Origin of the sequence: Methylobacterium sp. WL12, assembly GCF_008039475.1 — a bacterium.
GTDB classification, from domain to species: domain Bacteria; phylum Pseudomonadota; class Alphaproteobacteria; order Rhizobiales; family Beijerinckiaceae; genus Methylobacterium; species Methylobacterium cerastii.
Genome location: NZ_VRUW01000028.1, coordinates 1 through 55998 on the forward strand (window position 1 = coordinate 1; position 55998 = coordinate 55998).

Here is a 55998-nt window from a genome sequence, read left to right on the forward strand (position 1 = left end):
GGGCGGGACGGAACGGGGGCGGATCGCGAGGTCCCGCCCCAAATCCGCCCCGGAGCGAAAAAGCCCCGGCGTCCAGGCCAGGGCTTCGCGTCTAAGTCGTTAAAATCTATGGTAGCGGGAGAGGGACTCGAACCCCCGACACGAGGATTATGATTCCTCTGCTCTAACCAGCTGAGCTACCCCGCCCCAGCCCGCGGCCGTCTGCGTGGGCAGGCGGCCGGTTCGGAGATCGGCGGTATAGGGAACGGCGGCTTGCGGTGTCAACGCCCTCTTTCCGGCCGAGGCGCGGGTTTTTTTCTGTGGCGCGTCCCGGCGTTCCGGCTCATCCCGCAACGGATCGCGCCGGGCGTGCTTATCGCTATGAGTGCTGTCCGAATGCCGGAACCGAGCGAGGGTTCATTCTTGTCAGACCGTCCAACGCAAGAGGCGCAGCCCTCGCGCCGCCATGCCGACCTCGGCGCCGACTTCTTCGACGTGGTCGCGGCCGCCCGCTTCCCGCAGACGATCCTGCGCTTCCGCAACCGCGCTTGGGCCGCCCGCGTCGGGCTCGACGGGCTGACGGACGCCGAGTGGATCGCCCGGTTCGGCCGGTTCGAGCCCCTGCCCGGCTCGTTCCCCGCGCCGCTGGCCCTGCGCTATCACGGCCACCAGTTCCGCTCGTACAACCCCGAGCTCGGGGACGGGCGCGGCTTCCTCTACGCGCAGCTGCACGATTTGCGCGACGGGCGCCTGCTCGACCTCGCCACCAAGGGCAGCGGCACCACGCCGTGGTCGCGGGCGGGCGACGGCCGGCTGACCCTGAAGGGCGGCATGCGCGAGGTGCTGGCCACCGCGCTCCTCGAAGCGCAGGGCGTGAACACCTCCAAGAGCTTCAGCCTGATCGAGACCGGCGAGGCGCTGGAGCGCGGCGACGAGCCCTCCCCCACCCGCTCCGCGGTGCTCGTGCGCCTGAGCCACGGCCACATCCGCATCGGCAGCTTCCAGCGGTTCCTGGCGCTCGACGAGCCGAGGAACATCGAGCGGCTGCTCGATCACACCATCACGACGCACATGCCCGACCTCTGGCGCGAGGCGCCGGCCGACCGGGCGGTGGCCTTCCTCGCCGAGGTCGTGCGACGGGTCGCGCGGATGGGTGCGCAATGGGCGGCCGCGGGCTTCGTCCACGGGGTGCTCAACACCGACAACATCAACGTCACCGGCGAGAGCTTCGATTACGGGCCGTGGCGCTGGTTGCCGGCCTACGATCCGAATTTCACGGCCGCCTATTTCGACAGCCAAGGGCTCTACAGCTTCGGCCGCCAGCCGGAGGCGTTGTACTGGAACCTCGCACGGCTGGCGGATTGCCTGCTGACGCTGGCGCCGCAGGCCGACCTCGAAGCGGCGCTGAAGGGTTTTGGGCCCGCCCTGCAGGAGGGCTTCGCCGAGGCCTTGTTCGCCAGGCTCGGGCTCGCGAAGGCCGGCCAGGACGAAACCGATCGGCTGGTCGGCGCCTTCTGGCGCTTCCTGGCCGAGAGCCACGCCCCGTTCGAGCAGACCTTCTTCGATTGGTACGGCGGCATCGCCAGCGCCGAGCGCGCCGCGGCGAGCCCCTCGGCCGCACTCTATGCCGGCGACGCCTTCGCCCCGGTGCGCGCAGCGTTGGAGGGCTTGGCGTCGGCGCCGGGCGCCGGCCTCGCCCATCCCTATTTCGCCGACCTCACACCCTGCACGCTGCTGATCGACGAGGTCGAGGCGCTGTGGGCGCCGATCGCTGCGTCCGACGACTGGTCGGCGCTCGACGACAAGCTCGCGGCGATCGCGCGCATGGCCGAGGCCTACGGCACGGCGCCTGCGCTGGTTTGGTAAGGCCTCAACGCTCCTCCTCCTCGCGGCGGCGCGCCTCGGCGTGGCCGGCGCGGATGCCGAGGTCGACCATCGTGCGGGTGATGCGCAGGCCGAGCCAGAACAGCAGAACGCAGACGGCGATCGCGGCGGCGATCTTCACGGGGTTCACGGGCGGCGCCCTCGCGGCGGTGGACGATCGGATTGAGTTAGGGCAGAGGCACTGGTGTGCGCGAGACCTTTCACATCGAAGTCCTCGGCCCCGAGCCGGGTGACGTCCAGACCCGGATCTCGGTGCGCAGCACCGGGCTCGAGGGGGCGCAGGAGCGTGCGCTGCGCCTGTTCGCCCGGGCCCGCGTGCCGCAGCGCTCGGTCGGACCGGCGGAAGCGGTGCGGGTGATCGACGGCGCCGGACGCGAGGTGTTCTTCCGCAGCCGCTTCGACGAGCCGAGCTAGGCGAATGCGCAGGGCTCTCCTCGTCCTCGCGCTGGTCGTGCTGCTGCCGGCACTGTTCGTGCGCAGCTACAGCCTGCCGCCGGCCCCCGACCGGCGCGGTGGGACGACGATCCTGCTGAGCGTTCCGAACCGGCCGCTGTTCGGCAGCCCGCGGGCCGATTGCGTCGACACGCCGGAGGACGGCTCGGTGATCGCCTGCCTGATCGCCTCGGTGAACCGGTCGCGGGAGGAGGGCATCCCGCTCCTGTCGCTGCCGTTCTCGCCGACCGCCTACGGCCTGTCGGAACGGGTGGCGCTGCTCGGGCGGGACGAAGCCGCGGGGAAGGCGCAGCTCGCCCGGATCGCCCGCTTCGGCTGGTGAGGCGCCCTCACCCGCGCAACATTTATTTGGGCTTGGCCGGCGCGGCGGGCTCGACGGCGGGCTTCGGCTTGCGGGCCTCCTGTTGGCTCTCGGCCTTCTCCTCGTCGGTGTCGCCCTTCTCGATCGTCTTCTCCGGGTCGGCGGCCAGCGTCTTCACGATCTCCAGCACGCGCTCGCATTCGGTGACGTAGGAATAGCTCTCCAGCACGATCGCCGCGTCACGCAGCGTGCGCAGGTCGCGCACCGTCTGCTTGTTGGCGGCCTCCTGGAGCTCGCTCTTCCGGGCGATCGTCTCCTCGATCTTGGCGGCCTTCACGTCGCAGGCGGCTTCGACCGGCGTGGCGAGGCCGGCGGCGAGCATCAGGAGGGCGGCGTGAGCGAGGCGCATGCGTCAGGGTTCCGGGCGTCGTGCGTCGAGGGATGGGTTCTAGGCGTGGTGGGCGTGGCTGCGCAGGATGTCGTTCGTCAGCGCGACGAGCTGGCTCGGACGGTAGGGCTTCGGCACGAACACCGATTCGGGGACCGCCTCGCCCTGCGAGAGGCAGGCGCGGCCGCCGGAGGTGTAGACCACCGGTAGCGAGGGGCAATGCGCCCGCGCGGCCCGGGCCAGCGTGATCCCGTTCGTGTTGCGGGCGAGGTCGATATCGGTGAAGAGCAGGTCGACGGTCTCCCGGGCGAGGATCGCCTCGGCCTCCCAGGCGTCGGCGGCGGTCAGGACGCGGTAGCCCTCGTCGAGCAGCGCTTCCGCTGCCAGTTCGCAGACGAACGGCTCGTCCTCGACCACCAGGATGGTGGTCGGCGCGCGGTCGAAGTAGCTCGGCAGGCCGAAGGCGGCGCAGGCGAAGGACATCATGACGCAACTCCAACTCACCCGGCGTGGGACGAAGGTCCCGCAGCCGGATCGAAGGACAAACGGCGCCCTACGCTCCGGCGTTCGCCGTGATTGCATCGAATTGCCGAGGTTTGGTGAGCGAAGCCTTAACCCTGCTCGCCCGCCCCTGAACGAGGCGCCGGGAATGGTTAACCAAGGGTTGACGCGTCGCGCACCGGATCGGGTTTCGTGAACCGGTCCTGGCAGGTCGGGACCGGGCTCGTGCTCACCGCGCTCGCCGGATTCGTCGACGCGCTGGGCTTCGTCCGGCTCGGCGGCCTCTACACCTCGTTCATGAGCGGCAACACCACGCAGCTCTCGGTCTTCCTCGGGCATGCGGATTTCGCGCACGTGGTGCTGCCGGCGATCCTGATCGGCGGGTTCCTCGGCGGCGCGATCCTCGGCAGCGGCCTGTCGATCCTGATCCCCTCCCCCTGGGCGACGCCGGCGGTGCTCGGCTACGAAGCCCTGCTGATCCTGGCAGCCCTCGGGGTCGGCCTCGCGATTCCGGAACTCGGCATCGCCGCTTTCTTCATGGCGGTGGCGATGGGCTCGCAGAACGCCGTGCTGGCGCAGGTGAAGGGGTTCCGCGCCGGCACCACCTTCGTCACCGGGGCCCTGTTCAGCCTCGGGCAGAAGGTGGCGCAGGCGCTCACCCGCACCGGGCCGCCCTTCGGCTGGGTCGGCGACGGGGCGGTCTGGGCCGCGCTCCTCGTCGGCGCGTTCGGCGGCGCCGTGGCCTATGCCCGCCTGGAGCTCTATGCCCTGTTCATCCCGGCGGCGGTCTCCGGCCTCCTCGCCCTGGTCGCCGCGATCTTCGCGCTGCGCCACCGGACGATGGTGCCCGAGCCGCCCGCCACCTGAGCCCGTTTCACGCCTGTTCTGCCCGCCTTGTCCTGCCCGCGCCCGTCCTGATCGAGTCTCCCGATGAGCAACGCTTCGCTGACCACCCACGTCGCCCCGGTCGAGGCCGGCGCCCACGTCGTCGCCGCGCACTTCCTTAAGGACGCGCTGGTGATGGCCCTCGGCGACGGCACCGTCCTGCTCAGCCGGGACGGCACGTCGAGCCGCCTCGCCGCCCATCCCGAGGCCGGCATCCTGGCCGCCGTGGGCGACGGCAACCGCCTCGTCACCGGCGGCGACGACGGGCGCGTGGTGGCGCTCCGGCCCGACGGCACGCTGTCCGAGGTCGCCACCGCCAAGGGCGGCGCCTGGATCGACGCGCTCGCCCTGCATCCCGACGGGTCGGTGGCCTACGCGGCCGGGCGCACCGTGGTCGCCCGCGACGCCAAGGGGCGCGAGCGCACGTTCACGGCCCCCTCCACCGCCCGCGGCCTCGCCTTCGCCTCCAAGGGCTACCGGCTGGCGGCCTCGCACTACAACGGCGTCTCGCTCTGGTACCCGAACCACGAGACGCCCGCCGAGATGGTCGAGTGGAAGGGCTCGCACATCGACGTGACGTGGTCGCCCGACGGGCGCTTCGTCGTCTCGACCATGCAGGAGAACGCGCTGCACGGCTGGCGCCTACAGCCGGACCGCGGCCACATGCGGATGTCGGGCTACCCGGCCAAGGTGCGCTCGGTGTCGTGGTCGTCGGACGGTCACTGGCTCGCCACCAGCGGCGCGGAGGCCGCGATCGTGTGGCCGTTCGATTCGAAGGAAGGCCCCACCGGCAAGGCTCCACGCGAGTGCGGCGTGCGCCCGGCCCGCGTCTCCCGCGTCGCCTTCCACCCCAAGGCCCTGGTGCTGGCCATGGGCTACGAGGACGGCTGCATCCTGCTCGTGCGCTTCACCGACGCCTCCGAACTGCTGGTCCGTCCGGCGGTGAAGGGCAGCGGGATTTCGGCGTTGGCCTGGGACGCGAAGGGCGGGCGGCTGGCGTTCGGATGCGTCGACGGGGCGGCGGGGCTGCTGACCCTGCCGGCCTGATTGCGGTCGGGTTCTGGAACTGCCGCCGCCACCGTGCTCTTCTGCCACGACTACCACGACGAGGATGCCCCGTGTTCCGTGTCTTCCGCACCCTAGGCCTCGCCCTCGGCCTGCTCGGCGGCGGGCTGGCGGCGCAGGGGCCCGAATTCGCCCAGCAATACGCCCAGCGCCTCGGTGGCGCCCTGGACGAGCTGAAGCGCGAGGTCGCGACGCTCGAATCGGACGCCAAGGCCACCGGCAACACCCGCGAAGGTGCCGTCGATCGCCTGCGCACCAATCCCGACACCCTGGTCGCGCGCCGGGGCGAGGCCGCGCGCTACGACATCGAGCGGCTGGAACGGCTCTCGGCGCAGCAGCAGGCTTTGGCGAACGCGGCGAGCCCCCTCGGGCGGCTCGCTGCCGTGATCCGCGACCCCGACGTTCCGCTCGCCCGCGCCACCTACCGCGATTACGACCCGGCCCTCCCGACCACCACCGACGGGATCGTCGCCGGTCTCCTCGGCTTCCTGGCCGCCTGGGGCGGCTGGCGCGTGCTCTCCGATGTCGGCCGCCGCGTGGTCCGCCGCCGGCCGCGGACCGCGGTCACGACGGCTTAAACGGGCGTCGGCGCGATCACGGCGGGCGACGTCGGCGCCTCTGTGTGGCCGGGCGTCTACAGCCCCTAGCGCGCGGCTTGCTTAAGCGAGACATCGAGGACGGGCGCGGCCGGGCTTTCCGGCACACGCAACCGTCACGCTGGTTCCCGAGTCGCACCATGGCGCGCCCATCCACCCAGACGATCGACCCCGCGCTCGATGCGGCCGCGCTCCTGCGCCGTGTCGGGTTCTTCGGGCTGTTCGTGATCGTGCCGGTGGTGGCGCAGGTGGCGCGGCGCGCGACCGTGATCCTCGCCCCGATCTCCGTCGCCCTGCTGATCCTCGCCAGCGCCATCGACGGCCGCCAACGGCCGCTGCGCGCCAGCGGCGTCCGGCTTCTGCGCGCCCCGGCCTTCCTCGCCGGCCTCCTCGTGCTGGCCTGGATGGCGCTGTCGCTGGTCTGGACGCCGTTCCCCGGCCCCGCCTCCGAACGGTTCGCCAACCTCGTCGCCACGATCCTGCTGACGCTGGCCGGCTACATGGCGCTGCCGGACCGGATGCGCTCGGCCAACCTCTACCTGCTGCCGCTCGGCGTCACCGCGGCGGCGATCATCGCCATCATGCTCGGTTTGTTCGGCGACAGCCTGATGCGCGGCGTCCCGGACGACGACAACGCCCTCGACCGTGGCCTCACCCTCCTCGCCCTGCTGGTCTGGCCCGCGGTGGCCTGGCTGCGCTCGCGTCGCCGCGACCGGGAGGCGCTCGGCCTAGCCGTGGTGGTCGCCGTGGCGCTGGCGGTCTCGCCGGATGTCGGGCAGATCGCGGCGCTCGCGATCGGGGCGCTGGCCTTTGCGGTGACGAGCTTCCGGCCGCGCCTCGGCGTCGGCCTCACTGCCGGCATCGCCGCCGGCTTGCTCGCGGTGGCGCCGCTGCTGCCGTTTCTCGCCCGACCCGTCGGCGCCGCCCTGTTCGGCCCCCTGAGCCCCGGCGTGCTGACGCTGAAGAGCTGGCAGCGGATCGTGACCACCGAGCCGGTCCGGCTCATCACCGGCCACGGATTCGAGACGGCGTTGCGCGGGCGCGTCTTCGGGCTGATCCCGGTGAACGCGCCGAGCACCGCGCTGTTCGCCATGTGGTACGAGCTCGGCGTCGTCGGGGCGCTGGCCGCCGCCTACGCCCTCTACGCCTCGGTCCGCCGGGCCGGCCGCGACGTGCCGCTGCTGGTGCCCGGGGCGATGGCGGGCTTCGCCGCCGCCTTCACCATCGCCTGCATCGGCGTCGGCCTGACGGTGGTGTGGTGGCTGACGACGCTCGCCATCACCATCCTCGTCTTCGTCGCGATCGAGCGCGGCCAGTTCCGCACCCGCCGCCCGAAGGTGAGCCGCCTGAAGCTGCCGCCCCTGGGCGAGCCGCCGACGCCTTGAACTTGGTCTCATGGGTCAGGACCCATGAGGTCCGGCGGATTGCCGCCGCCCCGCAGTCGCGGGGACCGGACCTCGATGAGTTGGGCTCATCGAGGTCCGGTCTCAAAGGTCGGCGGCGGCCTCGATGCCGGCCATGTCGGCGTCCGACAGCCCGACATGGTGGCCGATCTCGTGGATCAGCACGTGGGCGACGAGGTGGCCGAGCGTCTCGTCGTGCTCGGCCCAGTAGTCGAGCAGGGGCCGGCGGTAGAGCCAGACCGTGTTCGGCATCTGGCCCGTGACGGTCTCGCCGGCTTGCGCCAGACCGATCCCGCGGAACAGGCCGAGCAGGTCGAACTCCGATTCGCACTGCATCTCGGACAGCGTCTCGTCGTCGGGGAAGTCGTCGACGACGATGCGGACGTCGCGCGCCAGCGCCTGGAACTCGGCCGGCAGCGCCGCGAAGGCGGCGTGCGCCAGATCCTCGATCTCGACGAGGCTCGGCGCCTTTGATGCGCTCAAGGTCTGCGCGTCGGTCAGGCTCACGCGGCATCCTTGGCGACGGGCAGGACGCAGCGGCGCAGGAACGCGGCGAGGTCGTTGGTGATGTGGTCGATATGGGCTTCGCGCACCGCCTCCTGCTCGAAGGCCTCGCGGTAGGGGTCGATCGCGGACGGCACCACCAGCACGGTGGCCATGCCCATCTGGTGCGGCACCACGAGGTTGCGGGCGATGTCCTCGAACAGCGCCGCGCGCCGTGGGTCGACCGCGTGCTGGGCGAGGAAGCGCTCGTAGGTCGCGCGTTCGGGCTTCGGCACGAAGTCGGCGGCGGCGATGTCGAACACGTCCTCGAAGTGGTCGAGGATGCCGAGGCTTTTCGCGACGTTCTCGGCGTGCTTGCGCGAGCCGTTCGTCAGGATGAGCTTGCGCCCGGGCAGCTGCTCGATCGCGTCGCCGAGCGCCGGATCGAGCCGGATCGTCGCGTGGTCGATGTCGTGCGCGAAGTCGAGGAAGGCGTGCGGATCGACGCCTTCCTCCACCATCAGCGCCTTCAGGGTCGTGCCGTAGCGGTGGTAGAAGTATTTCTGCAGCGCGCGCGCCGAGATCCCGTCGAGGCCGTAGAGCTGCATGACGAACAGCGTGATGCGCTCGTCCACCTGTGGCCACACCATGGCGTCGCTCGGATAGAGCGTGTTGTCGAGGTCGAACACCCAGGTGTCGACGGCCTCGAAGCCGCGGGCGTCGGCCGCCGTCACGTGGCTCTCGCCGGCTATTGTTCTGTCCGAGATGTCCGGTCTCCGAGATGACCGCAAGGCAGGATGCGCGCACCCGGATTCCAAGCAAGATCCGGGCGCGCACGATGCGGGGTTGGGCCGTCAGCTCCGGCGGATCAGGGTGCCGGCGCCGTAATCGGTGAAGAGTTCCAGCAGCACGGCGTGGTTGACCTTGCCGTCGAGGATCACGACCGCTTCGACGCCCTGGTCGATCGCGTAGATGCAGGTCTCGATCTTCGGGATCATGCCGCCGGTGATGGTGCCGTCGGCGATGAGCCGCCGGCAATCCTCGACGGTCAGCTCCGGGATCAGGTTCTTGTCCTTGTCGAGCACGCCCGGCACGTCGGTGAGGAGCAGCAGGCGCTTGGCGCGGAGCGCCCCGGCGATGGCGCCGGAGAAGGTGTCGGCGTTGACGTTGTAGGTCTTGCCGTCGGCTCCGTAGGCCACGGGGGCAAGGACCGGGATTAGCTCGGCCTTCAGCACCGCGTCGAGCACGCCGCGCTCGACGTGCTCGGGCTCGCCGACGAGGCCGAGGTCAACCGTCTGCATCTCCCGGCTCTCGGGGTCCATCACGGTCTTAGTCGCGCGCTTGGCCCGGACCATGTTGCCGTCCTTGCCGCACAGGCCGATCGCACGGCCGCCCTCGGCCGAGATCCAGCCGACGATCTGTTTGTTGATCGAGCCGGCCAGGACCATCTCGACCACCTCGACGGTGGCCTCATCGGTGACACGGAGGCCGCCGCGGAACTCGGACTGGATGCCGAGCCGCTCGAGCATCCGGCCGATCTGCGGGCCGCCCCCGTGGACGACGATCGGCTTCACGCCCGATTGCTCGAGCAGCACGATGTCCTCGGCGAAGTCCTCGGCCGCGGAGGCGTCGCCCATGGCGTGCCCGCCATACTTGATGACCACGATCTCCTGGTCGTAGCGCTGCATGTGGGGCAGCGCCTGGGACAGGACTTCGGCGCGGACGTGCACGTTCGGCAGTTCGGTCATCGGCATCCTCTCGCGCCGGCTTCGCGACGCGCAGGTCTCTACAGGAAGCTTGGCGAACCGCGAAGCGCCATCACAGGCCCAGCTCCGAGAGGTCCGGATGGTCGGCGGGTCGCGGCCCTTGCGGCCAGTGGAACTTGCGCTCCGAGGCGGCAATGGCGACGTCGTTGATGCTGGCCTCGCGGCGGCGCATCAGGCCGGACTCGGTGAATTCCCACTGCTCGTTGCCGTGGGAGCGGAACCACTGCCCGTCCGCGTCGTGCCACTCGTAGGCGAAGCGCGCCGCGATCCGGTTTTCGTGGAAGGCCCAGACCTCCTTGATCAGGCGGTACTCCCGTTCGCGCTCCCACTTGCCGGTCAGGAAGGCGACGATCGCCGGGCGCCCGACCAGGAACTCGGAGCGGTTCCGCCACCAGCTGTCGGGCGTGTAGGCCAGCGACACCCGCTCGGGGTCGCGGGTGTTCCAGGCGTCCTCGGCGCCGCGCGCCTTCTCGGCCGCGGACCCGGCATCGAACGGCGGCAGCGGTGGGCGCGTCTCGGTCATGCGGGTCGATCTCCTGGTCGCAGCCGCCCGATCGTTCGCGGGCGGCGCGGTCGATGCGTCGGGCGGACGGCGCGGGTCAGGCGCCGAGCCCGAGCATCAGGCCGATGTTCTGCACGGCCGCGCCCGAGGCGCCCTTGCCGAGGTTGTCGAGGCGGGCGACCAAAACCGCCTGCCGGTGCTCGGCCGAGCCGAACACCCGCAGCTCCAGGCGATCGGTGTCGTTGAGCGCCTCCGGCTCGATCTGCTCCTTGTGGGCGCCGGTGGTCGCGCCGGGCACGACCTGCACCAGGGGCTGCCCCGCGTACCAGCGCACGAGGGCGTCCTCGAGGTCGCCCGCCGACGGGCGGCCCGGCAGCGCGTCGAGATGGAGCGGGATCGAGACCAGCATGCCCTGCCGGAACGCGCCGACGGAGGGGATGAAGATCGGCCGGGCGGTGAGCCGGGAATAGGTCTGCGTCTCCGGCAGGTGCTTGTGCGCGAAGCCGAGGCCGTAGAGCAGGAAGGGCGCGGCGGAGCCGGCCTCGTAGGATTCGATCATGCTCTTGCCGCCGCCGCTGTAGCCGCTGACCGCGTTGATGCTGACGAAGGTGTCGGCCGAAATCAGGTCGCCTTCGACCAGCGGCCGCAGCAGCGCGATCGCGCCGGTGGGATAGCAGCCGGGGTTGGCGACCCGCCGCGAGGCGGCGATCGCCTCCGCCTGCCCGGGGGCCATCTCGGCGAAGCCGTAGGTCCAGCCGCCCGCGATCCGGTGGGCGGTGCTGGCATCGAGCACGCGGGGACCGCCGCCGGGCAGCGCGTCGCAGAGCGCCACCGTCTCGCGGGCCGCGTCGTCCGGCAGGCAGAGCACCACGAGGTCGACCTCGGCGAGCAGCGCCCGCTTCACGCTCGAATCCTTGCGGTCGGCATGCGCGATGCTGCGGAGCACCACCTTGCCGTCGCGCTCAAGGCGCTCCCGGATGCCGAGCCCTGTCGTGCCGGCCTCGCCATCGATGAACACCGTCGGCTTTTTGGTCTCGCCCGCCATCGCTCGTCGCACCCTCGAAGCCGGCCGCCGCCGGGACGTCGTGTCGCGGTGCGGGAGGTGGCCGGTGCGTGCCGGCCTGTCAATGCCGGGCGCCATCAACAAGCCATCGCGCTGCTGCCGGAACGCGGTGGGCGTGCCCCCGTTGTCGGCAAAATCGACGACGATGGGTGAAAGACGATGTCCGAGACCGCGAAGAAGACCGATCCCAAGCTTTGGGAGAAGACCAAGGACAAGGTCACGAAGAGCGAGAAGGGTGGAAAGGCCGGCCAGTGGTCGGCCCGCAAGGCCCAGCTCGCGACGCAGGAATACAAGAAGGCCGGCGGCGGCTACGCCGGCAAGAAGACCGACGACAACCACCTGAAGCAGTGGACCGACGAGGATTGGGACACGAAGTCCGGCAAGGAAAGCGGCAAGACCGGGGAACGCTACCTGCCGAAGAAGGCGCGCGAGGCCGTCTCGGACGAGCAGTACGACCGCTCGACACAGAAGAAGCGCAGCGACACGGCGAAGGGCAAGCAGTTCTCGAAGCAGCCGAAGGACGTGGCGAAGAAGGCCGCGACCGCCCGCAAATCCGCCTCCGGCGAGACCAAGGCCGACCTGATGAAGAAGGCCAAGGCGCAGAAGGTGCCCGGGCGCTCGAAGATGTCCAAGGCGGAGCTCGAGAAGGCGGTCCACGCCTGACGCGGCAGTCGCGCCCGCTCGGACCTGTCGGGCGGTCCGCTAAAGGCGAGCTCGACCGATTCGGGTCAGCGATTGGACCGAACCAATAAAAAAGGCGGCCCCGCAAGGAGCCGCCTTCTCTTTTGACCGAATGGGCCGATCAGCGCTTCGAGAACTGGAAGCTGCGGCGGGCCTTCTTGCGGCCGTACTTCTTGCGCTCGACCACGCGGCTGTCGCGGGTGAGGAAGCCCTCGCGCTTCAGCGGCGCGCGGAGTTCCGGCTCGTAGTAGGTCAGCGCCTTCGAGAGGCCGTGGCGCACCGCGCCGGCCTGGCCCGAGAGGCCACCGCCGGCGACCGTGACGGTGATGTCGTACTGGTCGACGCGGTTGGCCACCGTGAGCGGCTGGCGCAGGATCATGCGCAGCACGGGACGGGCGAAGTACACCTCGACGGCGCGCTTGTTGACGACGACCTTACCGGTGCCGGGGCGAATCCAGACGCGGGCGACCGCGTCCTTGCGCTTGCCGGTGGCGTAGGCGCGGCCCTGGGCGTCGAGCTTCTGCACGTGGACGGGGGCGGCGTGCTCGTTCTCGAGGCCGCCGGCGTTCGACCGGTTGAGGTCGGAGAGGGACTGAAGCGTCGCCATCTTAAGCGCTCACGTTCTTGCGGTTGAGGACGCCGACGTCGAACGTCTGCGGCTGCTGGGCCTCGTGCGGGTGGCTGGTGCCCTTGTAGACCCGGAGGTTGCCCATGATCTGGCGGAACAGCGGGCCGCGGGGCAGCATGCGCTCGACGGCCTTCTCCACGACGCGCTCGGGGAAGCGCCCTTCGAGGATGAACTTGGCCGACCGCTCCTTGATGCCGCCGGGGAAACCGGTGTGGTGGTAGTACACCTTCTGGACGTATTTGCGCCCGGTGAACTTCACCTTGTCGGCGTTGATGACGATGACGTTGTCACCGCAATCGACGTGGGGGGTGTAGGCGGGCTTGTGCTTGCCGCGCAGACGCAGGGCGATGATCGACGCCAGACGGCCGACGACGAGGCCCTCCGCGTCGATCACGATCCACTTCTTGTCGACGTCGGCGGGCTTCAGCGAAAAGGTTTTCATAAGCCGAATTCCGTTGGCGCTCGGTGGTGTGTCGAAAAACGAGCCGCCGCCGCGTCGGGGGACGCGGCGGCGTTGGCCGGTGGATAGACGGGGCGACGCCTGAGGTCAAGCCGTTTCGGAGGCGCGCATCACCCGAAAAGCGAAGTTCTGGAAGGAGTTCAGCCTAGCGGTATCCAGATACCGCTAGGCCGGGACCTGTCCCGTCGCACCATCGCGAATGGTGTGCTTCAATCCATTCCGCCACCTCGCGGGGCGATGGTGAACTTCTGTACGCCCTTGCCCGCGAGCACCGGCTTCTTCGCGCTGATGATGCGCGAGTTGACCCCGGTCCAGCCGATCTCGCCCGAGAGCCGGCCGTACTCGATCTTGGGGCAGCGGTTCATGATGACCGTGACGCCGCGCGCCTCGGCGCGGGCGGCGGCCGCGTCGTCGCGCACGCCCAGCTGCATCCAGATCGTCTTCGGCAGCGGGTCGAGCGCCAAGGCCTCGTCGACGAGGCCGCCGGCGGCGGCCGAATTGCGGAAGATCTCGACCATGTCGACCGGTTCGCCGAGTTCGGCCAGCGATGCGGCCACCGGGCGCCCGAGCAGCGTCTGCCCGGCGAGGCCCGGGTTCACCGGCGTCACCACGTAGCCGCGGTCGAGCAGATATTTCAGCACGATCCAGCTCGGCCGCGCCGGGTTGGCCGAGGCACCGACGAGGGCGATCGTGCGCGTGGCCCGCAGGGTCGCGCGGATGTGCGCGTCGGCGTAGCGACCGTGGCGGGTGGCGAGGCCGTCGGGAACCTGGTCGAGGGTCGGGATCATCGAACTTCGCTTCCTTTTGGGATCGCGGACTCTTTGGTATCGCAGACCTCCCTGCTTACGGTGCCGCGCGGATCGGGTCGATTCCGGCGGTCGGCCCGAGGTGCAGCCACCCGGCACCGCGGCAGGGCGACATCGGGCGAAGCGCGGCATTAAGGCCGCTTGATTGCCACGCGCCCCGCGCGATCTCGCTGCGATGATCTTGAACTTACCCACCGCGGCCGCGACTGCGCCGCCGACCCTGTTCTGCCTGCACTTCCTCGGGGGCAGTGCGCGGGAATGGGCGCCGACGGCCGAACGCCTCGGGGCGGATGTCGTTTGCGTGCCGATCGACTTGCCCGGCTTCGGCGACGCCGCGGACGTGACCGGCTACGACGTGGCGGCGATGGCCGACCACGTCGCGGCAAAGGTCCGCGCCGCGCGGCCGGGACGCTGGCTCGTCGCCGGGCACAGCATGGGCGCGAAGGTGGCCCTCGCCCTGGCGCGTCGTGCCGAGGATGGCGAGGCGGGGCTCGAAGGGCTCTCCGGCCTCGTCCTGCTCGCCGGCTCGCCGCCGAGCCCCGAGCCGATGGAGGAAGAGCGTCGCGCGGCGATGATCGCCTGGATCGGGGCCGACGCCGCGACTCGGCATTCGGAGGCCGAGGCCTTCGTCGCGTCGAACGTCGGCGCCCCCCTCCCCGCCGACCGGGCGGAGGCCGCAATCGCCGACGTGCTGCGCGCCGAGCCGGCGGCCTGGCGCGCCTGGCTCGTGGGCGGAAGCCGCGAGGATTGGTGCGAGCGCGTCGGCGTCCTGCGCACCCCCGCCCTCATCCTTGCCGGTGGCGAGGACGGCGACCTCGGGCCGGAGGCGCAAACCGCGCTGATGGCGCCGCATTTCGGTTCGGCCCGCCTGGTCACCCTCGACGGCGCCGGCCACCTGCTGCCGATCGAGCGGCCGGATGCGGTCGCCGACTTGATTCGCGGCCACGTCGTCGCGCCGCACACGGAAGAGCCTGAAGCGCCGAAGATCGACGCGGCGTATCGCGACCTGATCGCCTCCGAGCGGGTCAACGGCCGCCTGCGCGCGGCCTTGCACGAGCGCGCCGCGCCGGACGATCCCGCCTATCGCCCGCAGGCCCTCGACGCGGTGGAACTGGCGATCCTGCGGGCCGTCGTCGCCCGGGTGCTGCCGCAGGCCGCCGGGATCGATCTCGCCGCCCGCATCGACGCGCGGCTCGCGGGCGACGCCGGCGACGGCTGGCGCTTCTCCCCGTTGCCGCCGGACGCCTCCGCCTACCGCGCCGCCCTGCGCAGCCTCGACGCCGCGGCGCAGGCGGGGGGACGCCGCTTCGTTGCGCTGGACGGCGCGGCACAGGACGACCTGCTCGAGGCGATCGAGGCCAAGACCCTGTCGGGCGGTCCGGCCGGCGGCTTCGATCCGGAGCAGTTGGCCTTCTGGTTCGAGGACCTGCGATCGGACGTGGTGCGGACATGGCTCGCCCATCCGGCGGCGCTCGCCTGGATCGGCTTTTCCGGCATCGGCGCGGGCGGCGACGGGCCGCGGCCGGTCGGGTTCACGAAGGTCGGATTGGGCGAGCGCGAGGGCTGGGAGCCCGTCGCGCAGGGTGGGGACGCACGATGAACCTTGATACGATGAGCCGCTATTCCACCGACGAGGTGGTCGACGCGGTGGTGATCGGCACCGGCGCCGGCGGCGCGCCGCTGATGGCGCGCCTGGCGGCCGCCGGATCGCGCGTGGTCGCCCTCGAGGCCGGCCCGAACTTCGATCCGCAGGCCTTCGCCTTCGACGAGACCCTCGCCGACGAGATCTACTGGACGGACGAGCGCCTTAGCGGCGGTTCGACGCCGGAAGCCTTCGGCGGCAACAACAGCGGTACCGGCGTCGGCGGCTCGACCCTCCACTGGGGCGCGTTCTGCCCGCGTGCCGACCAGCGCGACCTGATGATCCGTACCGAGACCGGAGAGGGCACCGACTGGCCGGTGAACTACGACGAGCTGCTGCCGTTCTACGAGCGCGTCGAGGCCTTCATCGGCGTCTCCGGCCCGCAGAGCTATCCGTGGGACGCGAGCCGGCGCTACCCCCTGGCCCCCGTGCCCCGCAACGCTTCCGCGCAGATCATGGCCGAGGCCTGCGCCGGCATGGGCATCCGCGCCACGGACGCGCCCGCGGCCGTCGTCTCGCGCGCTTTCCCGCAAGAAGGCGGCGCGGTGCGATCGGCCTGTATCAATTGCGGCTACTGCCATCAGGGCTGCCGCAACGGCGCCAAGACCAGCATGGACGTGACCTACCTCCCGCTGGCGGTGGCGCATGGCGCCGAGATCCGGCCGGAGGCCCGCGCGCACGGGTTCGAGCGTGACCGCGAGGGCCGGATCACAGCGGTGATCTACCGGCAGGGCGGCGTCGACCACAGGCAGCGTTGCGCGCAGGTGTTCCTCTGCGCCGGCTCCGTCGAGACCGCGCGGCTGCTGCTGCATACGGGACTGGCCAACGGCAGCGGGCAGGTCGGGCGCAACTACATGGGCCATGTCGCGACGCAGGTCTGGGGCACGTTCGATGCCGAGACGCGGCCGAACAAGGGCTACCCGTCCTCGCTGATCACCGAGGACATGATCCGCCCGAAGGGCGCCGACTTCGCAGGCGGCTATCTGGTCCAGAGCCTCGGCGTCGCGCCGCTGACCTTCGCCAACTCGGTGGCGCGCGGGCGCAAGCTGTGGGGCAAGGCGCTCGGCGACTACCTCGCAAACTACAACCACGTGGCCGGCATCGGCATCAACGGCGAGACCCTGCCCTGCGACGCCAACCGGCTGACGCTCTCGGACGAGGCCGACGCCCTCGGCATGGGCAAGGCCGCGATCGATTTCGGCTACGGCCCCAACGAGACGCGCCTGAACGCCCACGCCACGAAGCTGATGGTCGACCTGTGGACCCAGGCCGGAGCCCGCGACATCTGGGTGCTCGACCGCGTCGCCCACACCATCGGCACCTGCCGCATGGGCCATGACGGCGACCACGCGGTGGTCGATGCGTTCGGGAAGTCGTTCGAGGTGCCGAACCTGTGGGTCTGCGACGGCTCGACCTTCCCGAGTTCGCTCGCGGCGAACCCCGCGCTGACGATCATGGCCCTGAGCTTGCGCAGCGCGGAGAAGGTGCTGAGTGGCGCCTGACATGTGACGGCGGGTCATCCCTCATCCGCAGAGGAAGGGAAGACCCGCGTCGCGTGCGATCTCGTACGCTTGGAGGCCCCTTCTGAGCCCCTGCCGCGATCAAGCAGCGATCGCCTCGGGCTTCGGCGCGGGTGCGTCCATCGCCCGCATGTAGACGTCGAGCAGCGTCTCGTGCTCGTCGCGGGCATCCTGGTCGAGCTTGCGCAGGCGGATGATCTCCTTGAGGATCTTCACGTCGAGGCCTTCGCCCTTCGCCTCGGCGAAGATTTCCTTCTTCGCCTCCGTCAGCGCCTTGATCTCCTCGTCCACCTGCTCGATCCGCTCGACGATGGAGCGGATGCGGTCGCCGGCGATTCCAATGGTGTCGGTCATCCGAGAACCCTGTTCGTGAGAAGCCACGGCTGGCTCGTCGCGCATCGGGGTGAGCGAACGGTTAAGGCGGCCGATCCCCCGAGCGCCGCACGACGGATCTGGATTTCCGGCCGCCGATCGTCTATATGAGACCTGCGGTTGATGACCGGTTCGTAATAACGTTTCAGGACCCGGAGGGCAGTACTCCGGCGCCTCCACCACGAACGCAGCGGCGCTGCGTTTCTGATGGGGGCGAAATAGGTTCGACTGGGCGGTAAAGGGATCGCGAGTTCAGCTTCACTTCGGTGAGGTACGATGCGACTGTCGGTAGGGACTCGACCGGTTCGACGCGGGCAACCCCCGTTTCGGGCACCTGACCAAATCCTAAATGCCAACGATAACGTTGTCATGGATGCCCGCCTCGCGGCGTAAGCATCTTGCGGTAGGGTAACCGTCGAAACAGAACCCGGGGCTTCGGCCCCGGGACCCACCTTTCCTCAGCCTCGGATTGAGCGCCCTGCCCTCTCGGCGGAGCGGAAACGCATGTCCGGGCGACGCCCCGCAGGCCCGAGAGCCGGCGAGGCGAGGCAACGGCGGCTGCGGCGCTTAGCGCTGCTTGTCCTTCTTGTTGGCGTTGTGATGCCCGACGGCGCAGCCGGCGGCAGCGCCCATCTTGCCGTGGCCCGCCATGTGGCCGGCGACGCCGCCGACGATGGCGCCCTTGATGCAGCCCTTGGCCTCGGCCGGGGCGGACTGGCTGAGGGCGCCGAGGGCGAGCAGGCCGGCGAGGAGTGCGAACTTCATGAGCGTGGATCTCCGTTGCTGTGAAGATCGAACGAGCGGGCCGGCGACAGCGTTCCGGCGGTCCTTTTCCGGTCTTCGCTGCAGGTCCGCCATGCGTGCGCCGAGCGAGATGAATTGACACCGCGCGAAAACCCACGACATCACGGGTCTTGATCGCACTGACACAGGAAGGCGCACGTGGCTCGTCCCGAACTCGGTACCAAACGGATCTGCCCGACGACCGGCAGGAAGTTCTACGACCTCGGTCGTGATCCGGTGGTTTCCCCCTATTCCGGCGAGGTCGTCCCGACCGCCGCCCTCACCCCCTTCGCGAGCCGGTCTGCGCCGATCGCCGCCCGCAAGGAACCCGTCGCCGACGAAGACGAGGCCGACGCCGCCGGTCCAGAACTGGTTTCCCTCGACGAGGTCGAGGCCGAGGAGACTGAGAAGGACACGGATACGGACACCGAGGGCGACGACGTCATCGAGCCGGATGCCGACGGCGAGACCGCCGACGACGACACCCTCGTGGTGGACGACGAGGACGACGACACCACCGATCTCGTCGACGTCGAGGACGAAGACGACGATTGATCGCGCGACGCAGGTCGCGCCGGATCGCCCGGCGCGACCACGTCCCCGATTCGCCGTCAGCGTGAGGCTGATCTGGGCGCATGCGAATTGCGCGGGCTTGCCGGCAGAATTGGCCCAAGGTCGGATGGAGACATCAGAGGCACGCGTCGGGTGCTCGAACCCCAGGCATGGCGCCGGTTGCACGCTGACCTGTTGCGGCCAAGAAAAAAGGGCCCCCTGCGGAGCCCTTGCTTCGATCATCGATCATTCCGCGAGTGGAATGGTGGGCGCGACAGGGATCGAACCTGTGACCCCTTCCATGTCAAGGAAGTGCTCTCCCGCTGAGCTACGCGCCCCCGCCGAAGCCGTTTGGCTCCGGTGTGGGGGGCCTATAGCCTTCGCCGTCCGGGGGCGCAAGCCGGAACGGACGAAACGAACGCTGGATTTGGTCGTCCGGTCTCGCCGCAGTCCGGTCGACCCGTCGTTGCCCACTGCAACGCTCCTCGAAATGGGTTATGGCGCGGTCTCGGTCGGCGCTAGAGGTCGCCCGGGATCGGGCCCGGGCGACGGGCGCTGCAGCGACGGGACATGCGGTTCTTCATCGATTACGATAACGGCGACGTGATCCATGGCTGGATCGTCCCGGACAACCCCTTGGCTGTCAGCCGGGTCGTGGTGTCCGTCGAGGGGCAGCGGGTCGCGGAAGTCTCCGCCACGATCACCGAGCCCGCGTTCCAGCGCAGCGGCTGGCACTCCACTGGGCAATGCGTGTTCGTGTTGCGGGAATCCGAAGTGCCGGGCCTGGCGGCGATACCGGTCCTCGAGCTCTACGACGCCGACACCAACGTGCTGGTCTATCGCCGCGTCCCGCGCGAGGGCCTGATCGATCGCCGGGTGCTTTTGATCCACACCGGCATCCATCCCGAAGTCGGCCTGCAGAACGCGCTGTTCCCGTATTTCCAGCAATCGCATTTCGGCATCCACAAGCTCTCCGACGAGATCGTGACCAGCGTCCTCGGAAACGAGACTCCGACCTCCCGCCTTATCGCCGGCGCGCTCGTGGTGCCGCGCTACGAGCAGTATTTCCCGCCGGATCGCATGCTGTCGGCGATCCTGGTCCACGATCCGCATGTGGAGATGGCCACGCGGATGCTGTGGCTGAAGGCGCGTTCCAAGGTGGTGGCCGAGGACGATGCCGCTTGGCGATTCGATCGCTATGCCGAGGCAGCCCTATTCGTCGACGACTACGACTACACGGATCAAAAGAGCCTGAAGCGCTTCTTCCGGATGCTGCCGGAGCAGGCCTACCACCTCCTCTACAACCCGCTGTCGCGCCAGCTCGGCACGCGGCTACCCGACGACCGGCTTCACCCCGGAAATTCCATCGTCGCGATCGAAATCCTCGCGCGCCTCGGGATCGTCGGACACCGGACCTACTTCGACGCTTTCGCTTCCACCCTGTTCGACCAGATCGGACTGGAGGGCGGTGTGCCTCTGCCGGCGCCCGTTCCGATCTCCGACGAGGCGTTGGCCCTGGCCGAGCGCCTTCGCGCCGTGAAGGCGGTCGCCGACATGCTGGTCTTCGACATCGCCATGTCGGACGCGGTGCTGATGTCCCTCGCCAAGAGCTGGAATCACTGACGTGGTGGATATCGAGGCTGTCCTCGTCGGCGTCGGAGCGAATCGGACGCTCGTCGTCCACCGCGACGCGGACGGGCTTCGCCTCGACCTCGCCGGCCTTGGGCTTGGCGGGGCCTGGGTCACGATCACGCTGCACGACAACCCCGCCGCGCCGCGCGAGGCCCACCCGCTGATGAGTCTCGTCGTCAGCGACGAGGCCCGGTTCGGCGTTCCGGTCGCGCACGAGGCCGTCGGCGCCGGCGTCTCCGCTTGGACCGGTCAGGTCCCGGCGACGATCCGCGCCCTCCGGGTGGCGAACCTCGCCGGCGGCAGGCCTCCGCATCCGAGCCGGATCACGATCCGCCGCCGCACCCGTCCGGCCTTGGTGGCGAGAGCCTTTTCCCGGGCCCCCGGGCTTGCGGTGCGGGCGGTTTATTGGCGCAGCCTCGGCAAACGGGTGCGCGGGCGCAGCTTCCTCGACCGGGCGCTGCGGCACCGGAGCGAGGGCGGCTACGCCGCCTGGATCCGGCGAGCCGACACCCTGGACTCGGCCGAGCGCCGCCGGATCGCGGCGGAGGTCGCCGCCTGGGAGGCGCCGCCGTTGATCTCGGTGCTGATGCCGGTCCACGACCCGGCACCGAAGGTCCTGCGAACGGCGTTGCGCTCGGTCGAGGCCCAGCTTTATCCGTACTGGGAACTCTGCGTCGTCGACGACGCCTCGACCGATCCGCGGATCCCGCAGCTGCTCGCGCGCTTCGCAGCCGCCGACCCCCGTATCCGCGTCGCGCGCCGGGCCGAGAACGGGCACATCGCCCGCGCGACCAACGACGCGGCGGCGGCGGCGCGGGGCACGTTCTGCGCCTTCCTCGATCATGACGACGCGCTGCCCGCGCACGCCCTCTACGAGGTGGCGCGGGCGATCCGCGCCGATCCCGATCTGGTGCTGATCTACAGCGACGAGGACAAAGTCGACCGCCGCGGCAACCGGTTCGATCCGCACTTCAAGGCCGACTTCGACCACGAGCTGCTCTACGCGCAGAACTACATCAACCACCTTACCGTGGTCCGCACCGAGGCCTTCCGGGCCGTCGGCGGCTTGCGCCCCGGATTCGAGGGCAGCCAGGACCACGACCTTCTGCTGCGTCTGACCGACGGGCTCGACTCCGCCCGCATCCGGCACATCCCGGCGGTGCTCTATCATTGGCGCGCTGCGAGCGGCTCGGGTACGTTCTCAGACCGGGCGAGCGCGCGCACCGAAGCGGCCCGCCTGCGAGCGCTGGACGAGATCGTCGCCCCCTGGGGAGGCAGGGCCGAGCGCGGTCCCGCCGGCTTCAACCGGCTGGTGCGCCCGATCCCCGATCCGGCGCCGCGCGTCTCGGTGATCATCCCGACGCGCGACCGCGCCGAACTGCTCCGCGTGACCCTCGACGGCCTGTTCGGTCGGACCGATTACCCGACGATCGAGGTCGTCGTCGTCGACAACGACAGCCGCGAGCCCGAGACCCGCGCCCTGTTCGCGGAATATCGCGACGACCCGCGCCTGCGTGTGGTGGCGGTGCCCGGCGCGTTCAATTTCTCAGACCTGTCGAACCGTGGGGCGGCGGCGGCGACCGGCTCCGTGCTGCTGTTCCTGAACAACGACGTCGAGGTGATCGAGCCGGGCTGGCTCCGCGAGCTCGTCTCGATCGCCTTGGTGCCTGATGTCGGCGCGGTCGGCGCCAAGCTCCTCTACCCGGACGGGACGGTGCAGCACGGCGGCGTCATCCTCGGGATCGGCGGGGTCGCCGGCCACAGCCATCTCGGGGTCGACGGCGACGCGCCGGGCTATTTCGGGAGGATGACGGTCGCGCACGAGGCCTCGGCCGTCACCGGCGCGTGCCTGGCGATGCGCGCCGACGTGTTCGCCGCCGTCGGCGGCTTCGACGCGCAGGACCTGAAGGTCGCCTTCAACGACGTCGATCTATGCCTGCGCGTGCGCGAGGCGGGCTACCGGATCGTCTGGACGCCCTTCGCCACCCTCGTCCACCACGAGTCGAAGAGTCGCGGACCCGAGGATACGCCCGAGAAGCTGATCCGATTCGAACGCGAGACGGCCGTGATGCAGGCACGCTGGGGGGCGCGTCTGCGGGCGGATCCCTATTATAACATCAATCTGTCACGCATCTCTGGGCACTACCGATTCTAACCCCGTGTTCGTATTTTCACCCTACCGGGCGGTGGGACAGTGATACGGTTTCGCCCGGAGCTTCTGGGACGAGGGGCGCCGTACGGTCTGTTCCCTGCGAAGCCGATCCAGGGTAATGCTGCAGTGCAATCGGCGATCGCATCCGAGCCGACGACGGAGGTTGCATGCGGATTGTCATGGTCGGGTCGGGGTATGTCGGCCTGGTGTCCGGGACTTGTTTTGCCGATTTCGGGCATGAGGTCGTGTGCCTCGACAAGGACCCGGCCAAGATCGAGGCGTTGCGCGCCGGGCGCATGCCGATCTACGAACCCGGTCTCGAAGCGCTCGTCGCCGAGAACGTGCGCCGGGGTCGGCTCGGCTTCGGGATCGACCTCGCGGCGGCGGTCGCGGGCGCCGACGCGGTGTTCATCGCGGTGGGCACGCCCTCGCGCCGCGGCGACGGCTTCGCCGACCTCAGCTACGTCTACGCCGCGGCCCGCGAGATCGCGGCGGCGCTGACCGGCTATACGGTGATCGTCACCAAATCCACGGTTCCGGTCGGCACCGGCGACGAGGTCGAGCGCATCATCTGCGAGGCGCGGCCCGAGGCCGACTTCGCCGTCGTGTCCAACCCGGAATTCCTGCGCGAGGGCGCGGCGATCGACGACTTCAAGCGACCCGACCGCATCGTCATCGGTGCCGAGGACGCGCGCGCCGAAGAGGTGATCCGGGAGGTCTACCGCCCGCTCTACCTCAACGCCGCGCCGATCCTCGTCACCGGACGGCGCACCGCCGAGCTGACCAAGTACGCGGCCAACGCCTTCCTGGCGACCAAGATCACCTTCATCAACGAGATCGCGGACCTGTGCGAGCAGGTCGGCGCCGATGTGCAGGAGGTCGCCCGCGGCATCGGCCTCGACAACCGCATCGGCGCGAAGTTCCTCCATGCAGGCCCGGGCTACGGCGGCTCGTGCTTCCCCAAGGATACGCTGGCGCTGGTGAAGACCGCGCAGGATGCCGGGACGCCGTTGCGGATCGTCGAGACCGTCGTCGCGGTCAACGACAGCCGCAAGCGGGCGATGGCGCGCAAGGTGATCCAGGCCTGCGGCGGCTCGGTGCGCGGCAAGACGATCGTGCTGCTCGGCCTCACCTTCAAGCCCAACACCGACGACATGCGCGATGCCCCTTCGCTCGCGATCGTCGCCGGTCTGCAGGACGCCGGTGCGACCGTGCGGGCCTACGACCCCGAGGGAATGGGCCAAGCACGTGCGCTCCTGCCCGACATCGATTACGCCGACGACCCCTATTCCTGCGCCGAGGGCGCCGACGCCTTGGTGCTCGTCACCGAGTGGAACGCGTTCCGGGCGCTCGACCTCGAACGGCTGCGCACCACAATGGCCGAGCCGGTCCTGGTCGACCTGCGCAACGTCTACCGCGTCCAGGACGTGGAACGCCTCGGCTTCCGCTACGCTGGCGTGGGACGTGCGTCGGGGGGCGGGCGATCCGAAGACCGAGACGGCGGGTGAAGCCGGCAACTCGAGCGTCCAGAGGTCGATCGATCGGCGCGCGCTGCAATGACGCGGCGCTTTCAACACAAATTCACCGGTTTTGAACGGTTCAGATGGCGACAGTGACAAGTCTGCGGCAAAGCTTAGGTTGATGAACATTCACGACAGCCGAGCGCAAACCGGCCTCTTCGATGCCGTCGTCCCTCCCTCAGGTTGGACAGCGATTTAGAGCCATACTAAGCATCGCCTCGAAGCGTGGTGCTGCCGATGCCCGATCCGTTTTCCGTTAACGAGCGTGTGCGAATCAAACGTGACACAACGTACTGACATCGCGATCGTCGGTCGCGCCTGCCGGCTTCCCGGCGCGCCGAGCGTCGATGGACTCTGGCAGTTGCTCACGGAGGCGCGCTGCGCAGTCGGCCGCATCCCCGGCGACCGCTGGTCGCTCGACCGGTTCGGGCACCCGCGGGCGCAGGAGCGCGGCAAGAGCTACACCTGGGCCGCGGGCGTGCTCGACGACATCTGGTCGTTCGACCCGGCGGTGTTCGGCATCTCGCCGCGCGAGGCCGAGCAGATGGACCCGCAGCAGCGGCTCCTGCTCGAGCTGACCTGGGAGGCACTGGAAGACGCGGGCATGCGGCCCTCGAACGTCGCGGGCAACCCGATCGGCGTGTTCGTCGGCGCCTCGTCGCTCGATTACGGCAACCTTCGCATCCTCGACGTTCCGTCGGGCGACGCCTACGCCGCCACCGGCAACACGCTCTCGATCCTGTCGAACCGGATCTCGTACATCTTCGACCTCAAGGGGCCGAGCTTCACCGTCGACACTGCCTGCTCGTCCTCGCTCGTGGCCCTCGACAACGCGGTGGCTGCGATCCGTTCGGGCCGCGTCGACACGGCGATCGTGGCTGGCGTCAACCTGCTCGCGAGCCCATTCAACTTCATCTGCTTCTCCAACGCGCAGATGCTGTCGCGCACCGGGCTATGCCAAGCCTTCTCGGCCTCCGCCGACGGCTACGTCCGCTCGGAGGGCGGAGTGGTGCTTGTGTTGCAGTCGGCGGAAGCCGCGCGACGCGGCGGCTCGACCGTCCGCGGCGTGATCGCCGCCACCGGCGTCAACTCGGACGGGCGCACCACCGGCATCTCGCTGCCCTCGGGCTACGCGCAGGGCGCGCTGCTGGAGCAGGTCTACCGCGAGGCCGAGATCGACCTCGACGACGTGGCGTTCATGGAAGCGCACGGCACCGGTACGCCGGTGGGCGACCCGATCGAGGCCTCCGCCATCGGCGGCAAGATCGGCAAGGGCCGCAAGAGCCCGCTGCCGATCGGCTCGATCAAGACCAATATCGGCCACACCGAGCCGACCTCCGGCCTCGCCGGCCTGCTCAAGGCGAGTCTTGCGCTCGAGCACGACCTCGTGCCGCCCTCGCTGCATTCGGCCGAGCTCAACCCCGACATCCCGTTCGCCGAGATGAACCTGCACGTGGTGCAGACCGGGTTGGCGATCCCGCGCGGCGCGCGCCAGCGCTTCGCCGGCGTGAACTCCTTCGGTTTCGGCGGCACCAACGCCCACATCGTGCTGACCGATCCGGCCCCGGTCGCCGCGGCGGCCTCCGCAGCTCGCGCGCCCGAGATCCTGCTGCTGTCGGCCCAGAGCCGCGCCGCCCTCAACGAACTCGCCCTCGACTACGCCGAGCGCTTCGACGGTGCCGACCCTGCCGAGGCCGCCCGGATCGCGGCCGGCGCCGCGCACCGTCGCGAGCGCCTGGCGTCTCGCCTTGCGATCACGCTGGACGGCAAGGCCGACATCGCCGGCGAGCTCCGCGCCGTCGGCGAGGCCGAGGATTCGGCGGTCGCGCTCACCGGCACCGCGATCGACCGGGCGGCGGACGTCGCCTTCGTCTATTCCGGCAACGGCAGCCAGTGGGCCGGGATGGGCCGCGAGGCCTATGCCGAGAACGCGGCGTTCCGCGCCGCCTTCGACCGGATCGACGCGCTGTTCGCGACCTATTCGAAGTGGTCGCTCAAGGCGGCACTCGACGCCGAAGACCTCGAAGAGCGCCTGGCGCTCACCAGCGTCTCGCAGCCGCTGATCTTCGCGATCCAGAGCGCCTCGACCACGGCGTTGCGCGCCGCCGGCCTCGCGCCGAAATTCGTGCTCGGCCACAGCGTCGGCGAGATCGCTGCGGCCGAGGCCGCCGGCATCCTGAGCCTCGAGCAGGCGGTGAAGGTGATCTTCTACCGCAGCCACCATCAGGAGACGACCCGCGGCCAGGGCACCATGGCGGTGCTGTTGATGCCGGCCGAGGAGGTCGAAGGCTTCCTCAAAGACTACCCGACCCTCGACATCGCCGCCTACAACAGCCCGAAGGCGGTCACCGTCGCCGGGCCGGTCGCCGCGATCGACGCTGCGCTCAAGGCCCTGTCGCGCAAGCGCCGGCGCGGGCGCAAGCTCGACCTCGACTACGCCTTCCACGGCCGGTTCATGGATCCGACCGAGAAGCCGCTGCTGCGCGACCTCGCCGGCCTCAAGCCCTCGACCGGCACCACGAAGATGGTCTCGACCGTGACCGGGTCGGTGCTCGACGGGACCCAGTTCGGCGGAACCTACTGGTGGCGCAACATCCGCGAGCCGGTGCGCTTCTCCGAGGCGGTGCAGGAGGCGACCCGCCAGGGCGCCCGCATCTTCGTCGAGGTCGGCCCGCGCGCGACGCTGATGTCGCATATCGGCGACGCCATCGAGCCGCTCGGCATCGACAACGCCACCGTCGGCGTCATGCACAAGAAGGCCGGCGGCGGCGATCCGATCGCCCGCGCGCTGGCGGCCGCCCTGGTCCAGGGCGCCGCCGTGGACGAGCCGACCGTGTTCGGCGACGCGCCTTCGGGCGCACTGGACCTGCCGACCTACCCTTGGCAGCGCCGCCCGTTCCGCCTTGGCGACACCACCGAAAGCCTCGGCTCCGCGACGGCGCGCGTCTACCATCCGCTGATCGGCTCTCGCGTCCAGGTCGACGGCCTGGAATGGCACGGCTACGCCGACATCGCGACGATCCCGGAACTCGACGACCACCGCATCGAGGGCCAGGCGATCATGCCGGGCGCCGGCTTCGTCGAGATGGCGCTGGCCGCCGTCCGCGAGGCCCTGCGCAGCGACCACATCGTGCTCGCCGAGTTCGAGATCCACTCGCCGATGGTGTTCGGCGAGGAGGCCTTGCGCGAGGTCGCGGTGCGGATGGCCGGCTCCGGCAACGCCGTCCAGGTCCTCAGCCGCCCGCGCCTGACCCCGTCGCCCTGGCAGTTGCACGCCTCGGCCAAGATCGTCGAGGGCACCTTCGCCCCTCCGGTCCGGCCCGACGTCGAGATGCCGTCCGAGAACGTGCTCACCGGCGACGAGCTCTACCTGCGCGCCGAGGCCGCCGGCCTCGGCTTCGGGCCGAGCTTTCGCCAGGTCGCGGCGAGCGCACGCATCGACGACGTCACCATCGTCTCCGACCTCGTCCCCGCCGAGGCCGACACGCGCTACGGCCTGGTGCCGGCGCGGCTCGACGCCTGCTTCCACGGCCTGATCCTGCTGTTCGCCGACCTGCTCGGCGAGAACGCCGGCAAGGCCTACATCCCGGTCCGCTTCGGCGAGGTCCGGCTGCTGCGCCCCGGCGCCTCGATCGCGCGGGCCGTCATCCGGACGCGGCGCTGCAACGAGCGCTCGATCCTGGCCGACTTCACCATCCTCGACACCGAGGGCGAGGTGGTCGCCACCATCCGCGAGGGTCGTTTCCAGGCCCTGCGCGCCAAGGGCGGCGGCGACCTCGCGGCCTACGCGATCACGCAAGGGGTGGAGCTGGCCACCGAGCCGACCGCGATCGCGATGGACCGTCCTTCGAGCATCGCCGCGCTGTTGAAGCCGTCCGCCAAGGTCGCGCGGGCCGCGTCCGGCGCCCCGCTCTCACCGGGCCACCTCCTGCTCGAGGGCTGGGCGACCTCCCTCGCCTACCGCCTCGCCTCCGGCCTCAAGCAGGGCACCGCCGTCTCCGTCGACGCGCGCGTCCCCGCCGAGATGCGGCCCTGGCTGGTCAACGCCCTCTACGCGCTCGAGAGCAGCGGCCTGGCCGAGCAGGATGGCGGGCGCTGGCGCCTCGGCGACGGCGACGCCCTGCCGGCGCCGACCGAGATCATGCGCTGGATCGCGGCCGACCATCCCGAGCTGTCGGCCGAGCTGGTGCTGCTGGCCGACGTCGGCGCCCTGGTCGATCGCCTGCTCGCGGGCACGCTGACCGAGGCCCCGAGCCTGCCGCAGAATGCGCTCGACGCGTTCACCCTGCGCAGCGCCACCGCCCGCGCTTCCGCCGACGTGGTCGCTGGAATCGCCGAGGCCTGCCGCGACAGGCTGCCGAAGGACCGGGCGCTCCGCCTGCTGCAGGTCGGCTTCGGTCCGCTATCTGCCCAGGCCGCCGCCTTCGCCGAGACGGCCGAGGCGCGCCTGACCGTGTTCGACACCGACCGTCGCCTGGCGGAGCGTGCCCGCCTCGCCCTGCCCCGCGGCGTCGCGGTGATCGAGGCGGCCGAGGACCTCCCCGCCGCCGGCTTCGACCTGATCCTGGCCAGCGGCGCGCTGCACCGCGGCGACCGCGACCTGCCGCAGCGGCTGGCCAACGCGCTTGCCACCGGCGGCCTGCTGCTCGCCGTCGAGCCCGGCGCCTCGCTGTTCCGCGACCTCGTCTTCGGCCTGATCCCCGGTTGGTTCGAGGCCGGGGTGGGCGACATGCCCGTCGGCCGCCTCGACGACATCCCGGGCTGGCAGCGCACGCTGAGCGCCACCGGCCTCGTCAGCGTCGCGGTCGACCGCGCGGCCTCCGTCAACGGCGACGACCTGCTGCTCGTCGCCGAGGCACCGCCCCGACCCGGCAAGGCGGCGGGGCAGACCTTCGCCTTCGTCATCGGCTCGGACGACGAGTTCGCCGCCGAGACCGCGTCGTCCCTCGCGACCCTGCTCGTCGCGGCCGGCGTCCACGTCTCGATCATCCTCGACTCCGAGGCGTCCCTGTTGGAGCTGGAGCGGGAGACCCCGGACACGGTGGTGTTCCTGGCCGGCGCCTTCACCCGCGGCGGCGACGCGGCCGCCCGGCTGCGCGACCGGTGCCTCAGCCTGAAGCGCTGCACCGAGCATCTCGGCGCGCGCCCGACCAAGCTCTGGGTGGTCTCCCCCGGCGCGACCCGCGATGCCGGCGGGTCGGCGGCCTCGGTCGAGGCCGGGGTCTGGGCCTTCTCCCGCACGCTCGCCAACGAGATCGCGACGCTCGACGTGCGCCGCATCGACCTTGCGCCCGAGATCGGCTCGAAGCGCTCCGCCGAGCGCCTGCGCGACCTGATCCTCTCGGGCACGCCCGAGACCGAGATCGTCCTCGACGACGACCGCACGCGGGTGATCCGCTTCCGTCCGGGCCACGCCGCCCGGCGGACCGATCCAGAGGCGGTGCCGGCCGAGGCCGCGCGCCTGGAGCGCAGCAACACCGGCGGCCTCAATGAGATGGTTTGGGGTCCGGCGACGCGCCGCGCACCGGAGGCCGGCGAGGTCGAGATCGCCGTCGAGGCGACAGGCCTCAACTTCCGCGACGTGCTCTGGGCGCTGTCGATGCTGCCGGAGGAGATCCTGGAGGACGGCTTCGCGGGACCTCGCCTCGGTCTCGAATGCGCCGGCCGCGTCGTCGCGGTGGGCGCCGGCGTCAAGGCGTTCAAGGTCGGCGATCCGGTCGTGGCCTTCGCCCAGTCGGGCTTTTCCACCCACATCGTCGTGCCCGAGCTCGTAGTCGCGCCGGCGCCCGACGGCCTCGACCCGATGGCCGCCGCCACCGTGCCGGTCGCATTCCTCACTGCCTATTACGGCCTCGTCTCCTGTGCGCGCCTGCGCCGCGGCGAGTGGGTGCTGGTCCATGGCGGAGCCGGCGGCGTCGGCTTGGCCGCGCTGCAGATCGCCAAGCTGAAGGGTGCCCGCGTCATCGCCACAGCGGGCTCGCGCGAAAAGCGCGCCCTGGTGAAGGCGCTCGGCGCCGAGCACGTGCTCGATTCGCGCTCGCTCGCCTTCGTCGACGACATCCGGGCGCTGACCGGCACCGGCGTCGACGTGGTCCTCAACAGCCTGTTCGGCGAGGCGATGGAGCGCTCGCTCAACGCGCTGAAGCCGTTCGGCCGCTTCATCGAGCTAGGCAAGCGCGACTACGTCGCCAACACCCATATCGGCCTGCGCCCGTTCCGCCGGAACCTCAGCTACTTCGGCGTCGACCTGGACCAGGTGCTTCAGCACCAGGGCGAGGACGGCGCGCGGATGTTCCGCGAGGTGATGGCTCTGTTCAACGACGGCGGCCTCAAGCCCCTGCCCTATCAGCCGTTCACCGCGGACGAGACCTCGGATGCGTTCCGGCTGATGCAGCAATCGGGTCACGTCGGTAAGATCGTGATCGCGCCACCCAAGCCCGGCCGGGTGCTCGCCGCGCGCAGCACCCCCTTCGCGGTCTCGGCCGAGGGCGTGCACCTGATCACCGGCGGCCTCGGAGGCTTCGGCGGCGAGGCGGCGCGCTGGCTTGCCGACCGCGGCGCCAGGAACCTGCTCCTCGTCGGCCGCAAGGGCGCGGAGACGGAGGAGGCCAAGGCGGTCGTCGCGGATCTCACCGCCCACGGCATCACCGTCGAGGCGACGCCGTGCGACATCACCGACCGCGTTGCGGTGGACGCGCTGCTCGCCGGCGTCGAGGCGTCCGGCCGCAAGCTCGCCGGCGTGATCCACGCCGCCGCCGTGCTGCAGGACGGTCTCATCGCCAACCTCGACGCCGCCGGCCTCGACGCTGTGATCGGCCCCAAGGTGGTCGGCGCCCAGAACCTCGACGCCGCGACGCGCGAGCGCGCGCTCGACTACTTCGTGGTGTTCTCCTCGGCCACCACCTTCATCGGCAACCCGGGCCAGGGCGCCTACGTCGCCGCCAACGGCTTCATGGAAGGGCTGGCCCGCCAGCGCCGCCGCCGCGGGTTGCCGGCGCTGGCCGTCGCCTGGGGTGCCATCGGCGACGTCGGCATGCTCGCCCGCAACAAGGCGGTGATGGAGGGCCTCGCCGGCCGCGTTGGCGTCACGCCGATGGAGGCCCGCCGCTGCCTCGACCTGATGGCAGACGCGCTCGGCGCCCAGGGCTCGACGCCCGACGACGCGGTGTTGGCCATCGCCTCGATGCACTGGGGCAAGACGCGCGAGCGCCTCGCGACCATGCGCTCGCCGAGCTACGACGACCTCGGCTCCGACCAGCAGATGGAAGCCGGCGCGGTGGCCGCGATCAGCATCGGCACGCTGCTCAAGGGCGGCGACGTCGACGCGGTGCGCAAGACGGTGTCCGACGCGATCGTCGAGGACATCGCCCGGATCCTGCGCCTGCCCAAGGACGACATCAGCCGCGTGCGGCAGCTCTCGGAGATCGGCCTCGACTCCCTGATGGGCGTCGAGCTCGGCACGAGCCTGCAGGAGCGCTTCGGCCTCGATTCGCCGCCCGCGGGCCTCTCGTCGGGGATGACCGTGAACGAGTTGTCGGAGTCCTTAATTCAGGCGGTTTCCGCGCCGATGGACGAGGCTGCCGGCGTTGCCTTGAGCCTCGCCTCCAGGCACGTCGGCAGCGAGGTCGACGCGGCGGTGCTTCAGCCGTTCCAGGACCTCGTCGAGAAAAAGAGCCTCGAGAGTAAAGAGATCCTGTCATGACCCAATCGCCACGGCCGGACGGTGGGCGCGCCGCGCTCGCGGGCTTCGTGACGAACCGGCTCGGGCGCAACGCGCCCCGGCCGACGGCTCTGCGCGCTCCGGAAAAGGGCGGTGACCCGTCGGTGCAGGATTTCGCGAGCCTTCCGGGCTATCGCGAGCTGCGCCTGCAGCGCTCGGCCGCCGAGCTGATCGGCCTCGACAACCCGTTCTTCCACGTCCACGAGACCAAGGCCGGCGCGACCACGCGCATCGCCGGCCGGTCCTTCGTCAACTTTTCCTCCTACGACTATCTCGGGCTGAACGGACACCCGCGCATCTCGGATGCGGCGCGCGAGGCGATCACCCAGTTCGGCACCTCGTCGTCGGCGAGCCGCGTCGTCGCTGGTGAGCGGCCGGGCCATATCAGCCTGGAGAAGGCGCTCGCTGCGCATTACCAGACCGAAGCCTGCGTCGTGATGGTGAGCGGGCACGCGACCAACGTCACGACCATCGGGGCCTTGCTCGAAGCCGGCGACGTGATCTTCCACGACGCCCTGATCCACAACAGCATCGTCACCGGCGCGCAGCTGTCGGGCGCCCAGCGCCGCTCCTTCGCCCACAACGACCTCGACGCGCTGGAAAGCCTGCTGCAGGCGACGCGGCACGAGCACCGCCGCGCCCTGATCGTGATCGAGGGCCTCTACAGCATGGACGGCGACGCGCCGGACCTCGCCGGCTTCATCGCCCTCAAGGAGCGCTACAACGCCTGGCTGATGGTCGACGACGCCCACGGGCTCGGCGTGCTCGGGCGCAGCGGCGCCGGGCTGTTCGAGCATGCCGGCATCGACCCCAAGCGGGTCGACATCTGGATGGGCACCTTCTCGAAGACGCTCTCTGCCTGCGGCGGCTACGTCTGCGGCGCCTCCACCCTCATTGAATACCTGAAGTGCACCGCCGGCGGCTTCGTCTACAGCGTCGGCATGTCTCCGCCGCTCGCCGCCGCCGCGGAGGCAGCCCTCGAAGTGATGCACGAGGAGCCGGACCGGGTGGAGCGTTTGCGCCAGAACGGCGCTCTGTTCCTCGCCTGCGCCAAGAAGCGCGGGCTCGACACCGGCACCAGCATGGGCCTCGCGGTGATTCCGGTGATCGTCGGCGATTCGCTGAAGTCGGTGACCCTGTCCGACCGCCTGTACAAGCGCGGCATCAACGTGCAGCCGATCATCCATCCGGCGGTGCCCGAGCGCGCTTCGCGCCTGCGCTTCTTCATGACCTCGGAGCACACCCCAGAGCAGATCCGCGAGACGGTGGCCGCGGTTGCCGAAGAACTCGCGGCCATCGAGAAGGGCGGCTCGCTGATCGAGCAGCTTCTGGCCAAGCGCAGCTGACGATCCACGAGATAAGATGTTCGGAATGCCCGGGTCTCGAGCCCGGGCGTTCTGCGTGTCAGCAGGGAATTCCAGAGACGCGACCTGCATTTTGCCAATCCAGACCTTTGGTTTGCAAGACACCCGTAGGTTGAGCGCAGAACACTGCTTCCAGCCGATTTAAGACCCGCGGTCGGTCCCTAGCCTGATCTATCTCAGGATTTTGTGCTTAACGGTCCTTTAACCACGTTCTGCGACCTTGGTGGTGTCTTCCAGGGACCGCCGACCATGCTGCACTCCGATCCGCTCCTCACCCGCCCCACCCTCGTCCACACCGGGCTGCTCGCCCAGGCGGTGGATGGCCTGAAGCGCAGCGCCACGTCTCCCGCCGACATGTGGCGCCTGCTGACCGAGAACTACATCGTCGACCTCGACGCGGTCGCCGCCTTGATGCCGGTGTCCGAGCCCGAGCCTGTCTGGCTCTCCGCCCGGGACTGATGCGGCAAGGTCACAGCCACGATCGATGCTGTCGATCTGGCACGGCCCCTGCAAAGACACCGTCGCGACCAAGCCCAACGTCGGCAAGCCGAAGCTCATCAAGAGAAACGTCGTTACGAGGAACGCCCGGACAAGAAACACGCGGTGGCTCGAACGCCCGAGCACCCCGCGGACCTGTCGATCACCCGAACTCGAGGTCCGTCATGTCCGATCTGTTGTCCGTTGCCCTCGTCTGCGCCGGCACGCTCCTGGCGCAGGATTGCTCCCGCGAGACCGCGCTCGACGTCATCGTCTCGCCGGCGCGCACCCCGATGGAATGCGTCATGCACGCGCAGACCATGGCCGCCGCGGCCGGTCTGCCCGGCGGCGACCACCGCTATCTCAAGATCTCCTGCGAGCACCGCCGCACCGAGGGCGAACCCGTGTTCGTCGCGCGGCGGTCGTCCTGATCCCGCCTCAGCCGATCGCTGTCAGGGTGTCGCCGACGGCGAGCATGCCGCCGGCGATCACCTCGGCGTAGACGCCGCAATCGCGGTGGCCGAGATGCGCATCGATCGCCCAGGGGATGTCGAGGTCGCGCGCGCCGCTGACCGGGTCGACGTTGGTCGCTGCGCAACGCACGGTGCGCTTCGTCAACTTCAGGCGTAGGCCGCTCGGCGCCTCCAGCACGCGGCCGACCATCTCCAGCTCGGCCCAGGGCGCGAGCCCTTCGACGTGGAGGTTGCCGCGGAAGCGCAGCGGGTCGACCGGAGCGCCGACGTATTCCTCGACCGCGCGGACGCTCGCGAGGTTGATCAGCGAGACGTATCCGATCTTCGAATCGGTGAAGCGGTATCCGGTGTGCTCCAGCGCCGCGAGCACCCGAGGCTCCCCGCGCAGGGCGTCGGGCAACCGACGCCGCATCAGGTCCTCCAGCGACGCCCGGCCCGCCGCGGTGTCGAGCTTGGCGACGATCGTCTCGCCGTCCGCCTCGACGGTGAGCGTCGCCGTGGCGTCGTCGTAGCGCGTGCGCAGGCGGGCCAGCGCCTCGTCGCGCATCAGCATCAGGTACTTCGTCTTAGGCTGGTGCCGCGGCGCAACCGGGTCGAAGCCGGAATCGCCGTTCTCGATGGCGTAGAGCCTGTCGCCCGGAAAGTAACCCGACGTCTCCAGCACCGTTCGCTCCAGCGGCTCGGGGCTGAACCCCTTCACGGGGTAGCGGTAGAGGGCGGACAGCGTCGTCGTCATGCCCGCACCGTGACCTGGATCTTCGCCGGGATGCAAGGGGGCGTCACCCTCTTGTGGTGCGCAATTACAACACCACATCCCTGTGACCGGCGGCCTTCGGCGCCGGGGCTTTCTGCGGCGGTTTCCGCCGGGGAGGCGACGTCTCGGGCCGACACCGTGCCTTCTAGGGCGGCGGAGGCCGAAGCGGTAGGATGAAGACACGCATGAATTTTGAAAAATACACCGAGCGCGCTCGCGGCTTCGTCCAGGCGGCGCAGAACCTCTCGATGCGCGAGGGCCATCCCCAATTACAGCCGGGCCACCTGCTGAAGGTCCTGCTCGACGACCCCGAGGGCCTGTGCGCGGGCCTGATCGACCGCGCCGGCGGCCAGTCGCGCGTTGCGCTGGCGCAGGTCGAGGCGTGGCTCGCTAAGCAGCCGAAGGTGTCCGGCAACGCCAGTCAGCCGCAGGCGACCCGCGATCTGGTCCGCCTGTTCGACACCGCCGAGAAGGCCGCCGAGAAGGCGGGCGATTCCTACGTCACCGTCGAGCGGCTTCTGCTCGCGATCGCCGTCGAGAAGGACACCGAGGCCGGCAAGGCGCTCGTCTCCGCCGGCGTGACGCCGGCCTCGCTCAACGGCGCGATCAACGCCCTGCGCAAGGGCCGCACCGCGGACAACGCCTCGGCCGAGAACGCCTACGACGCCCTGAAGAAGTACGCCCGCGACCTCACGGAGGCGGCGCGCGAGGGTAAGCTCGACCCGGTGATCGGCCGCGACGAGGAGATCCGCCGTACGATCCAGGTGCTGTCCCGCCGGACCAAGAACAACCCGGTGCTGATCGGCGAGCCCGGCGTCGGCAAGACGGCGATCGTCGAGGGGTTGGCGTTGCGCATCGTCGACGGCGACGTGCCCGAGAGCCTGAAGGACAAGAGCCTGCTCGCCCTCGACCTCGGCGCACTGATCGCGGGCGCGAAATTCCGCGGCGAGTTCGAGGAGCGGCTGAAGGCGGTGCTGTCCGAGGTGACGGCGGCGGCCGGCGGCATCATCCTGTTCATCGACGAGATGCACACCCTCGTCGGCGCCGGAAAGGCCGACGGCGCCATGGACGCCTCGAACCTGCTCAAGCCCGCGCTCGCCCGCGGCGAGCTGCACTGCGTCGGCGCGACCACACTCGACGAGTACCGCAAGCACGTCGAGAAGGACGCGGCGCTGGCCCGCCGCTTCCAGCCGGTCTTCGTCTCGGAGCCCACCGTCGAGGACACGGTGTCGATCCTGCGCGGGATCAAGGAGAAGTACGAGCAGCACCACGGCGTCCGCATCCAGGATTCGGCCCTGGTCGCCGCCGCCACGCTGTCGAACCGCTACATCACCGATCGCTTCCTGCCCGACAAGGCGATCGACCTGATGGACGAGGCCGGCTCGCGCCTGCGCATGCAGGTCGACTCGAAGCCCGAGGAGCTGGACAACCTCGACCGCGAGATCGTGCGCCTGAAGATCGAGGGCGAGGCCCTGAAGAAGGAGACCGATTCGGCTTCGCGCGACCGGCTCGCCCGGCTCGAGCGGGAGTTGGCCGACCTCGAGGAGCAGTCGGCCACCATTACCTCGCGGTGGAAGGCGGAGAAGGACAAGCTCGGCGCCGCCGCCGAACTGAAGAAGAAGCTCGACGAGGCGCGCAACGACCTGGCCTCCGCCCAGCGTCAGGGCCAGTACCAGCGCGCGGGCGAGCTCGCCTACGGCGTGATCCCCGGGCTGGAGAAGCGGCTCGCCGAGATCGAGGCGGCGGCCGAAGGCGCGGTCGCGCGCGACGGGATGGTCGAGGAGGCGGTGACGCCGGCTCACATCGCGGGCGTCGTCTCCCGCTGGACCGGCGTGCCGGTGGACAAGATGCTGGAGGGCGAGCGCGACAAGCTGCTCGCGATGGAGGACGCGATCGGCAAGCGGGTCGTCGGGCAGCGCGAGGCGGTGGAGGCGGTCTCGACCGCGGTCCGCCGCGCGCGCGCCGGCCTGCAGGACCCGAACCGGCCGATCGGCTCTTTCATGTTCCTCGGGCCGACCGGCGTCGGCAAGACCGAGCTGACAAAGGCGCTCGCCAACTTCCTGTTCGACGACGACACCGCCTTGGTGCGCATCGACATGTCCGAATACATGGAGAAGCACTCCGTGGCCCGGCTGATCGGCGCGCCCCCCGGCTATGTCGGCTACGAGGAGGGCGGCGCGCTCACCGAGGCGGTGCGGCGCCGTCCGTATCAGGTCGTCCTGTTCGACGAGATCGAGAAGGCGCATCCGGACGTGTTCAACGTCCTGCTGCAAGTGCTCGACGACGGGCGCCTGACGGACGGACAGGGCCGCACGGTCGACTTCCGGAATACGCTGCTGATCATGACCTCGAACCTCGGCGCCGAGTACTTGGTTGCGCAGCGCGACGGCGAGGACACCGACGCGGTTCGGGACGACGTGATGGGCGTGGTGCGCAACCACTTCCGGCCGGAGTTCCTGAACCGGATCGACGAGATCATTCTGTTCCACCGCCTCAAGCGGGCGGAAATGGGGGCGATCGTCGACATCCAGCTCGTCCGGCTGCAGAAGCTGCTCGACGAGCGCAAGATCGCCCTCGACGTGGACGCCGAGGCGCGCGCCTGGCTCGCCGACCGCGGCTACGACCCGGCCTACGGGGCGCGACCGCTGAAGCGCGTGATCCAGAAGACGGTGCAGGACCCGCTGGCGGAGCTGTTGCTGTCGGGCAAGATCCACGACGGCGAGAGCGTGCCGGTCGGGGTCGGCCCGTCCGGGCTCGTCATCGCCGGCACCTCCCCCGAGCCGCGCCGGCGGCCCGAGAACGTGACCCTGAACTGAGGTTCGGATCGCACCCCGCCCCGGCCGCTCGGATCGAGCGGCCGGGGCTTTTCTTTGCGCCGCCGCGCGGCGACACTGGGCCGACATGAGCGACTTGACCTACGCCATCGGCGACATCCACGGCTGCGCCGACCTGCTCGACGCGCTCCTCGCCCGCATCGAGACCCATGCGGCGGGACGCCCGCATCGCCTCGTCTTCCTCGGCGACTACATCGACCGCGGGCCGGACAGCGCCGGTGTTTTGCGGACGATCAGCCGCCTGCATTGGAGCGATCCCGAGCGGGTCGCCTGCCTGATGGGCAACCACGAGGCGATGCTGCTCTCGGCCCTGACGACGCCCGGCGCCGACGACCTCTGGCTCCGAAACGGCGGCGCCGAGACCCTGGCCTCGTTCGGCGTCGACGAGGCGGCGGCGATCCCTGGCGACGTGCTCGACTGGATCGAGGCGCTGCCGACGATGCATGCGGACGCCGAACGCTGGTACGTCCACGCCGGCTTCCGGCCCGGGACCGACCCGGAGACCTCGGACGCGCAAGACCGCCTCTGGATCCGAGAGCCCTTCCTCTCCGAAGATTGCGATTTCGGCCGGCATGTCGTCCACGGCCACACGCCGCAACACTCCGGCACGCCCGATCGCCGCCGCTTCCGCACCAATCTCGACACCGCCGCCGTCTACGGCGCCGCGCTGACGGCGGGCGTCTTTTCGGACGTACAGGGGCCGGCCGTGGAGTTCCTGCAGGTGCGGGCGGGCTAAAAGCCTACCGCGTCGCCACGACCCGCGCCGGGTTGCCGACCACCGTCGCGCCGGCAGGCAAGTCCCGCGTCACCACGGCGCCGGCGCCGATGACCGCGTCGTCGCCGACGGTGACGCCGGGCAGGATTAGGGCGGCGCCGCCGATCCAGACGTTGGCGCCGATCGCGATCGGGCGCCCGAACTCGAGGCCCGATCGGCGAGTCTCGGCATCGCGCGGGTGGTCGGCAGTCAGGATCTGAACGCCGGGACCGATCTGTGTTCCGTCGCCGATCGTCACCGCGACCACGTCGAGGACGATGCAGCCGAAATTCAGGAACACGTCGGCGCCCAGCGTGATGTTGTAGCCGTAGTCGCAATGGAACGGCGGTCGGACGACGACCCCTGCCCCGACGCCGCCGAAATGCTCCATCAGCAGTACGCGCCGCTCCGCAGGCGATGCGGCCAGCGCTGCGTTGTAGCGCACGAGCCATGCCTTGTTGGCCGCCGCATCTGCCTGAAGCTCGGGGTCGCCCGCGCGGTACAACTCGCCCGCGATCATCTTCTGCTTCTCGGATTTCGGCATCGTGCCTCGCAGTCCGAATGGGTGTTTCGATCGACCCGGCACGGATCCGCCGGCCACGCGACCGTTTTAACGCCTGACGGGCAGGAACGCCGCGACGGCCGCCGACGCCCAGCCCAGCATCAGCAGGATGCCGCCCGACGGCGCGGCCATCGGAAACAGCGGCCGCTGCGCCAGCGCGCGGATCGCTAGGTCGCCGGAGAACAGCGCGAGGCCGAGCACGAGCGCGAAGGCGGCGATCCGCGTGGCCACGGCATGGGTCGCGCCGACGGCGGCGAGGCCGGCAAGGGCCAGGATCGCGGGGGCGTGGAACAACAAGAACTGCGCTGCGGTCTTCAGGCTGTCGGCGCCGGGGATGTGGGCGGCGGCGGCGCTGGCCGCGACGCCGAGGCCGCCGGCGAGGCAGGCCAGGGCGACGAGGGTGCGGTCAGCCATCGTCGTCGGCATTACGCTCCGCGCTCGGCCATTAGCCGGGCGACGGCGGCCCGAAGCTCGGGCACGCCGCGGTCGTCGCGGCTCGAGGTCAGCAGGATCTGCGGGTAGGCCGCCGGGCGCCGGGCGAGTGCGGCCTGGATGCCGGCGATTCGGGCGTCGATTTCGGACTTCTTCAGGGCGTCGCCCTTCGTTAGCACGATCTGGTAGCTCACTGCCGCCTTGTCGAGCCCGTCGAGCACGTCGGTGTCGATGCCCTTCAGCCCGTGGCGGGAATCGATCAGCATGAAGACCCGCGCAAGGTTGGCGCGGCCCTTGAGGTAGGCGTGGATCAGGTCGGTCCAGGCTTCGACCTTCTCCTTGCCAACCGCGGCGTAGCCGTAGCCCGGCATGTCGACCAGCGTCAGCCGCTCGCCGATCCGGAAGAAGTTGAGCTGCTGGGTCCGGCCCGGCGTGTGCGAGGTGCGCGCGAGCGTGTTGCGCCCAGTGAGCGCGTTGACGAGGCTCGACTTGCCGACGTTCGAACGGCCGGCGAAGGCGATCTCGACGCCGTCCATCGCCGGCAACGTGCCGAGTGAGGGCGCCGCGGCGACGAAGTCGGCGGCGCCTGCGAACAGCAGGCGCCCGCTCTCGGCGAGCGCCGCGTCCTCTTGCTCCTGCTGTGTCACGTCAGCTCTTCGCAGGCGCGGTCTTGCTGCCGCGCTTGAACGTGTTCCGCAGGTTGTCCCACAGCTCCACCTTCACACCGTTGCGGCGCATGATGACGTATTGCTGCGTCACCGAGAGTGTGTTGTTCCAAGCCCAGTAGATCACAAGTCCGGCCGGGAAAGAGCCGAGCATGAAGGTGAAGACGATCGGCATGAATGTAAAGATCTGCGCCTGCACCGGGTCCGGCGGGGCGGGATTCATCTTCATCTGCACGAACATCGTCACACCCATGATGATCGGCCAGATGCCGAGGTGGACGAAGTCGGGCGCCGCGAACGGCAGCAGGCCGAACAGGTTGACGATGCTGGTCGGATCGGGCGCGGCCAGGTCCTGGATCCAGCCGAAGAACGGCGCGTGGCGCATCTCGATGGTAATGAACAGCACCTTGTACAGCGCGAAGAAGACCGGGATCTGCACCAGCACCGGCCAGCAGCCGGCGACGGGATTGATCTTCTCTTTCTTATACAACTCCATCATCGCTTGTTGCTGTTTCATCTTATCGTCTTTGTACCGCTCCCGGATGGAGGCCATCTCGGGCTGCACGGCCTTCATCTTGGCCATGGAGACGTAGGAGCGGTTGGCGATCGGCAGGAACAGGAGCTTGAGGCAGAAGGTCACGATCAGGATCGCGACGCCAAAGTTGCCGAGGAGGTGGAAGAAGAAGTCCAGCGCCCGGAACATCGGCTTGGTGATGAAGTGGAACCAGCCCCAGTCGATCATCAGGTCGAACTGCTTGATGCCGAGGTTCTTCTCGTAGCCGTTGATCGTGTTGACCTCCTTGGCGCCGGCGAACAGGCGCTGGGTGGTCGAGGCGGTGGCGCCGGGTTCGACGCTGCGGCCGTCGCCGCGCACGCTGGCCTGGTAGATCTTGGTCGCGCCGTCGGTGCGCTCGGTGAACGCGCCGGTGTAGGCCGCGCCCTGGTCGGGGATCGCGGCGGCGGCCCAGTACTTGTCGGTGATGCCGACGAAGCCGCCGGTGACGTTCGCCCACGCCTTGCCCTTGGTGTTGGCGCCGCCGTAGGCGGGCTCCTTGGCGAGGTGGTCGTAGGTGTATTCCTGCAGGCCGTCGCCGCCGAGCACGCCGATCATGCCCTCGTGGAGCACGTAGTAGCCCTGGGTGTGCGGCTTACCCCAGCGCGAGACGAGGCTGTAGGGAAAGAGCGTGACCGCGTTCGCACCCTTGTTCTCGACCTCGTCGCGGACCGTGAACATGTACTTGTCGTCGACGGCGAGGATGCGCTTGAACACGAGGCCCGCGCCGTTGTCCCACGACAGCGTCACCGGCATGTTCACGCCCAGCGTCTGCCCGTCGGCGGTCCACACCGTGTCGTTGGTCGGCAGCGGACCCGCGTTGGCGCCGACCCAGCCGAACTCGGCGTAGTACGGCGCCTCGGTGCCTGCCGGCGACAGCAGGACGATTTCGGGGCTCTTGTCGTCGACGGTCTCGTGGTAGTTCTTCAGCGAGATGTCGTCGATGCGGCCGCCCTTGAGGGCGACCGAGCCGGCGAGCGCCGGGGTCTCGATCTTGATGCGCGGCGAGCGGGCGAGCGCCTCGGTGCGGCCGATCGGGCCGGTGGCCGCGTTGGGCAGGGTGCCGGCCACCGGGGCGGCCGGGCCGCCCTCCTTCGGGCTGGGCGACGGCACGCCGTCAGGCGTCACGCCCGGGCTCTGCTGGGCGGCCTGGTTCTGCAGGTTGGCTTGGCGCTGCTGCTCGACGCGCGGAGCGGCGACGAAGTAGTTCCACCCGAGCAGCACCACCAGCGACAGGGCGATGGCCACGAACATGTTCGTCTTGTCATTGCCCATCGGGGCCACCGTCGCACGCGTTCGAGGTTGCTGAGGGCGCACGGGCTGGTGCCGCAGCGCGATCGGAAGGTCGGGACGTCGAAGGGCCCTTGCCGCGGCCCTTCGCGGCGCCGGGCTTGGGCGGGCGCGGCGGACGGGCATGCGCGTTCGGCCCACGGGGCTTGGCCACCGCGGGGATCGCCCGGCGCAGGTCGTCCTTTAGGGTGTCGAACGCGGCGTCGATCGCCGGACGGCGGGCGATCAGCACGACGTCGGCCGGGACCGCACCGAGCTCGGGGCCGAGTTCGGCGACCGCGGCGCGGAGGCGCCGGCGGATGCGGTTGCGCTCGGTGGCATGGCCGACCCGCTTGGTGATCGTGAAGCCGAGATGGAGGCCAGCGATCGATTCGCCGTCCCGGACCTCGCCTGCGTCGCGCACGCGACCCTGCGCCGTCAGGCGCTCCGTGTGGAAGCGGCGCCCGTCGGCCGCCGCCAGGAAGTCGGGCCGCCGCCTCAGACGTGACACCGTCGGCGAGTTGACCGCGGGCGCGAGGGTGGCCGGCGAGTCCGTTGTAGGCATGGGAAGCTCGGCCTCGCTCACGCCTCGGGCACCATCCGCGCCGCGAAGGGCGGCGCGACGGTCACGCTCAGGCCGAGAGCTTCTTGCGGCCGTGCGCGCGACGGCGGGCGATGACCTTGCGGCCGCCGGCGGTGGCCATGCGGGCGCGGAAGCCGTGACGGCGCTTACGGACGAGACGGCTCGGCTGGTAGGTTCTTTTCATGGCTCTGCAAGCCTCCAAAGGTCGAGGCGCGTTCGCGGGCGGCTATCGCCGCACCCGACCTTCACGCGTCTTTAAAGTGTGAATACACATGCGGACGGCGCCCGAACGGAGCGCCATCGCGACTGCGCGGCTTATGGCGGATGGGATTTACCGAGTCAACGTTTCGGCGGGCTTCCCAATGCCCGACGCGCGCCTCAGTGCCCCTCGAACTCCATCAGGGTCCGCACGGGCACGTCGAGCTCGCGCAGCTTCTGCGCGCCGCCGATCTCGGGCAGGTCGATCACGAAGCAGGCCGCGACCACCTCGGCGCCGATCTGGCGCAGCAGGTTGACCGCGGCGGTGGCGGTGCCGCCGGTGGCGATCAGGTCGTCCACGAGGAGCACCCGGTCGCCGGGCTTGATCGCGTCGACGTGGATCTCGAGCTCGTCGGTGCCGTATTCGAGGGTGTAGGCGATCGAGACGGTCTTGTGGGGCAGCTTGCCCTTCTTGCGTACCGGCACGAAGCCCGCCGAGAGCTGGTGCGCGACCGCGCCGCCGAGGATGAAGCCGCGGGCCTCGATGCCCGCGACCTGATCGATCCGTCCGCCCGCGTAGGGGTGCACCAGGGCGTCCACCGCCCGGCGGAAGGCGCGCGGGTCGCTGAGCAGCGTGGTGATGTCCCGGAACACGATGCCGGGCTTCGGATAGTCGGGAATCGAGCGGATCGAATCCTTCAGGGCGATGTGGCGGCGTTCCATGCCGGGCGGGCCTTCCTCGTGATGATCGGCGGCTTAGAGCAGATGGCGCGGAATCTGGCCAGTTCGCGGCTCAGCCGTTGACCTTGCGCAGGATGGCGACGAGCTCGCGGTGCAGGCCCTCGTTGCCGCAGGCCACCGATTTCGCGGCGAGCGGCTCCGAGGCGCCGTCGGCGGAGGTGACGAAACCGCCGGCCTCGCGCACCAGGATGATGCCGGCGGCGATGTCCCAGGTCTGCAGGTCGCGCTCCCAGTACAGGTCGAGCCGGCCGCAGGCGACGTAGGCGAGGTCGAGGGCCGCCGACCCCATCCGCCGCGTGCCGCCGGAGACCGCCATCACCGCGGCGACCTCGCGCAGCAGGCGGGGATGGTTGCCGCGCCCGAGATAGGGCGTGCCGTAGGCGGTGAGCGCGTCGGCCATGTCGACCCGGCCCGAGACCCGCAGACGCCGGTTGTTGAGGTAGGCGCCCTTGCCGCGCTCGGCGACGAACAGCTCGTCCTTGACGGGATCGTAGATCACGCCCGCGACCACCTGGCCCTCGCGCTCGAGCCCGACCGAGATCGCGAAGTGCGGGATGCCGTGCAGGAAGTTCGAGGTGCCGTCGAGGGGGTCGACGTGCCAGACGTGGCTCCTGTCGGTGCCCTCGACGACGCCGGACTCCTCCAGCACCATGCCGTAGCCCGGCCGCGCCTTGGTCAGGGCGTCGCGCAGGGTCTCCTCGGCCTTGCGGTCGGCCGCCGAGACGAAATCGCCGGGGCCCTTTCGCGAGACCTGCAGGTTCTCGATCTCGCCGTAGTCGCGCCGCAGCCCCTTCGAGGCCTTGCGCACGGCGTCGACCATCACGGTCATCAAGGGTGAGGAGATCATGTCGAGGGCCTTGAGCGTTCGCGCGTCGTTGGACGCCGCGTTAAACGCTCTGGGGCGTGGAATCGACCCCCGGAACCGGGATGGCAGGCATCCCCGCCGGTCGCGGAGCCGATCACGCCGAACGCCGGCTGCGGTTCTGCCGCGATGTGGTCGGACGGCGCAGGTAGTAAAACTCCAAGTATAAATTCTATCGAGCGTTGCAGTCATATCATCATTGCGAAAAACAATTGATCATCGCAATTTCTATAAAGTTGGTTGTTAACTTTGGTCGACCACAACGCCTGGGAGATACCAGGGGGTCGGCCGGATCATGAGTAATACAGCGCTTTCACGCTGCCTGAGCGTTCTCGCTTCGGCGGCGTTGATCGCCTGCGCCACGGTCGCGCAGGGGCAGAGTCTGGATTCCGCCAAGGCCGCCTACAAGCGGCCGGATCTGATCCCGTTTCCGGAAGAGGCACGGTATTCGCCGCAGACGGCGACGCTCGGCAAGATGCTGTTCTTCGATCCGCGCCTGAGCGGCAAGCAGAACCTCTCCTGCGCCAGCTGCCACAATCCGTCGTTCGGGTTCGAGGTCCCGGTCGCCGGTGCGATCGGTGCGATCGGTGCGACCAACAAGCCCCTCGGGCGCAAGGCGCCCACCGTCCTGAACGCCGCCTGGATTCCGACCCTGTTCTGGGACGGCCGCGCCCCGAACCTGGAAACCCAGGCGATGGGTCCGATCACCGCCGAAGGCGAGATGGACGGGAAGTTCCCGGAGATCATCGGCCGCCTGAACAAGATTCCCGAATACAGCGCCTGGTTCGGCAAGCTGTTTCCCAAGGACGGCGTCACCCAGGACAACATCCTGACCGCGATCGCGACCTACGAGCGGACGGTCGTGGCCGGCACGGCGCCGTTCGATCGCTGGGTCGAGGGCGACGAGAGCGCGATCTCACCGGCCGCGCAACGCGGATTCGACCTGTTCACGGGCAAGGCCGCGTGCGCCGGCTGCCACACGGGCTGGAACTTCACCGACAACAAGTTCCACGACATCGGCATCCCGACCAAGGATGTCGGCCGTGCCGCCTTCTAGCCCGACGACCCGCGGGCGATGCACGCGTTCAAGACGCCGGGCCTGCGCAACCTGACCTACCGCGCCCCCTTCGGCCACGCCGGACAATTCGCCGACCTCGAAGCCGTCCTCGCCTTCTACGAGACGGGCGGCGTCGCACGTCCCTCGAAGTCGCCGCTGATGCGGCCGTTGCGGCTGGAAGCGCAGGAGCGGGCGGACCTTCTCGCGTTCCTGCGCACGCTGACGGCGGAGCAGACCCGGACCGCCCTACCGAACCTCCCGAACTGACGCGACGACGGAACGCCCACCATGTCGATCCGCTACAAGATCCTTCTTCCGCTCCTCGGCTTCATGATGCTGGCGGGCCTCCTGTCCGGTGTCACCGGGCTGGTCGGACTGGATGCCGTGGGCGACCTTTCGCGGGTCGCCGAGCGCACGAACGAAGCGAACGCGGCGAGCCGCGCGGCGCGCGACCGCTTCCACGGTGCCGACGAGCTGGTCGCGCGGGTGACCGCGATGACCGACCTGATCGACATGACGGTGGTCGCCGCCGACTTCACGGCCAAGGGCGACCAGCTCTCGGCCTTGCTCGGGCGGCTCGAAGCGGCCGCGTCGTCGGACCGGATGCGAGCCGTCTCCCACGCGGCCGGGACCGCGGCGACCGCCTGGCGCAGCGATGCGGAGATCCTGCTCGGCCTCCGCCCAGCGCAGGGCGTTCCCACCACGGAACGGATGACGCGCCATCGCCGGCGTTTGACGGAGGCCTTCGACGCCGCCGTGGCCCTGGCCGCCGAGGATGCGCAGGCCGGGATCGCGGCGACCCATCGCGCCACGGTATGGACGATCTGGGCGATGCTCGGGCTCGTCGGCGTCCTCACCCTGGTCGGGGTGACGACGGCCTGGTGGCTCGCCCGGAGCCTGTCGCAGCCCCTGATCCGGCTGACGGCCGACACGGACCGCCTCGCGCGGGGCGACACGGACGTGAAGCTGCTGGCGGCCGCCCGCCGGGACGAGATCGGCGACATCGCCCGGGCGGTGGTGAAGATCCGCGACATGTCGCTGGAGGACGCGGCCCGGCAGCTCGAGACCACCGCGGCCGAACGCCTGCGCGAAGAGGCTGCGCGGCGCCCCATGCTCCACGAACTCGCCGACGGGTTCGAGCGGACCGTCGGGAACATCGTCGCCCGCGTCTCCGATACCGTGGACGGGCTGCAGGCCTCCTCCGATACGATGCGCGCGGAAGTGGAGGGAACCGCCCTGTGCTCGACCCGCGCTGCGGGCGCGGCCCGCGACACCGGCGGCAACGTGGACGCCGCGGTGAACGCGGCCGGCACGATCGGCGCGACGATGGGCGAGATCGGCCGGCAGGTCGATCAGGCGACGGCGATGTCGGCCACCGCCGTGCAGGCCGCATCCCGCACCGAATCCACCATGGCGGCGCTCGACCGCGCGGCGAACCGGATCGGCGACGTGATCGGCCTCGTCTCGACCATCGCGCGGCAGACGAACCTGCTGGCGCTCAACGCCACCATCGAGGCCGCCCGCGCAGGCGAGGCCGGCCGCGGCTTCGCCGTCGTGGCCGCGGAGGTCAAGGAACTCGCATCCCAGACCTCCAACGCCACGGCCGAGATCGACCGGCAGGTCGCCGCGATCCAGGCGGCGACCGGAGACGCCGCCGGGGCGATCCAGGACATCGCCGCCCAAATCCAGGCCATGAACGGCGTGGCGACGAGCATCGCCCACGCCGTGCAGGAGCAGAGTGCCGCCACGCAGGCGATCGTGCGCAGCATGGCCGAAGCCTCGGCCGGCACCGACCAGGTGACGAACGACATCGCCGAGGTCGTCCACTTGGCGGACGGCGCGGGACAGGCGGCGCAATCGGTCGCGGCCGCGGCCGACGCGCTCGCCGGCCAACCCGGCATGCTGCGCGCGGAAGTCCGCCAGTTTCTCGCCGACGTGCGCGCCGCCTGAATCGAGAACGGCGATGTGCTTGCGCGCATCGCCGTTCTCGACCGGTCGCATGCCGGGCATCGAAATGATGCGGCACCGGGCCACCCCGCCGTCGTCGCGGGGCGCCCGATGTGCCTGGAGACGCCTCAGTCGGCCATCGCCGCCTTGAGGTTCTCGTCGACCTTGTCGAGGAAGCCGGTGGTGGAGAGCCACTTCTGCTCCGGCCCGACCAGGAGGGCGAGGTCCTTGGTCATGAAGCCGGCCTCGACGGTGTCGACGCTGACGGTCTCGATCGTCGTGGCGAACTTCGCAAGCTCCGCGTTGCCGTCGAGCTTGGCCCGGTGGGCGAGGCCGCGGGTCCAGGCGAAGATCGAGGCGATCGAGTTGGTCGAGGTCTCCTTGCCCTTCTGGTGCTCGCGGTAGTGGCGCGTCACCGTGCCGTGGGCGGCCTCGGCCTCGACGGTCTGGCCGTCCGGGGTCATCAGCACCGAGGTCATCAGGCCGAGCGAGCCGAAGCCCTGCGCCGCCGTGTCCGACTGCACGTCGCCGTCGTAGTTCTTGCAGGCCCAGACGTAGCCGCCCGACCACTTGAGGCACGAGGCGACCATGTCGTCGATCAGGCGGTGCTCGTAGGTGATGCCGAGCGCCTCGAACTTGCCCTTGAACTCGGCGTCGAACACCTCATGGAACAGGTCCTTGAAGCGCCCGTCATAGGCCTTGAGGATGGTGTTCTTGGTGGAGAGATAAACTGGGTACTTGCGCGCCAGCCCGTAGTTCAGCGAGGCGCGGGCGAAGTCGCGGATCGACTCGTCGAGGTTGTACATCGACATCGCGACGCCGGCCGCGGGGAACTTGAACACTTCCTTCTCGATGACGGTGCCGTCGTCGCCCTCGAACTTGATGGTCAGGCGGCCCTTGCCCGGCACCTTGAAGTCGGTGGCGCGGTACTGGTCGCCGTAGGCGTGGCGGCCGATGACGAAGGGCTGCGTCCAGCCCGGCACGAGGCGGGGCACGTTCTTGCAGATGATCGGCTCGCGGAAGATCACGCCGCCGAGGATGTTGCGGATCGTGCCGTTGGGCGAGCGCCACATCTCCTTGAGCTTGAACTCCTCGACGCGCTGCTCGTCGGGGGTGATCGTGGCGCACTTCACGCCGACGCCGTGGCGCTTGATCGCCTCGGCCGCGTCGACCGTGACCTTGTCGTTCGTGGCGTCGCGATGCTCGACGCCGAGGTCGTAATAGTCGAGGTCCAGGTCGAGATAGGGGTGGATCAGCTTGTTCTTGATCTCGGACCAGATGATTCGCGTCATCTCGTCGCCGTCGAGCTCGACGACGGGCTTCGCCACCTTGATCTTGTCCATGAGCCACTGCCTTCCGTAGAAATCCGGGCGGACCCCATGCAAATGCCGTGCGGCCGCGGGGCGGGTCATAGCGCGGGCCTTTCCCGGACGAAAGCCGGGGGCGCGGACAGGCCGCCGGGGCTGTCATGCGCGCCGGGCCGTGCGGCGCGAGGGGTGGACATCCGGCGCCGCGGCTGAAATCAGCGCGCATCCATCGAGCGTCAGGAGCAACCATGAGCGAGCGCATCATCCTGCGGGCCGGCGAGGCGCTGGTCGCCGGCGGGCCCCCGAACACGGCTGCCGAGCCCGAGGTGATCATCGGCGAGCTCGACGGGCCGGTGGGCACCGCGCTCGCCACGCTGACCGGCGACCAGGTCGTCGGCCATTCCCGCGTCTTCGCCCTGCTGAACACCGACATCATGGTGCGCCCGGTGACGCTGTGCGTCTCCAAGGTCAGCGTCACGGAATCGAAGTACACCTCGATACTGATGGGCACGGTGCAGTTCGCCATCGCCAACGGCGTGCTCGACGCGGTGCGCGCCGGCTACATCCCCAAGGACAAGGCCAACGACCTCGGCATCATCTGCTCGGTCTGGCTCAGCCCGGGCGTGATCGAGGCCGAGACCGTCGACCACAAGGCGCTGTTCGACATCCAGCGCCGCGGGATGACGGAAGCGATCCGCAAGGCGATGACCAACGAGCCCTCGATCGAATGGCTCCTCGAGAACCAGGACAAGATCGTGCACAAGTATTATCAGATGGGTCTGGACGGGAAGATCTGAGCGCCGCGAACGAGGGCCTCCGTCCGCTCGGAGGTCCTTCCGCACGGCGGACGTCCGTGCGAGAGGCCCGCGCATGAGCGTCCCCGTCGTCATCCTCGTCGAACCGCAGTTGGCCGAGAACATCGGCATGACCGCCCGCGCGATGGCGAATTTCGGGCTGTCGGAGCTGCGGCTCGTCGCGCCGCGGAACGGCTGGCCGAAGAAGGGCATGCGCGAGGCCGCCTCCGGCGCGACGCACGTGCTCGACGCGGCAAAGGTCTACGCGACGCTCCCCGAGGCCGTCGCCGACCTGAACGTCCTGTTCGCGACGACCGCGCGGGAGCGCGGGCAGATGAAGCGCGTCCTGCTGCCCGACGTCGCCATGGCGGAGGCGAACGTGCGGATCGCGAATTCCGAAAAGGTGGGCGTGATGTTCGGGCGCGAGCGCATCGGGCTCCTGAACGACGAGGTGTCGCTGGCCGACGCCATCGTCACCTTCCCCGTGAGCGAGGAATTTCCCTCGCTCAACCTCGCGCAGGCGGTTCTGCTGGTGGGATACGAGTGGCGCCGCGCGGCGGGCCTGGCCCAGGCCCCCTTCACCGGCGAGATTCGCGCGCCGCAGGCGACCCGCGAGGCGCTGCTCTCGCTGTTCGAGACCCTGGAGGCGACGCTCGCCCGCGCCGGCTTCTATCCGCCGGAAAAGCGCGAGAGCATCGCCCGCAACATGCGCGACCGGCTCCACCGCATGAGCCTGACCGAGCAGGACGTGCGCACCTTTCGCGGTGCGCTGAAGGCGCTGGAACGCGGTGCCCGGCGCCGGCCGGACGGGGCTGCTTAAAGCAATCTCCAGCGCGGTGGATGCCGGCTCGCGTCGAGACGATGCGACCCCACGACGAGAGAGAGCGTTTTCCGTGATCCGGAGATCAGGGATGACGCCCTAGCCACGCTCGGCGGGCTTGCGCGCCGTGGCGGCGCGGGTCGATTGCGCGGCGAGGCTGCGCAGCGAGGCGAGGTTGGCGGCGACCTCCGCCGGCGGCAGGTCGCGCCGCAGGATCGCCTCGGCCTCGTCGAAGCGGCCCTTCAGGCCGAGCACCAGCGCGAGGTTGCCGCGCACCCGCGCATCCGCGCCCGGTCGTGAAACGGCGACGCGCATCGTCTCCTCCGCCCGGTCGAGCTGGCGCGCCAGGGCGTAGGACAGGCCGAGATTGGACAGCACCGAGGGCTCGTCCGGCCGGATTTTCAGGGCGGCGTCGTAGAAACCCTGCGCGCGGGCGTGGTCGCCGAGCTGGTCGGCGACGGAGCCCTGCGCCGAGAGGATGCGCCAATCCGGCTGGGCCGGGGAATGGGCGTTCTGCAGCACCTCCTGCGCCTCCTGCAGCCGCCCGACCTCCACCAGGGACTTGCCGTAGGCGCCGAGCACCGCCGTGTTGCGCGGGTTGCGAAGCGCCGCCTGCTGCAGCACCGCGCTCGCCTGGGCGCGCTGGTCGCTGGCCCGCAGCGCCTGCGCGTAGCGCATCGCGGTGCCGAGGTCGTTGGGGTTGGCCGCGTAGGATTCCGCGAGCGCCTCGGTCTGCCCGGCCGAGGGGCGCGCGCCGTTGATCGAGCCGGTGGTCTCCGGCGAGCGCGACTGGCAGCCCGCGGCCACGAGGGTGACCAGGCAGGCGGCGATCAGCCGGGGTGCCGAGTTCCGTGCGAACGTGGCCGCAACCGGCCGGGAGGCCGCGATCATGGAATGCTCCGTCGAGGTCGGGCGGGTTCTTCCCGCACCCGACGGGACGGTGATAGAGCGTTAACCCTAACCCAGGGTTAAACGCCCCGGCCGGCCAGGACCGCATGACCGACACCGCACCGTCCATCCCTCCGTTGTTGCCGGCCGGTACTCCCGGCATCCCGGTCACGCTCGTCGCCAAGGCCGGCTGGCCGGCGACCGAGGCGGGGCTGGAGGCGTCGCAGAGGACCTATGCGGCGGCGACCGGCTTCACCGCGAAAGCCGGCCAGCTCGCGCTTCTGCCGGCCGCCGACGGCAGCTTCGCCCGCGTCCTGTTCGGCCTCGGCGCGACGGACGAGGCCGGCCACGACCGGCTGTCGGCCGGCAAGCTCCCCGGCCTGCTCCCGCCCGGCGCCTACGCGCTGGCGCAGGTCGCGGGCGATGCCGCCGCCGAGGCCGCGCTCGCCTGGCTGCTCGGCGCCTACCGCTTCTCGCGCTATCGCTCCGCCGGGCCGGAGCAACCGCGCCTCGTCGCGCCCGACGGCGTCGCCGCCGGCGAGGTCGGTCGCATCGCCGCCGCGGTCGCCCTCGGGCGCGACCTCGTCAACACGCCCGCCAACGACCTCGGCCCGGCCGAGATCGAGGCGGCGGCGCGGGCGTTGGCCGGGCGCCATGGCGCTACGGTGTCCGTGATCGCCGGCGCCGAGCTCGAACGCGACTTCCCGCTGGTCCACGCGGTCGGCGCCGCCTCGACCCGCCAGCCCCGTCTCATCGACCTGAGCTGGGGGCCGGAAGACGCACCGCGCGTGACCCTCGTCGGCAAGGGCGTCGCCTTCGACACCGGCGGCCTCGACATCAAGCCGTCGGCCGGCATGCTGCTGATGAAGAAGGACATGGGCGGCGCGGCCGCGGCGCTGGCCGCCGCCGACATGGCGATGGGCGCCGGCTTGCGCCTGCGCCTGCGGCTGCTCATCCCGGCGGTGGAGAACGCGATCTCCGGCGAGGCCTTCCGCCCCGGTGACGTGATCCGCAGCCGGGCCGGGCTCACCGTCGAGATCGGCAACACCGACGCGGAGGGCCGCCTGATCCTCGCCGACGCGCTGGCGCTGGCCGACGCCGAGGCGCCCGACCTGTTGATCGACTTCGCGACGCTCACCGGCGCCGCCCGCGTGGCGCTCGGTCCCGACCTGCCGGCCTACTTCACCGAGGACGACGCGCTCGCCGCCGCGTTCGAGGCGGCGGGCCGGGCGGCGATCGACCCGGTCTGGCGCCTGCCGCTGCACGCGCCCTATGCGAGCCTCCTCGCCTCGAAGGTCGCCGACCTCAACAACGTCTCGGGCGGCCCCTTCGCCGGGGCGATCACCGCCGCCCTGTTCCTGCGCCGCTTCGCCCCGAACACGAAGCGCCACGTGCACGTCGACCTCTACGGCTGGAACCCCTCGACCAAGCCCGGTCGCCCGGAAGGCGGTGAGGTGCAGTCCGCGCGGCTGGTCTACGCGCTGCTGAAGGAGCGCTACCCGGCGTGACGGAGGGCTTGGGCCGAACCCAGGCGACGCGCGGCCGGCATCGTCCCGTCGGATGCACGGCACCGATGACGATCACAGATCCTGCGCCGCCGGGCGACGGGACCCGGAGGAGGCCCCGCCATGCCCACTAAACCGATCAAGGGACCGGCCTCGTACTTCCCATCCATCGAGAAAAAATACGGGCGCCCGGTGAGCGCGTGGCAGCAGATCGTGCGGGACAAGCTTCCAGCCAAGCACATGGATCTGGTCGCGATGCTGAAGAGCGATCACGGCTTGGGTCACGGGCACGCCAACGCGATCGTGGCGTCCGTCCTGGCGGCGGAGAAGGCCTGAACGCCCTCATCCCGCCAGCGGCAACCCTGTCTCGATCAGCCGCGCCCAGAGCGAGGCCCCGAGCGGGGCGGCGGCATCGCAGAAGTCGTAATGCGGGTGGTGCAGCGCGGCGCTGTCGCCGTTGCCGAGGAACAGGTAGGCGCCGGGGCGGCGGCCGAGCATGTAGGAGAAGTCTTCCGCCGCCATCATCGGCGCCACGGCGCGGTCGACCCGGCCCTCCCCAACGAGGCCCGCGGCGACGTCGGCCATGAAGGCGGCCTCCGCGGGGTGGTTCTCCGTCACCGGATAGCTCGATCCGAAGTCGACGCCGCCGACGGCGCCGAAGCCGGCCGAGACCTGCTCGACGATGGCCACGATCCGCGCCTTCGTCGCCGCGCGCACCTCGGTGGAGAGCGCACGCATGGTGCCGCGCATCGTCACCGTCTGCGGCAGGACGTTGAAGGCCTCGCCCGCCTCGAGCGCGCAGACCGAGACCACCGCCGATTGCAGCGGGTCGATGTTGCGCGAGACGATCGATTGCAGCGCGATCACCACGTGGCTCGCCACCAGCACGCTGTCGATCGCGTTCTGCGGGAGGGCTGCGTGGCCGCCGCGCCCCTCGATCGTCAGGGTGAAGCGGTCGGTCGAGGCCATGATCGGGCCGGGGCGGATGGCGAACCGCCCGAGCGCGAGACCGGGGATGTTGTGCATGCCGTAGACCGCATCGATGCCGAAGCGCTCCATCAGGCCGTCCTCGACCATCGCCTCGCCGCCGCCGCCGCCCTCCTCCGCCGGCTGGAAGATCAGCACCGCCGTGCCGTCGAAGGCGCGGGTGGCGGCGAGGTACTTGGCGGCGCCGAGCAGCATCGCGGTGTGCCCGTCATGGCCGCAGGCGTGCATCTTGCCCGGCACGGTCGAGCGGTAGGGAAGGTCGCGCACCTCCTGGATCGGCAGGGCGTCCATGTCGGCCCGCAGGCCCAGGGTGCGGATGCGGTTCGCGCCGTTTCCCGTTCCCCGCCCGCGGACCACCCCGACCACGCCGGTCCGGCCGATGCCGGTGACGACCTCGTCGCAGCCGAAGGCTTCGAGCTTGCCCGCCACGAAGGCGGCGGTGCGCGTCACGTCGTAGAGCAGCTCGGGATGGGCGTGCAGGTCGTGCCGCCACGCCGCCATCTCGTCGGCGAAGGCGTCGATCTCCGGCAGGCTGCCGGTGGATCGATGCGCGGCATCGGCCTCCTGGCCGGAGGTGTCGCCAGCGGGCGGAAAGTCGTTGGAGAAGTGGTGCAGCGCCATGGATCGCGAGGCCTTCGGCTCCGGTCGTCGCGGCCGGCTCGTCTCCCCAGCAAACAGGGGGCCAAGGTCCCGGTCAACGGGCGATCCGGGCCGCGCCGCCTCAGCGGCGTCCGGAACCGCCGTCGTTGTGCGCACGCGTCTGCGCCGCGAGCGCCGCGTCGAGCTTCCGCATCGCCTCGAAGCGCGCGATGTCGGCCTCGACGTCGCGGATCGTCTCCTCGATGAGGTGCTGCTGGATCGCGAGCCGCGGATCGTCCGGGCTCATGTCCTCGCGCTGCCGCAGCCGCAGCACCGCCTGCCGCACCACGCCGTAGACCGCCTCGCGCTCGGCCCGGTTCATGGAGGGCTTGATCGCCTGGGCGACGAGATCGGAGAAGTCCGCCATGCGCGTGAGATCGGGTCCGTTGAAGGCGAGGTCGGGTGAGTCGGTCGAGCGGGGCGCCCGCTCAGATCCGCTGGTCCCTGATCCCGCCGACGATGAGCGACACCGAGCTCCACAGAACGACGAAGCAGAAGAACAGCACCGCGAGCTGGTGCCAGCGCTTCGGATAGAGCGAATCCGTCGGGATCATCGGCGGCACGAAGGCGGTGAGGAAGATGTGCTGCTTGCCGGCCGAGACGCGGGCCTTGTCGAGGATCGTGTTCGCCATCTCGTTCAGCTTCTCGGCGATGGTGCGTTCGACCATCAGGCCCTCGTATTCGAGCAGCGCGTTGGTCAAGGTCGCGCCGCCCGCGGAGCCGCCGTCGGTGGTGAGCTGGTCCTGCAGCCCCTTCATCTGGCTGTCGATCGCGGCCACCGTGGCGGCGAGCACCTGGATCGAGCGCGACTTCTCGTCGAGGTTCGATCCACGCAGCACCTGGAGGTCGTTCTCGGCCTTCAGCTTGTCCTTGCGCAGGGTCATCATCGTCGTCAGCGTGCTCTCCGCCGACTTGATCGGATCGATGATGCCCCAGTGGTTGCGGTAACGCTGGATGTCGAGGGTCGCCTTGCGCAGCCGCTCCTCGGACGCGACCGAATCGACCTCGGCCTGCTTGACCATGTCGGCCTGCGCCCGCCGCGAGATCTCGTTGATCAGCACCTCGGAGCGCGCGATCACGTCCTTGGCGATCGCCAGGGCGTCCTCCGGCGTGAAGGCGCGCACCGACAGCTGGATCACGCCCGAGATCGCGTCGATCCGCGCGAGGACGTGCTCCTGCCAGTACTTGGTCAGTTCCTCGATCGGCTGCGGCGCACGGTATCGCGCCCAGAAGTCGGCTTCCTTGCGCGAGAACATCCGCGACACGCCGAGGCTCTTCTCGACGGCGTCGACCATGGCTTGGCTGTTGATGAAGTCCCGGACGATGTAGCTGTCCTGGCTGTTGTGCTTCTGAATCAGGCTCGTGTACTCGCCGAGCGAGACGTTCTCCATCGGCTCGACGTTGCCGCGCACGGCGAACTGCGCCTCGGCGATGTACTGGTCCGACGCGATCGCGAACAGGTAGAACGCGACCACCGCCGTCGGCAGCAGGACGAACAGGCTGAATCGCTGCACCAGCCGGGCGACGTAGCTCTTGGGCTCGGCGTCGGCTGGGCGCAGGCCGGGCAGGCGCGTCCAGGCGAGGCTCTCGCGGGTGCGCTGCACGAGGGAGCGCCGCTCCGGCGCGCGGATCGGCTCGATCGTCTCCGCGCCGCGGCGAAGCTCGGTCACCGAGCGCTGCGCGACCTGCAGCAGGCCGCGGAGTCGATCGCCTTGCCTGACCTCGTCGACGCTCATCCGTTCCGGTTTCCTGCGCTTTGTCCGTTCGGCCGTGCTGTGTCGGGCAGCTTTTCCGAG

General features: G+C 70.0%; 52 protein-coding genes, 2 tRNA genes, 1 other RNA gene and 1 pseudogene. 27 read left to right on the forward strand and 29 right to left on the reverse strand.

The window, feature by feature from the left end:
- Positions 1-109 precede the first annotated feature (109 nt).
- A tRNA-Met gene (locus FV226_RS12685) sits at positions 110-186 on the reverse strand.
- Between the two features lie 216 nt (positions 187-402).
- Between FV226_RS12685 and FV226_RS12690 the strand changes: the two genes are divergently transcribed.
- Positions 403-1845 (forward strand): protein adenylyltransferase SelO, encoded by a 1443-nt coding sequence (locus FV226_RS12690; protein WP_238272465.1) that lies wholly within the window; start codon positions 403-405, stop codon positions 1843-1845.
- A 4-nt stretch (positions 1846-1849) separates the two neighbouring features.
- On the opposite strand, the gene FV226_RS27965 is transcribed toward FV226_RS12690, so the two are convergent.
- On the reverse strand, positions 1850-1993 hold the full coding sequence (locus FV226_RS27965) for a hypothetical protein (protein WP_187273581.1): 144 nt from the start codon (positions 1991-1993) through the stop codon (positions 1850-1852).
- A gap of 56 nt (positions 1994-2049) precedes the next feature.
- Here FV226_RS27965 and FV226_RS12695 point away from each other — a divergent pair, with 56 nt between their 5' ends.
- Both FV226_RS12695 and FV226_RS12700 read left to right on the forward strand, forming a co-directional pair.
- Positions 2050-2277 carry a hypothetical protein gene (locus FV226_RS12695; protein WP_147763180.1) on the forward strand — a complete coding sequence of 76 codons (228 nt, stop codon included), beginning with the start codon at positions 2050-2052 and terminating at the stop codon, positions 2275-2277.
- Between the two features lie 4 nt (positions 2278-2281).
- Complete coding sequence (locus FV226_RS12700) at positions 2282-2638, forward strand: hypothetical protein (RefSeq protein WP_147763181.1); 357 nt, start codon at positions 2282-2284, stop codon at positions 2636-2638.
- A 22-nt stretch (positions 2639-2660) separates the two neighbouring features.
- Here the strand turns inward: FV226_RS12700 and FV226_RS12705 are convergent, their stop codons facing one another.
- A complete protein-coding gene (locus FV226_RS12705; RefSeq protein ID WP_147763182.1) occupies positions 2661-3026 on the reverse strand; it encodes a photosystem reaction center subunit H in 366 nt (121 codons plus the stop codon).
- Between the two features lie 39 nt (positions 3027-3065).
- Positions 3066-3491 (reverse strand): response regulator, encoded by a 426-nt coding sequence (locus tag FV226_RS12710; protein ID WP_147763183.1) that lies wholly within the window; start codon positions 3489-3491, stop codon positions 3066-3068.
- A 207-nt stretch (positions 3492-3698) separates the two neighbouring features.
- Between FV226_RS12710 and FV226_RS12715 the strand changes: the two genes are divergently transcribed.
- The 4 genes from FV226_RS12715 to FV226_RS12730 all read left to right on the forward strand — a co-directional run bounded on the left by FV226_RS12715 (position 3699) and on the right by FV226_RS12730 (position 7437).
- A complete protein-coding gene (locus FV226_RS12715; protein WP_147763184.1) occupies positions 3699-4373 on the forward strand; it encodes a YoaK family protein in 675 nt (224 codons plus the stop codon).
- Positions 4374-4436: 63 nt separating this feature from the next.
- Positions 4437-5438 carry a WD40 repeat domain-containing protein gene (locus FV226_RS12720; RefSeq protein ID WP_147763185.1) on the forward strand — a complete coding sequence of 334 codons (1002 nt, stop codon included), beginning with the start codon at positions 4437-4439 and terminating at the stop codon, positions 5436-5438.
- Between the two features lie 71 nt (positions 5439-5509).
- Entirely contained in the window at positions 5510-6034 is a 525-nt protein-coding gene (locus tag FV226_RS12725; RefSeq protein ID WP_147763186.1) for a DUF2937 family protein, read from the forward strand.
- A gap of 158 nt (positions 6035-6192) precedes the next feature.
- Positions 6193-7437, forward strand: coding sequence for a peptide ABC transporter permease (locus FV226_RS12730; protein WP_147763187.1), 1245 nt, complete (start codon positions 6193-6195; stop codon positions 7435-7437).
- 102 nt (positions 7438-7539) lie between these two features.
- On the opposite strand, the gene FV226_RS12735 is transcribed toward FV226_RS12730, so the two are convergent.
- The 5 genes from FV226_RS12735 to argC form a co-directional block, all read right to left on the reverse strand.
- Entirely contained in the window at positions 7540-7962 is a 423-nt protein-coding gene (locus FV226_RS12735; RefSeq protein ID WP_246691590.1) for a metallopeptidase family protein, read from the reverse strand.
- Entirely contained in the window at positions 7959-8672 is a 714-nt protein-coding gene (locus tag FV226_RS12740; protein WP_246691591.1) for a pyrimidine 5'-nucleotidase, read from the reverse strand. The genes FV226_RS12735 and FV226_RS12740 overlap by 4 nt, the downstream gene beginning before the upstream one ends.
- A gap of 120 nt (positions 8673-8792) precedes the next feature.
- Positions 8793-9692: an acetylglutamate kinase gene (gene argB, locus FV226_RS12745; RefSeq protein ID WP_187273582.1), complete on the reverse strand. Its 900-nt coding sequence runs from the start codon at positions 9690-9692 to the stop codon at positions 8793-8795.
- A gap of 64 nt (positions 9693-9756) precedes the next feature.
- Positions 9757-10227 carry a nuclear transport factor 2 family protein gene (locus FV226_RS12750; RefSeq protein WP_147763189.1) on the reverse strand — a complete coding sequence of 157 codons (471 nt, stop codon included), beginning with the start codon at positions 10225-10227 and terminating at the stop codon, positions 9757-9759.
- Between the two features lie 76 nt (positions 10228-10303).
- Positions 10304-11251 carry an N-acetyl-gamma-glutamyl-phosphate reductase gene (gene argC / locus FV226_RS12755; RefSeq protein ID WP_147763190.1) on the reverse strand — a complete coding sequence of 316 codons (948 nt, stop codon included), beginning with the start codon at positions 11249-11251 and terminating at the stop codon, positions 10304-10306.
- A 177-nt stretch (positions 11252-11428) separates the two neighbouring features.
- Here argC and FV226_RS12760 point away from each other — a divergent pair, with 177 nt between their 5' ends.
- A complete protein-coding gene (locus tag FV226_RS12760; RefSeq protein WP_147763191.1) occupies positions 11429-11932 on the forward strand; it encodes a hypothetical protein in 504 nt (167 codons plus the stop codon).
- A gap of 139 nt (positions 11933-12071) precedes the next feature.
- Here FV226_RS12760 and rpsI read toward each other — a convergent pair whose 3' ends face one another.
- The 3 genes from rpsI to FV226_RS12775 form a co-directional block, all read right to left on the reverse strand.
- Entirely contained in the window at positions 12072-12557 is a 486-nt protein-coding gene (gene rpsI, locus FV226_RS12765; RefSeq protein ID WP_147750197.1) for a 30S ribosomal protein S9, read from the reverse strand.
- A 1-nt stretch (position 12558) separates the two neighbouring features.
- Positions 12559-13020 (reverse strand): 50S ribosomal protein L13, encoded by a 462-nt coding sequence (gene rplM / locus FV226_RS12770; RefSeq protein ID WP_147750196.1) that lies wholly within the window; start codon positions 13018-13020, stop codon positions 12559-12561.
- 227 nt (positions 13021-13247) lie between these two features.
- The gene (locus FV226_RS12775; protein WP_147763192.1) at positions 13248-13826 is read right to left on the reverse strand and encodes a CoA-binding protein; all 579 of its coding nucleotides are present in this window, start codon (positions 13824-13826) and stop codon (positions 13248-13250) included.
- 199 nt (positions 13827-14025) lie between these two features.
- Between FV226_RS12775 and FV226_RS12780 the strand changes: the two genes are divergently transcribed.
- A complete protein-coding gene (locus FV226_RS12780) occupies positions 14026-15444 on the forward strand; it encodes an alpha/beta hydrolase (protein ID WP_246691592.1) in 1419 nt (472 codons plus the stop codon).
- Positions 15441-16988: a GMC family oxidoreductase gene (locus FV226_RS12785; RefSeq protein ID WP_147763194.1), complete on the forward strand. Its 1548-nt coding sequence runs from the start codon at positions 15441-15443 to the stop codon at positions 16986-16988. Before FV226_RS12780 ends, FV226_RS12785 begins: the two co-directional genes overlap by 4 nt.
- Positions 16989-17087: 99 nt before the next feature.
- Here the strand turns inward: FV226_RS12785 and FV226_RS12790 are convergent, their stop codons facing one another.
- The gene (locus FV226_RS12790) at positions 17088-17360 is read right to left on the reverse strand and encodes a DUF2312 domain-containing protein (RefSeq protein WP_147750192.1); all 273 of its coding nucleotides are present in this window, start codon (positions 17358-17360) and stop codon (positions 17088-17090) included.
- A gap of 95 nt (positions 17361-17455) precedes the next feature.
- Here FV226_RS12790 and ssrA point away from each other — a divergent pair.
- Positions 17456-17813, forward strand: a transfer-messenger RNA (tmRNA) gene (gene ssrA / locus FV226_RS12795).
- Positions 17814-17945: 132 nt separating this feature from the next.
- On the opposite strand, the gene FV226_RS12800 is transcribed toward ssrA, so the two are convergent.
- Complete coding sequence (locus FV226_RS12800) at positions 17946-18143, reverse strand: hypothetical protein (RefSeq protein ID WP_147750191.1); 198 nt, start codon at positions 18141-18143, stop codon at positions 17946-17948.
- 177 nt (positions 18144-18320) lie between these two features.
- Between FV226_RS12800 and FV226_RS12805 the strand changes: the two genes are divergently transcribed.
- Positions 18321-18716 carry a TIGR02300 family protein gene (locus FV226_RS12805; RefSeq protein ID WP_147750190.1) on the forward strand — a complete coding sequence of 132 codons (396 nt, stop codon included), beginning with the start codon at positions 18321-18323 and terminating at the stop codon, positions 18714-18716.
- A gap of 260 nt (positions 18717-18976) precedes the next feature.
- On the opposite strand, the gene FV226_RS12810 is transcribed toward FV226_RS12805, so the two are convergent.
- Positions 18977-19051 (reverse strand) — tRNA-Val (locus FV226_RS12810).
- 232 nt (positions 19052-19283) lie between these two features.
- On the opposite strand from FV226_RS12810, the gene FV226_RS12815 reads away from it, so the two are divergent.
- The 7 genes from FV226_RS12815 to FV226_RS12845 all read left to right on the forward strand — a co-directional run bounded on the left by FV226_RS12815 (position 19284) and on the right by FV226_RS12845 (position 34009).
- Positions 19284-20336 carry a hypothetical protein gene (locus FV226_RS12815; RefSeq protein ID WP_147763195.1) on the forward strand — a complete coding sequence of 351 codons (1053 nt, stop codon included), beginning with the start codon at positions 19284-19286 and terminating at the stop codon, positions 20334-20336.
- Between the two features lie 10 nt (positions 20337-20346).
- Positions 20347-22500 (forward strand): glycosyltransferase family 2 protein, encoded by a 2154-nt coding sequence (locus tag FV226_RS12820; protein ID WP_246691593.1) that lies wholly within the window; start codon positions 20347-20349, stop codon positions 22498-22500.
- Positions 22501-22664: 164 nt separating this feature from the next.
- Positions 22665-24005 carry a UDP-glucose/GDP-mannose dehydrogenase family protein gene (locus FV226_RS12825; RefSeq protein WP_147763197.1) on the forward strand — a complete coding sequence of 447 codons (1341 nt, stop codon included), beginning with the start codon at positions 22665-22667 and terminating at the stop codon, positions 24003-24005.
- A gap of 292 nt (positions 24006-24297) precedes the next feature.
- Positions 24298-31719 carry a type I polyketide synthase gene (locus FV226_RS12830; RefSeq protein ID WP_187278749.1) on the forward strand — a complete coding sequence of 2474 codons (7422 nt, stop codon included), beginning with the start codon at positions 24298-24300 and terminating at the stop codon, positions 31717-31719.
- Positions 31716-33083, forward strand: a complete 1368-nt coding sequence (locus FV226_RS12835; RefSeq protein WP_147763199.1) for an aminotransferase class I/II-fold pyridoxal phosphate-dependent enzyme — start codon at positions 31716-31718, stop codon at positions 33081-33083. The genes FV226_RS12830 and FV226_RS12835 overlap by 4 nt, the downstream gene beginning before the upstream one ends.
- Before the next feature lie 267 nt (positions 33084-33350).
- Positions 33351-33560 carry a hypothetical protein gene (locus FV226_RS12840; RefSeq protein ID WP_147763200.1) on the forward strand — a complete coding sequence of 70 codons (210 nt, stop codon included), beginning with the start codon at positions 33351-33353 and terminating at the stop codon, positions 33558-33560.
- A gap of 203 nt (positions 33561-33763) precedes the next feature.
- Positions 33764-34009, forward strand: a complete 246-nt coding sequence (locus FV226_RS12845; protein ID WP_147763201.1) for a hypothetical protein — start codon at positions 33764-33766, stop codon at positions 34007-34009.
- Between the two features lie 7 nt (positions 34010-34016).
- On the opposite strand, the gene FV226_RS12850 is transcribed toward FV226_RS12845, so the two are convergent.
- Entirely contained in the window at positions 34017-34787 is a 771-nt protein-coding gene (locus FV226_RS12850) for an MOSC N-terminal beta barrel domain-containing protein (protein WP_147763202.1), read from the reverse strand.
- A 203-nt stretch (positions 34788-34990) separates the two neighbouring features.
- Between FV226_RS12850 and clpB the strand changes: the two genes are divergently transcribed.
- Together clpB and FV226_RS12860 are read left to right on the forward strand one after the other, a co-directional pair.
- The gene (gene clpB, locus FV226_RS12855) at positions 34991-37621 is read left to right on the forward strand and encodes an ATP-dependent chaperone ClpB (protein ID WP_147763203.1); all 2631 of its coding nucleotides are present in this window, start codon (positions 34991-34993) and stop codon (positions 37619-37621) included.
- Positions 37622-37706: 85 nt separating this feature from the next.
- The gene (locus FV226_RS12860) at positions 37707-38375 is read left to right on the forward strand and encodes a metallophosphoesterase family protein (protein ID WP_147763204.1); all 669 of its coding nucleotides are present in this window, start codon (positions 37707-37709) and stop codon (positions 38373-38375) included.
- 4 nt (positions 38376-38379) lie between these two features.
- Here FV226_RS12860 and FV226_RS12865 read toward each other — a convergent pair whose 3' ends face one another.
- The 8 genes from FV226_RS12865 to FV226_RS12900 all read right to left on the reverse strand — a co-directional run bounded on the left by FV226_RS12865 (position 38380) and on the right by FV226_RS12900 (position 44243).
- On the reverse strand, positions 38380-38937 hold the full coding sequence (locus FV226_RS12865; RefSeq protein ID WP_147763205.1) for a sugar O-acetyltransferase: 558 nt from the start codon (positions 38935-38937) through the stop codon (positions 38380-38382).
- Between the two features lie 66 nt (positions 38938-39003).
- Positions 39004-39381, reverse strand: a complete 378-nt coding sequence (locus FV226_RS12870) for a DUF423 domain-containing protein (RefSeq protein WP_147750178.1) — start codon at positions 39379-39381, stop codon at positions 39004-39006.
- Positions 39381-40034: a ribosome biogenesis GTP-binding protein YihA/YsxC gene (gene yihA / locus FV226_RS12875; protein WP_147750177.1), complete on the reverse strand. Its 654-nt coding sequence runs from the start codon at positions 40032-40034 to the stop codon at positions 39381-39383. Before yihA ends, FV226_RS12870 begins: the two co-directional genes overlap by 1 nt.
- Position 40035: 1 nt before the next feature.
- Entirely contained in the window at positions 40036-41880 is a 1845-nt protein-coding gene (gene yidC, locus FV226_RS12880; RefSeq protein ID WP_147750176.1) for a membrane protein insertase YidC, read from the reverse strand.
- Positions 41870-42439, reverse strand: a complete 570-nt coding sequence (gene rnpA, locus FV226_RS12885; protein WP_147763206.1) for a ribonuclease P protein component — start codon at positions 42437-42439, stop codon at positions 41870-41872. Before rnpA ends, yidC begins: the two co-directional genes overlap by 11 nt.
- A gap of 67 nt (positions 42440-42506) precedes the next feature.
- Complete coding sequence (gene rpmH / locus FV226_RS12890) at positions 42507-42641, reverse strand: 50S ribosomal protein L34 (protein WP_082643292.1); 135 nt, start codon at positions 42639-42641, stop codon at positions 42507-42509.
- A 194-nt stretch (positions 42642-42835) separates the two neighbouring features.
- Positions 42836-43378 (reverse strand): adenine phosphoribosyltransferase, encoded by a 543-nt coding sequence (locus FV226_RS12895; protein ID WP_147763207.1) that lies wholly within the window; start codon positions 43376-43378, stop codon positions 42836-42838.
- Between the two features lie 70 nt (positions 43379-43448).
- The gene (locus FV226_RS12900; protein ID WP_147763208.1) at positions 43449-44243 is read right to left on the reverse strand and encodes an inositol monophosphatase family protein; all 795 of its coding nucleotides are present in this window, start codon (positions 44241-44243) and stop codon (positions 43449-43451) included.
- Between the two features lie 337 nt (positions 44244-44580).
- Here FV226_RS12900 and FV226_RS12905 point away from each other — a divergent pair.
- Together FV226_RS12905 and FV226_RS12910 are read left to right on the forward strand one after the other, a co-directional pair.
- A pseudogene (locus FV226_RS12905) lies at positions 44581-45582 on the forward strand (cytochrome c peroxidase).
- Positions 45583-45603: 21 nt separating this feature from the next.
- A complete protein-coding gene (locus FV226_RS12910) occupies positions 45604-47265 on the forward strand; it encodes a HAMP domain-containing methyl-accepting chemotaxis protein (RefSeq protein WP_147763209.1) in 1662 nt (553 codons plus the stop codon).
- Between the two features lie 125 nt (positions 47266-47390).
- On the opposite strand, the gene FV226_RS12915 is transcribed toward FV226_RS12910, so the two are convergent.
- Entirely contained in the window at positions 47391-48605 is a 1215-nt protein-coding gene (locus FV226_RS12915) for an NADP-dependent isocitrate dehydrogenase (RefSeq protein ID WP_147763210.1), read from the reverse strand.
- A gap of 212 nt (positions 48606-48817) precedes the next feature.
- On the opposite strand from FV226_RS12915, the gene FV226_RS12920 reads away from it, so the two are divergent.
- Positions 48818-49366, forward strand: a complete 549-nt coding sequence (locus tag FV226_RS12920) for a formaldehyde-activating enzyme (protein WP_147763211.1) — start codon at positions 48818-48820, stop codon at positions 49364-49366.
- Between the two features lie 73 nt (positions 49367-49439).
- On the forward strand, positions 49440-50183 hold the full coding sequence (locus tag FV226_RS12925) for an RNA methyltransferase (protein ID WP_147763212.1): 744 nt from the start codon (positions 49440-49442) through the stop codon (positions 50181-50183).
- A gap of 99 nt (positions 50184-50282) precedes the next feature.
- Here FV226_RS12925 and FV226_RS12930 read toward each other — a convergent pair whose 3' ends face one another.
- The gene (locus tag FV226_RS12930) at positions 50283-51074 is read right to left on the reverse strand and encodes a tetratricopeptide repeat protein (RefSeq protein ID WP_147763213.1); all 792 of its coding nucleotides are present in this window, start codon (positions 51072-51074) and stop codon (positions 50283-50285) included.
- A gap of 104 nt (positions 51075-51178) precedes the next feature.
- On the opposite strand from FV226_RS12930, the gene FV226_RS12935 reads away from it, so the two are divergent.
- Positions 51179-52579, forward strand: coding sequence for a leucyl aminopeptidase family protein (locus FV226_RS12935; RefSeq protein ID WP_147763214.1), 1401 nt, complete (start codon positions 51179-51181; stop codon positions 52577-52579).
- A 120-nt stretch (positions 52580-52699) separates the two neighbouring features.
- Positions 52700-52912: a DUF4287 domain-containing protein gene (locus tag FV226_RS12940; protein ID WP_147763215.1), complete on the forward strand. Its 213-nt coding sequence runs from the start codon at positions 52700-52702 to the stop codon at positions 52910-52912.
- 6 nt (positions 52913-52918) lie between these two features.
- On the opposite strand, the gene FV226_RS12945 is transcribed toward FV226_RS12940, so the two are convergent.
- The 3 genes from FV226_RS12945 to FV226_RS12955 all read right to left on the reverse strand — a co-directional run bounded on the left by FV226_RS12945 (position 52919) and on the right by FV226_RS12955 (position 55938).
- The gene (locus FV226_RS12945; RefSeq protein WP_187278751.1) at positions 52919-54094 is read right to left on the reverse strand and encodes a M20 aminoacylase family protein; all 1176 of its coding nucleotides are present in this window, start codon (positions 54092-54094) and stop codon (positions 52919-52921) included.
- A 190-nt stretch (positions 54095-54284) separates the two neighbouring features.
- Positions 54285-54569, reverse strand: coding sequence for a hypothetical protein (locus tag FV226_RS12950; protein WP_147750165.1), 285 nt, complete (start codon positions 54567-54569; stop codon positions 54285-54287).
- 61 nt (positions 54570-54630) lie between these two features.
- Complete coding sequence (locus tag FV226_RS12955; protein ID WP_147763216.1) at positions 54631-55938, reverse strand: capsule biosynthesis protein; 1308 nt, start codon at positions 55936-55938, stop codon at positions 54631-54633.
- Positions 55939-55998 lie beyond the last annotated feature (60 nt).

What these genes read in the sequence shown, in the direction of transcription:
- FV226_RS12700 (WP_147763181.1), top strand. Translation starts at nt 2,282, where the DNA reads ATGCGCAGGGCTCTCCTCGTCCTCGCGCTGGTCGTGCTGCTGCCGGCA.
- FV226_RS12705 (WP_147763182.1), bottom strand. Translation starts at nt 3,026, where the DNA reads ATGCGCCTCGCTCACGCCGCCCTCCTGATGCTCGCCGCCGGCCTCGCC.
- FV226_RS12710 (WP_147763183.1), bottom strand. Translation starts at nt 3,491, where the DNA reads ATGATGTCCTTCGCCTGCGCCGCCTTCGGCCTGCCGAGCTACTTCGAC.
- FV226_RS12720 (WP_147763185.1), top strand. Translation starts at nt 4,437, where the DNA reads ATGAGCAACGCTTCGCTGACCACCCACGTCGCCCCGGTCGAGGCCGGC.
- FV226_RS12730 (WP_147763187.1), top strand. Translation starts at nt 6,193, where the DNA reads ATGGCGCGCCCATCCACCCAGACGATCGACCCCGCGCTCGATGCGGCC.
- argB (WP_187273582.1), bottom strand. Translation starts at nt 9,692, where the DNA reads ATGCCGATGACCGAACTGCCGAACGTGCACGTCCGCGCCGAAGTCCTG.
- FV226_RS12750 (WP_147763189.1), bottom strand. Translation starts at nt 10,227, where the DNA reads ATGACCGAGACGCGCCCACCGCTGCCGCCGTTCGATGCCGGGTCCGCG.
- argC (WP_147763190.1), bottom strand. Translation starts at nt 11,251, where the DNA reads ATGGCGGGCGAGACCAAAAAGCCGACGGTGTTCATCGATGGCGAGGCC.
- FV226_RS12760 (WP_147763191.1), top strand. Translation starts at nt 11,429, where the DNA reads ATGTCCGAGACCGCGAAGAAGACCGATCCCAAGCTTTGGGAGAAGACC.
- rpsI (WP_147750197.1), bottom strand. Translation starts at nt 12,557, where the DNA reads ATGGCGACGCTTCAGTCCCTCTCCGACCTCAACCGGTCGAACGCCGGC.
- rplM (WP_147750196.1), bottom strand. Translation starts at nt 13,020, where the DNA reads ATGAAAACCTTTTCGCTGAAGCCCGCCGACGTCGACAAGAAGTGGATC.
- FV226_RS12775 (WP_147763192.1), bottom strand. Translation starts at nt 13,826, where the DNA reads ATGATCCCGACCCTCGACCAGGTTCCCGACGGCCTCGCCACCCGCCAC.
- FV226_RS12785 (WP_147763194.1), top strand. Translation starts at nt 15,441, where the DNA reads ATGAACCTTGATACGATGAGCCGCTATTCCACCGACGAGGTGGTCGAC.
- FV226_RS12790 (WP_147750192.1), bottom strand. Translation starts at nt 17,360, where the DNA reads ATGACCGACACCATTGGAATCGCCGGCGACCGCATCCGCTCCATCGTC.
- FV226_RS12800 (WP_147750191.1), bottom strand. Translation starts at nt 18,143, where the DNA reads ATGAAGTTCGCACTCCTCGCCGGCCTGCTCGCCCTCGGCGCCCTCAGC.
- FV226_RS12815 (WP_147763195.1), top strand. Translation starts at nt 19,284, where the DNA reads ATGCGGTTCTTCATCGATTACGATAACGGCGACGTGATCCATGGCTGG.
- FV226_RS12825 (WP_147763197.1), top strand. Translation starts at nt 22,665, where the DNA reads ATGCGGATTGTCATGGTCGGGTCGGGGTATGTCGGCCTGGTGTCCGGG.
- FV226_RS12835 (WP_147763199.1), top strand. Translation starts at nt 31,716, where the DNA reads ATGACCCAATCGCCACGGCCGGACGGTGGGCGCGCCGCGCTCGCGGGC.
- FV226_RS12840 (WP_147763200.1), top strand. Translation starts at nt 33,351, where the DNA reads ATGCTGCACTCCGATCCGCTCCTCACCCGCCCCACCCTCGTCCACACC.
- FV226_RS12845 (WP_147763201.1), top strand. Translation starts at nt 33,764, where the DNA reads ATGTCCGATCTGTTGTCCGTTGCCCTCGTCTGCGCCGGCACGCTCCTG.
- FV226_RS12850 (WP_147763202.1), bottom strand. Translation starts at nt 34,787, where the DNA reads ATGACGACGACGCTGTCCGCCCTCTACCGCTACCCCGTGAAGGGGTTC.
- clpB (WP_147763203.1), top strand. Translation starts at nt 34,991, where the DNA reads ATGAATTTTGAAAAATACACCGAGCGCGCTCGCGGCTTCGTCCAGGCG.
- FV226_RS12860 (WP_147763204.1), top strand. Translation starts at nt 37,707, where the DNA reads ATGAGCGACTTGACCTACGCCATCGGCGACATCCACGGCTGCGCCGAC.
- FV226_RS12865 (WP_147763205.1), bottom strand. Translation starts at nt 38,937, where the DNA reads ATGCCGAAATCCGAGAAGCAGAAGATGATCGCGGGCGAGTTGTACCGC.
- FV226_RS12870 (WP_147750178.1), bottom strand. Translation starts at nt 39,381, where the DNA reads ATGCCGACGACGATGGCTGACCGCACCCTCGTCGCCCTGGCCTGCCTC.
- yidC (WP_147750176.1), bottom strand. Translation starts at nt 41,880, where the DNA reads ATGGGCAATGACAAGACGAACATGTTCGTGGCCATCGCCCTGTCGCTG.
- rnpA (WP_147763206.1), bottom strand. Translation starts at nt 42,439, where the DNA reads ATGCCTACAACGGACTCGCCGGCCACCCTCGCGCCCGCGGTCAACTCG.
- rpmH (WP_082643292.1), bottom strand. Translation starts at nt 42,641, where the DNA reads ATGAAAAGAACCTACCAGCCGAGCCGTCTCGTCCGTAAGCGCCGTCAC.
- FV226_RS12895 (WP_147763207.1), bottom strand. Translation starts at nt 43,378, where the DNA reads ATGGAACGCCGCCACATCGCCCTGAAGGATTCGATCCGCTCGATTCCC.
- FV226_RS12900 (WP_147763208.1), bottom strand. Translation starts at nt 44,243, where the DNA reads ATGATCTCCTCACCCTTGATGACCGTGATGGTCGACGCCGTGCGCAAG.
- FV226_RS12910 (WP_147763209.1), top strand. Translation starts at nt 45,604, where the DNA reads ATGTCGATCCGCTACAAGATCCTTCTTCCGCTCCTCGGCTTCATGATG.
- FV226_RS12915 (WP_147763210.1), bottom strand. Translation starts at nt 48,605, where the DNA reads ATGGACAAGATCAAGGTGGCGAAGCCCGTCGTCGAGCTCGACGGCGAC.
- FV226_RS12920 (WP_147763211.1), top strand. Translation starts at nt 48,818, where the DNA reads ATGAGCGAGCGCATCATCCTGCGGGCCGGCGAGGCGCTGGTCGCCGGC.
- FV226_RS12925 (WP_147763212.1), top strand. Translation starts at nt 49,440, where the DNA reads ATGAGCGTCCCCGTCGTCATCCTCGTCGAACCGCAGTTGGCCGAGAAC.
- FV226_RS12930 (WP_147763213.1), bottom strand. Translation starts at nt 51,074, where the DNA reads ATGATCGCGGCCTCCCGGCCGGTTGCGGCCACGTTCGCACGGAACTCG.
- FV226_RS12935 (WP_147763214.1), top strand. Translation starts at nt 51,179, where the DNA reads ATGACCGACACCGCACCGTCCATCCCTCCGTTGTTGCCGGCCGGTACT.
- FV226_RS12940 (WP_147763215.1), top strand. Translation starts at nt 52,700, where the DNA reads ATGCCCACTAAACCGATCAAGGGACCGGCCTCGTACTTCCCATCCATC.
- FV226_RS12950 (WP_147750165.1), bottom strand. Translation starts at nt 54,569, where the DNA reads ATGGCGGACTTCTCCGATCTCGTCGCCCAGGCGATCAAGCCCTCCATG.
- FV226_RS12955 (WP_147763216.1), bottom strand. Translation starts at nt 55,938, where the DNA reads ATGAGCGTCGACGAGGTCAGGCAAGGCGATCGACTCCGCGGCCTGCTG.